Origin of the sequence: Flavobacterium agri (assembly GCF_013401995.1) — a bacterium.
GTDB classification, from domain to species: Bacteria; Bacteroidota; Bacteroidia; order Flavobacteriales; family Flavobacteriaceae; genus Flavobacterium; species Flavobacterium agri.
Window position 1 is genome coordinate 57,672 of sequence record NZ_JACBJI010000009.1, and the last position, 57,671, is coordinate 115,342.

48 protein-coding genes and 1 riboswitch (2 of these 49 cut by a window edge) are annotated in these 57,671 nt (G+C 47.4%); of the genes, 36 read left to right on the forward strand and 12 right to left on the reverse strand.

What is annotated here, in order from left to right; translation table 11 throughout:
• From HZF10_RS16760 to HZF10_RS16775, 4 genes are all read right to left on the reverse strand, one after another.
• Positions 1–164: the beginning of a thymidylate synthase gene (locus HZF10_RS16760; RefSeq protein WP_176007390.1), read on the reverse strand. It extends 661 nt beyond the left edge of the window; 164 of the gene's 825 nt are visible here — the first part of the coding sequence; the start codon lies at positions 162–164; the stop codon falls past the left edge of the window.
• Positions 165–378: 214 nt separating this feature from the next.
• Positions 379–993, reverse strand: coding sequence for a bifunctional nuclease family protein (locus HZF10_RS16765; RefSeq protein ID WP_176007391.1), 615 nt, complete (start codon positions 991–993; stop codon positions 379–381).
• Positions 994–1,759: 766 nt separating this feature from the next.
• Positions 1,760–2,728 (reverse strand): electron transfer flavoprotein subunit alpha/FixB family protein, encoded by a 969-nt coding sequence (locus HZF10_RS16770; RefSeq protein WP_176007392.1) that lies wholly within the window; start codon positions 2,726–2,728, stop codon positions 1,760–1,762.
• A 31-nt stretch (positions 2,729–2,759) separates the two neighbouring features.
• Positions 2,760–3,506, reverse strand: a complete 747-nt coding sequence (locus HZF10_RS16775; RefSeq protein ID WP_176007393.1) for an electron transfer flavoprotein subunit beta/FixA family protein — start codon at positions 3,504–3,506, stop codon at positions 2,760–2,762.
• 224 nt (positions 3,507–3,730) lie between these two features.
• Between HZF10_RS16775 and HZF10_RS16780 the strand changes: the two genes are divergently transcribed.
• From HZF10_RS16780 to HZF10_RS16825, 10 genes are all read left to right on the forward strand, one after another.
• Positions 3,731–4,300, forward strand: coding sequence for a helix-turn-helix domain-containing protein (locus HZF10_RS16780; RefSeq protein WP_176007394.1), 570 nt, complete (start codon positions 3,731–3,733; stop codon positions 4,298–4,300).
• A gap of 447 nt (positions 4,301–4,747) precedes the next feature.
• Entirely contained in the window at positions 4,748–5,758 is a 1,011-nt protein-coding gene (locus HZF10_RS16785) for a pyruvate dehydrogenase complex E1 component subunit beta (protein WP_317171650.1), read from the forward strand.
• A gap of 51 nt (positions 5,759–5,809) precedes the next feature.
• A complete protein-coding gene (locus tag HZF10_RS16790) occupies positions 5,810–8,314 on the forward strand; it encodes a DUF5686 and carboxypeptidase-like regulatory domain-containing protein (RefSeq protein ID WP_176007396.1) in 2,505 nt (834 codons plus the stop codon).
• A gap of 9 nt (positions 8,315–8,323) precedes the next feature.
• Positions 8,324–8,818 carry a GNAT family N-acetyltransferase gene (locus tag HZF10_RS16795; RefSeq protein ID WP_176007397.1) on the forward strand — a complete coding sequence of 165 codons (495 nt, stop codon included), beginning with the start codon at positions 8,324–8,326 and terminating at the stop codon, positions 8,816–8,818.
• Positions 8,815–9,408 (forward strand): DNA-3-methyladenine glycosylase family protein, encoded by a 594-nt coding sequence (locus HZF10_RS16800; RefSeq protein ID WP_176007398.1) that lies wholly within the window; start codon positions 8,815–8,817, stop codon positions 9,406–9,408. Before HZF10_RS16795 ends, HZF10_RS16800 begins: the two co-directional genes overlap by 4 nt.
• 112 nt (positions 9,409–9,520) lie before the next feature.
• A complete protein-coding gene (locus HZF10_RS16805; protein ID WP_176007399.1) occupies positions 9,521–11,932 on the forward strand; it encodes a sodium-translocating pyrophosphatase in 2,412 nt (803 codons plus the stop codon).
• Between the two features lie 98 nt (positions 11,933–12,030).
• Complete coding sequence (locus HZF10_RS16810; protein ID WP_176007400.1) at positions 12,031–14,256, forward strand: beta-N-acetylhexosaminidase; 2,226 nt, start codon at positions 12,031–12,033, stop codon at positions 14,254–14,256.
• A complete protein-coding gene (locus tag HZF10_RS16815) occupies positions 14,256–15,239 on the forward strand; it encodes an isoaspartyl peptidase/L-asparaginase family protein (protein WP_176007401.1) in 984 nt (327 codons plus the stop codon). The genes HZF10_RS16810 and HZF10_RS16815 overlap by 1 nt, the downstream gene beginning before the upstream one ends.
• The gene (locus tag HZF10_RS16820; RefSeq protein ID WP_176007402.1) at positions 15,236–15,883 is read left to right on the forward strand and encodes a copper homeostasis protein CutC; all 648 of its coding nucleotides are present in this window, start codon (positions 15,236–15,238) and stop codon (positions 15,881–15,883) included. The genes HZF10_RS16815 and HZF10_RS16820 overlap by 4 nt, the downstream gene beginning before the upstream one ends.
• Before the next feature lie 9 nt (positions 15,884–15,892).
• Positions 15,893–16,387 (forward strand): DinB family protein, encoded by a 495-nt coding sequence (locus tag HZF10_RS16825; protein ID WP_176007403.1) that lies wholly within the window; start codon positions 15,893–15,895, stop codon positions 16,385–16,387.
• Here HZF10_RS16825 and HZF10_RS16830 read toward each other — a convergent pair.
• Together HZF10_RS16830 and HZF10_RS16835 are read right to left on the reverse strand one after the other, a co-directional pair.
• Positions 16,384–16,998, reverse strand: coding sequence for a deoxynucleoside kinase (locus HZF10_RS16830; protein WP_176007404.1), 615 nt, complete (start codon positions 16,996–16,998; stop codon positions 16,384–16,386). The genes HZF10_RS16825 and HZF10_RS16830 overlap by 4 nt on opposite strands.
• Positions 16,998–17,780 carry a hypothetical protein gene (locus tag HZF10_RS16835; protein ID WP_176007405.1) on the reverse strand — a complete coding sequence of 261 codons (783 nt, stop codon included), beginning with the start codon at positions 17,778–17,780 and terminating at the stop codon, positions 16,998–17,000. Before HZF10_RS16835 ends, HZF10_RS16830 begins: the two co-directional genes overlap by 1 nt.
• 231 nt (positions 17,781–18,011) lie before the next feature.
• On the opposite strand from HZF10_RS16835, the gene HZF10_RS16840 reads away from it, so the two are divergent.
• Both HZF10_RS16840 and HZF10_RS16845 read left to right on the forward strand, forming a co-directional pair.
• On the forward strand, positions 18,012–18,929 hold the full coding sequence (locus tag HZF10_RS16840) for a GLPGLI family protein (protein ID WP_176007406.1): 918 nt from the start codon (positions 18,012–18,014) through the stop codon (positions 18,927–18,929).
• Between the two features lie 81 nt (positions 18,930–19,010).
• The gene (locus HZF10_RS16845) at positions 19,011–21,734 is read left to right on the forward strand and encodes a carboxypeptidase-like regulatory domain-containing protein (RefSeq protein WP_176007407.1); all 2,724 of its coding nucleotides are present in this window, start codon (positions 19,011–19,013) and stop codon (positions 21,732–21,734) included.
• Between the two features lie 605 nt (positions 21,735–22,339).
• Here HZF10_RS16845 and metK read toward each other — a convergent pair.
• The gene (gene metK / locus HZF10_RS16850; RefSeq protein ID WP_176007408.1) at positions 22,340–23,590 is read right to left on the reverse strand and encodes a methionine adenosyltransferase; all 1,251 of its coding nucleotides are present in this window, start codon (positions 23,588–23,590) and stop codon (positions 22,340–22,342) included.
• 805 nt (positions 23,591–24,395) lie between these two features.
• Between metK and HZF10_RS16855 the strand changes: the two genes are divergently transcribed.
• Both HZF10_RS16855 and HZF10_RS16860 read left to right on the forward strand, forming a co-directional pair.
• Positions 24,396–25,688: an O-acetylhomoserine aminocarboxypropyltransferase/cysteine synthase family protein gene (locus HZF10_RS16855; protein ID WP_176007409.1), complete on the forward strand. Its 1,293-nt coding sequence runs from the start codon at positions 24,396–24,398 to the stop codon at positions 25,686–25,688.
• 173 nt (positions 25,689–25,861) lie between these two features.
• Positions 25,862–26,854 (forward strand): alpha/beta fold hydrolase, encoded by a 993-nt coding sequence (locus HZF10_RS16860; RefSeq protein ID WP_176007410.1) that lies wholly within the window; start codon positions 25,862–25,864, stop codon positions 26,852–26,854.
• Here HZF10_RS16860 and HZF10_RS16865 read toward each other — a convergent pair.
• Positions 26,839–27,498 (reverse strand): hypothetical protein, encoded by a 660-nt coding sequence (locus HZF10_RS16865; protein WP_176007411.1) that lies wholly within the window; start codon positions 27,496–27,498, stop codon positions 26,839–26,841. The genes HZF10_RS16860 and HZF10_RS16865 overlap by 16 nt on opposite strands.
• Before the next feature lie 146 nt (positions 27,499–27,644).
• Positions 27,645–27,749, forward strand: a riboswitch (SAM riboswitch).
• Between the two features lie 153 nt (positions 27,750–27,902).
• Between HZF10_RS16865 and HZF10_RS16870 the strand changes: the two genes are divergently transcribed.
• The 6 genes from HZF10_RS16870 (at position 27,903) to HZF10_RS16895 (ending at position 35,425) form a co-directional block, all read left to right on the forward strand.
• Positions 27,903–28,904: a homocysteine S-methyltransferase family protein gene (locus HZF10_RS16870; protein ID WP_176007412.1), complete on the forward strand. Its 1,002-nt coding sequence runs from the start codon at positions 27,903–27,905 to the stop codon at positions 28,902–28,904.
• Between the two features lie 93 nt (positions 28,905–28,997).
• Positions 28,998–31,661 (forward strand): methionine synthase, encoded by a 2,664-nt coding sequence (gene metH, locus HZF10_RS16875; RefSeq protein ID WP_176007413.1) that lies wholly within the window; start codon positions 28,998–29,000, stop codon positions 31,659–31,661.
• Positions 31,662–31,865: 204 nt separating this feature from the next.
• Entirely contained in the window at positions 31,866–32,822 is a 957-nt protein-coding gene (gene metF / locus HZF10_RS16880; protein WP_176007414.1) for a methylenetetrahydrofolate reductase [NAD(P)H], read from the forward strand.
• Between the two features lie 134 nt (positions 32,823–32,956).
• Entirely contained in the window at positions 32,957–34,102 is a 1,146-nt protein-coding gene (locus HZF10_RS16885; RefSeq protein WP_176007415.1) for an acyloxyacyl hydrolase, read from the forward strand.
• Position 34,103: 1 nt separating this feature from the next.
• The gene (locus HZF10_RS16890) at positions 34,104–34,847 is read left to right on the forward strand and encodes a head GIN domain-containing protein (protein ID WP_176007416.1); all 744 of its coding nucleotides are present in this window, start codon (positions 34,104–34,106) and stop codon (positions 34,845–34,847) included.
• A complete protein-coding gene (locus HZF10_RS16895) occupies positions 34,847–35,425 on the forward strand; it encodes a hypothetical protein (protein WP_176007417.1) in 579 nt (192 codons plus the stop codon). The genes HZF10_RS16890 and HZF10_RS16895 overlap by 1 nt, the downstream gene beginning before the upstream one ends.
• An 87-nt stretch (positions 35,426–35,512) precedes the next feature.
• Here the strand turns inward: HZF10_RS16895 and gldA are convergent, their stop codons facing one another.
• Positions 35,513–36,409: a gliding motility-associated ABC transporter ATP-binding subunit GldA gene (gene gldA, locus HZF10_RS16900; protein ID WP_176007418.1), complete on the reverse strand. Its 897-nt coding sequence runs from the start codon at positions 36,407–36,409 to the stop codon at positions 35,513–35,515.
• Between the two features lie 356 nt (positions 36,410–36,765).
• Here gldA and HZF10_RS16905 point away from each other — a divergent pair, with 356 nt between their 5' ends.
• The 16 genes from HZF10_RS16905 to HZF10_RS16980 all read left to right on the forward strand — a co-directional run bounded on the left by HZF10_RS16905 (position 36,766) and on the right by HZF10_RS16980 (position 54,394).
• On the forward strand, positions 36,766–37,596 hold the full coding sequence (locus HZF10_RS16905; RefSeq protein ID WP_176007419.1) for a prephenate dehydratase: 831 nt from the start codon (positions 36,766–36,768) through the stop codon (positions 37,594–37,596).
• Between the two features lie 51 nt (positions 37,597–37,647).
• Positions 37,648–38,820 carry a pyridoxal phosphate-dependent aminotransferase gene (locus HZF10_RS16910; RefSeq protein ID WP_176007420.1) on the forward strand — a complete coding sequence of 391 codons (1,173 nt, stop codon included), beginning with the start codon at positions 37,648–37,650 and terminating at the stop codon, positions 38,818–38,820.
• Between the two features lie 158 nt (positions 38,821–38,978).
• Entirely contained in the window at positions 38,979–40,061 is a 1,083-nt protein-coding gene (locus HZF10_RS16915) for a bifunctional 3-deoxy-7-phosphoheptulonate synthase/chorismate mutase type II (protein WP_176007421.1), read from the forward strand.
• 165 nt (positions 40,062–40,226) lie between these two features.
• Complete coding sequence (gene rsgA / locus HZF10_RS16920) at positions 40,227–41,201, forward strand: ribosome small subunit-dependent GTPase A (protein WP_176007422.1); 975 nt, start codon at positions 40,227–40,229, stop codon at positions 41,199–41,201.
• The gene (gene dtd, locus HZF10_RS16925) at positions 41,198–41,650 is read left to right on the forward strand and encodes a D-aminoacyl-tRNA deacylase (RefSeq protein WP_176007423.1); all 453 of its coding nucleotides are present in this window, start codon (positions 41,198–41,200) and stop codon (positions 41,648–41,650) included. Before rsgA ends, dtd begins: the two co-directional genes overlap by 4 nt.
• A 104-nt stretch (positions 41,651–41,754) precedes the next feature.
• A complete protein-coding gene (locus tag HZF10_RS16930) occupies positions 41,755–43,635 on the forward strand; it encodes a DUF3858 domain-containing protein (RefSeq protein ID WP_176007424.1) in 1,881 nt (626 codons plus the stop codon).
• A gap of 3 nt (positions 43,636–43,638) precedes the next feature.
• Positions 43,639–45,585, forward strand: a complete 1,947-nt coding sequence (locus tag HZF10_RS16935; RefSeq protein ID WP_176007425.1) for a DUF3858 domain-containing protein — start codon at positions 43,639–43,641, stop codon at positions 45,583–45,585.
• Entirely contained in the window at positions 45,586–45,912 is a 327-nt protein-coding gene (locus HZF10_RS16940) for a nucleotide pyrophosphohydrolase (RefSeq protein WP_176007426.1), read from the forward strand.
• A 75-nt stretch (positions 45,913–45,987) separates the two neighbouring features.
• On the forward strand, positions 45,988–47,214 hold the full coding sequence (gene aroA / locus HZF10_RS16945; protein WP_176007427.1) for a 3-phosphoshikimate 1-carboxyvinyltransferase: 1,227 nt from the start codon (positions 45,988–45,990) through the stop codon (positions 47,212–47,214).
• A 59-nt stretch (positions 47,215–47,273) separates the two neighbouring features.
• Positions 47,274–47,930: a hypothetical protein gene (locus HZF10_RS16950; protein WP_176007428.1), complete on the forward strand. Its 657-nt coding sequence runs from the start codon at positions 47,274–47,276 to the stop codon at positions 47,928–47,930.
• Positions 47,931–48,062: 132 nt separating this feature from the next.
• Positions 48,063–49,112: a tRNA preQ1(34) S-adenosylmethionine ribosyltransferase-isomerase QueA gene (gene queA / locus HZF10_RS16955; protein WP_176007429.1), complete on the forward strand. Its 1,050-nt coding sequence runs from the start codon at positions 48,063–48,065 to the stop codon at positions 49,110–49,112.
• 208 nt (positions 49,113–49,320) lie between these two features.
• Complete coding sequence (locus tag HZF10_RS16960) at positions 49,321–50,118, forward strand: SDR family oxidoreductase (protein ID WP_176007430.1); 798 nt, start codon at positions 49,321–49,323, stop codon at positions 50,116–50,118.
• A gap of 18 nt (positions 50,119–50,136) precedes the next feature.
• Positions 50,137–51,051 (forward strand): helix-turn-helix domain-containing protein, encoded by a 915-nt coding sequence (locus tag HZF10_RS16965; RefSeq protein ID WP_176007431.1) that lies wholly within the window; start codon positions 50,137–50,139, stop codon positions 51,049–51,051.
• A gap of 55 nt (positions 51,052–51,106) precedes the next feature.
• Entirely contained in the window at positions 51,107–52,387 is a 1,281-nt protein-coding gene (kynU, locus tag HZF10_RS16970; protein ID WP_176007432.1) for a kynureninase, read from the forward strand.
• A gap of 223 nt (positions 52,388–52,610) precedes the next feature.
• Positions 52,611–53,948 (forward strand): FAD-dependent oxidoreductase, encoded by a 1,338-nt coding sequence (locus HZF10_RS16975; protein WP_176007433.1) that lies wholly within the window; start codon positions 52,611–52,613, stop codon positions 53,946–53,948.
• Positions 53,948–54,394 carry a GNAT family N-acetyltransferase gene (locus HZF10_RS16980; protein ID WP_176007434.1) on the forward strand — a complete coding sequence of 149 codons (447 nt, stop codon included), beginning with the start codon at positions 53,948–53,950 and terminating at the stop codon, positions 54,392–54,394. The genes HZF10_RS16975 and HZF10_RS16980 overlap by 1 nt, the downstream gene beginning before the upstream one ends.
• Here the strand turns inward: HZF10_RS16980 and HZF10_RS16985 are convergent, their stop codons facing one another.
• The 3 genes from HZF10_RS16985 to HZF10_RS16995 form a co-directional block, all read right to left on the reverse strand.
• Entirely contained in the window at positions 54,395–55,696 is a 1,302-nt protein-coding gene (locus HZF10_RS16985; protein ID WP_176007435.1) for an NAD(P)/FAD-dependent oxidoreductase, read from the reverse strand. It lies immediately after the preceding gene.
• A 79-nt stretch (positions 55,697–55,775) separates the two neighbouring features.
• Positions 55,776–56,210, reverse strand: a complete 435-nt coding sequence (locus tag HZF10_RS16990; protein ID WP_176007436.1) for a YybH family protein — start codon at positions 56,208–56,210, stop codon at positions 55,776–55,778.
• Between the two features lie 2 nt (positions 56,211–56,212).
• A protein-coding gene (locus tag HZF10_RS16995; protein ID WP_176007437.1) for a DUF7619 domain-containing protein crosses the window boundary here: on the reverse strand, positions 56,213–57,671 show its 3' portion. The gene runs 1,421 nt beyond the window's last position; the window shows 1,459 of its 2,880 coding nt (coding positions 1,422–2,880); its start codon lies off the right edge, out of view; the stop codon is at positions 56,213–56,215.

Genomic DNA, 57,671 nt, shown 5'->3' on the forward strand with positions numbered 1-57,671 from the left:
ATCGATTTGAGGTGCAGTTTCTTCGTCGTGACCAACGGAAAACCTTCCGATAAGTCGAAACGCATCTGGTAACCGAAAACGCTTTTTGTTCCCGTTCCGGTCCTGTCTCCTTTTTGTACGCCGTTCTCGAGAACGTGCTTCACCAAATCATGATATTGTTGCATGGCTGTCTTTTTAGATAGATTTCAACTGTAAAACCCATTTCTTTTCTAACGCGATAAATGTAAAATAAGCTTGTCGGATTGGGAAATTTTGGGCTTAAAAGAAATCAACACGTATTGTTTATAGTTTTTGCTTCGGAAATTGGATTTACGTGAAACCCGAAGCGAGAGAGAGTCCGTCCAAAAACAAAAAATCCCGCAAAAAGCAGGATTCCGTTTATGACTCTCGTCTAGATATTTCATCGCGGATTTTGGCCGCTTTTTCGTAATCTTCATCGCGAACCGCACCTTCGAGCAATTCGTTGAGTTCGGCAAGGCTGTGTTTGGTGTAGGTTTCTCCGGATTGGTTCGATTCTTCGCCCATTCCGAATGTTTCGGGAGACGAAAGTACGTCGTCCGGGTTTTCTTCATCGGATGAAGCTTTGAGATAAATACCGGCCTTGTCCAAAATATTTTTATATGTGAAAATAGGCGCGTTGAAGCGAAGAGCAAGCGCAATCGCGTCCGATGTGCGCGCATCGATGATTTCCTCGATCTTGTCGCGTTCGCAGATGATGCTCGAATAGAAAACCCCGTCCACGAGTTTGTGGATGATGACCTGCTTGACGACGATATCGAACCGGTCGGCGAAATTCTTGAACAGGTCGTGTGTGAGCGGGCGAGGCGGCCTGATTTCTTTCTCGAGCGCAATCGCGATGGATTGGGCCTCGAATGCACCGATTACGATCGGTAATTTGCGGTCGCCGTCAACTTCGTTCAAAATAAGGGCATAGGCGCCATTTTGCGTCTGGCTGTACGAAATCCCCTTTATTGTCAGTTTTACTAAACTCATGTTGCAAAAATACGATTGCGTTTGGATTTGGCAAGGAGTTTTGCAAGATAGGAAAGCTTCGCCTTCGATTGATTTTTCTTTTTCTGCGCAAACTTCGCTAGCTGGAAGTTTTCACCTGCGGTGGGGCTTTCTTTTGCTTCGCCGCAAAAGAAACAAAAAGGCGGGAGCGACGCACAAAATTGGCTAAAAACCGGCACGGCTGCGCAAATGAAATAAACTCGCTGCGCTCAGACAGTATTTCATTTTTTGCGGCATCCTGAGCCGTTTTTCTTGACGCCAATTTTATGACGTCGCGACTAATCGGAAGTGGTTATTTTATTTTGGCTTGCAAGCTGCGCCAAAAATCCTCCTAAGAAAGTCTCTTTTGTGTCTTTGACGGAACGATTCCACGTCGTCCGAAGAAAAATATCTCCAAAAAACACGAAAGGTTCTTCCGGAGACGCATTTCCCAAAGCGCAGCGGCGGGAAATGCCAATAAAAACTTCCGCTTTCCAGTGCTATGATCGCGCAGGCGGGCACCTGACGCCACGATGGTTTGGAAAGAAGTGAAAAGCTGTTTGAGCGCAGCGAGTTCTTTTCGCTTCCAAACCGCGTGGCTGTCAGGTCGCCTTCGCGGTCGCGCCAAAGGCATTTTTGTTTCTTTTGTTGCCAGACAAAAGAAAGCCCTGCTGGCAAGCGAAACCTTCCAGCTAGCGAAGTTTGCGCCGAAAAAAAAACGGCCTCGAAAAAATCGAAGCCGCTTCCTAAGCTAGTTTGGGTTAGTAAACTACGCGTTATTAGCTTTAAATTCCTTAATCTTCTCTGTAAGCTTCGGAACGATCTCGAAAGCATCACCGACAACCCCATAATCCGCGACCTTAAAGAAAGGTGCTTCAGCATCAGAATTGATGACGAGTTTCACTTTAGAAGCGTTGATTCCCGCAATGTGCTGGATCGCACCCGAAATCCCGACCGCCACGTAAAGGTTCGTCGCAACGGGTTTTCCGGTTTGCCCGACGTGCTCGCTGTGAGGACGCCATCCTAAATCTGAAACCGGTTTCGAGCAAGCCGTAGCCGCGCCCAAAGCCGAAGCCAAATCTTCGATCAATCCCCAGTTTTCAGGACCTTTGAGTCCGCGTCCGCCCGAAACCACGACTTCCGCGTCTGCGATCGTAAGTTTTCCGGCAGTCTTGTCGACAGATTCGGTTTTGATGTTGAAATCGGCATCGTTCAACGCAGGAGAAAAATCTTCTTCCGAAGCCGATCCCATGTTTTCAAAAACACCGTATGAATTTTTCGCAAGCCCAAGCACTTTCACGTCCGTAGCGATTTCGGTAATGTTGAACGCCTTGTTCGAAAAAGCGTTTCTCTTGACCTGGAAAGGCGAAGTGCTTACCGGCAATCCGACCACGTTCGACGCGTAACCTGCGCTCAAACCTACGGCTACAAGAGGGGCGAGGTACAAGCTGTCTGTCGTAGAAGACAACAAAACTAGTTTCGTCCCTTCTTTCTGGGCGGCTTGTTTAATCACATCGGCGTAAGCTTTGGCGTTGAATGCCGACAATTTATCGTTGGTCACTTTGAGGACCTTGTCTACGCCATATTTCGACAATTCCGAAACATTGTTCGCGTTCACGGTCACGGCCGTTACTGTCGTTCCAAGCGATTCGGCCACTTTTTTTCCGTAGGAAGCCAGCTCGAAAGCAACTTTTTTGAACTTCCCGTCGGATGATTCTGCGTATATTAAGATTGACATTTTTAGTCGATTGTTTGTTAAACGATGATTCTTAGATGACTTTAGCCTCGTTGTGCAAAGCGTTCACCAACTCGTCGAGATTGTCTACGGTAAACAATTTGACCGGACCTTTTGCGGCTGGTTTTTCGAACTTCACGGCTTTGGTGGTTTGGTCGGCCGAAACCGGTTCCAACACCTGAAGTGCTTTGGTACGCGCCGTCATGATGCCGCGCATGTTAGGGATTCTCAGGTCTTTTTCTTCTACAAGCCCTTTTTGTCCGCCAACGATAAGCGGTAGCGAAGTAGACAACGTTTCTTTTCCGCCGTCGATCTCGCGTGTCGCTTTTACGTTCGATCCGTCGACGGTCAAGCCGATGCAAGAGTTCACGAAGTTCGCGCCGGTCAAGGCCGCAAGCATTCCCGGAACCATTCCGCCGTTATAGTCGAGTGATTCTTTTCCGCAGATCACAAGGTCGTATCCGCCGTTTTTGACGACTTCGGCCAATTGTTTGGCTACGAAAAAACCGTCTGTCGGGGTTGCGTTTACGCGGATCGCTTCGTTAGCACCGATTGCAAGCGCTTTTCTCAAAGTGGCTTCTGTGTCGGCAGCGCCCACGTTCACGACCGTCACGTTCGCTCCTTGTTGTTCTTGGAACCACACGGCGCGAGTCAGTCCGAATTCGTCGTTCGGATTGATTACGAACTGTACGCCATTGGTGTCGAATTCCGCGTCACCATTGGTGAAATTGATTTTTGAAGTAGTATCAGGCACGTGGCTGATGCAAACTAATATTTTCATTTTTTATGATGAAGTTTTGGATTTTTCGTGGCCGAAGGTAATGAATTAATTTATAAAATGTACTATGCGTGCATAATAAATGAATGTATTATAACGATTTCGCTCGCGATATTTTTGAATTATCAAGAGTTGTCTTGTTAATCTCGAAGTTGGCGTTATTGCAACACGGATCGACGTTATCGATAAAAGCCAATTCGTAACTTTGCCCGCATAACATTCCCGCGATGGCACACGACATAAAAGTATCGGTCAAGAACATGGTTTGCCCGCGTTGCATCATGACGGTAGAGCGTATATTGGATTCGCTTTCGATTCCATATAATAAGGTTGAACTCGGGGAAATTTTCATGCCTCAAGTTTTGTCTGACGAAACATCTGATAAGCTCAAACACGAACTTCAAAAAACCGGTTTCGAGCTCATCGAAAGCCGCGTGCACAAAATCGTTTCGGACGTCAAGCTCGCCATTGCCGAATACCTCGAAAACACGACCGACAGGAAAATGAACCTGTCGGCCTTTATAAACAATCGCCTCGCTTACGACTACAGTTATTTGAGCGATCTTTTTTCAAATATCGAAAGCAAATCGATCGAACAGTATTTCATCGAGCTTCGCATCGAAAAAGTGAAGGAACTAATCGTGTACGACCAGTTGTCGTTTACCGAGATCGCTTTCCGGACGGGTTTCAGCAGCGTCCATCACCTTTCTGCCCAGTTCCGGAAAGTGACGGGATTGACGCCTTCGCATTTCAAGAACATCCGATCGGTCAAGCGAAAACCGCTGGACGGGATCTGAATCCAAAAATTATGTACATCTTTCCCTTTATCGCATACCGGGCCGCAGGTATGCCCGGGATAACTTTGCCTCAATAAATCGAAACAAAAACGTATGCAGGAATCATCATCAAAAAACAGCTGTGGAAACGCCAATTGCAGCTGTAATCAATGCGAGTGTATGAAAAACCCGGTTTTCCGGATGCTCTCGATCTTCAGGCGAAAGAATAACGTTAATAATTAAAAGTATGGAAGCAAATCAAAACAAAGGGTGCAGCAATCCGAACTGCACATGTGAAAATTGTACCTGCGGTGACAACTGCACGTGTACGGGAAACTGATTGTTCAACAATCCGATCATCAATCAAAATGGAGGCTTCGGCCTCTTTTTTTATGCAGTGTCCATACGCAGAAAACGTTGGGCCAAAACAAAAAAGGATTTCGCTTTGTATCTAGACAAAAGAAGATTATTTTTGCTGTTCTAAAATCAAAAACTCAAATGAGAACAATCCAATTTCGCGAAGCCGTAGCCGAAGCCATGTCCGAGGAAATGCGCCGCGACGAGTCCGTATATCTGATGGGTGAGGAAGTAGCCGAATACAACGGTGCCTATAAAGCTTCTAAAGGAATGTTGGACGAATTCGGTCCGAAGCGCGTCATCGACACGCCTATCGCCGAGCTTGGTTTTGCCGGAATCGCAGTAGGTTCGGCCATGAACGGCAACCGTCCGATCGTCGAGTTCATGACGTTCAACTTCTCGCTTGTCGGAATCGACCAGATCATCAACAACGCGGCGAAAATGCGCCAGATGTCGGCCGGGCAATTCCCGATGCCGATGGTGTTCCGCGGCCCGACGGCTTCTGCCGGACAATTGGGGGCGACGCACTCACAGGCGTTCGAGAACTGGTATGCGAACACTCCGGGATTGAAAGTGGTTGTTCCATCTACGCCATACGATGCGAAAGGACTTTTGAAATCGGCCATCCGCGACAACGATCCCGTGATTTTCATGGAATCGGAGCAGATGTACGGCGACAAAGGCGAAGTGCCGGAAGGCGAATACACGATTCCGCTGGGAGTTGCCGATATCAAACGCGAAGGAAAAGACGTAACCGTGGTTTCTTTCGGGAAAATCATCAAGGAAGCGCTTGCCGCCGGTGAGGAATTGGCAAAAGAAGGCATCGAGATCGAAGTGATCGACTTGCGTACGATCCGCCCTATGGATTACGACGCGATTCTTAATTCCGTAAAGAAAACAAACCGTTTGGTCGTGCTCGAGGAAGCTTGGCCGTTCGCTTCGGTAGCGTCCGAAATCACGTATATCGTACAGGAGCGCGCTTTCGATTACCTAGACGCGCCGATTCAGCGTATCACGACTGCCGACACGCCGGCGCCATATTCTCCGACCTTGCTCAAAGAATGGTTGCCGAACGCCCAGGATGTGATCAAAGCCGTGAAGAAAGTCACGTATAAGAAATAAACGAAATAACCGTTATCTTTGAACTTCACCTTTATGGTGAAGTTTTTTTTTATGAGCAACAAACATTCGGTTTTCAGCCTTTTCCTACTATTTTGCTTGACGACGGCGCTTGCCCAGACCAAAGTCAGCGGTATCGTTATAGACGACACTAAACTTCCCGTGCCGTATGCGAACGTACAATTCAAAGGAACGACACAATCTGCAGTTACGAACGAGGATGGGAAATTCTATATAGAATCGCCTAATACGTATAAGACTTTGGTCGTGTCTTTCATGGGATACAAAACCAAGGAAATCGAACTGACCAAAGCCGTGAACTACGATTTCACGATCACGCTCGTTCCCGAAAATCAGCTCAAGGAAGTCACGATCTACACCGGAAAAACGTCCAAGAAAAACAATCCGGCTCTCGACATCTTGCGCAAGATTTGGGAAAGGAAGCGCAAGAACGGCCTTTATATGTTCGACCAATATCAGATGGAGAAATATGAAAAGGTAGAATTCGACATGAATTCCATCGACAGCGCATTCATGAAGCGCAAGATCTGGAAAGGCATGGAGTTCATTTTCGAGCATGTCGATACGAGCGACGTTACCGGGAAAACCTATCTCCCGATTTTCATCAACGAACAACTTAGCGACGTTTACGGCGACAACGAACGCAACAAAAAGAAAGAAATCGTCAAGGCCAACAAAAATTCGGGCTTTACCGGAAACCAGCAAATACAGGCGTTCATCAAAGATTTGTACGCCGAATACAACATTTACGACAACTACCTCACGTTTTTCGACAAGAGCTTCACGAGTCCGCTTTCGCGAACCGGAATCGACGTGTACAACTATGTGTTGCGCGACACGGCCGTGATCGACAACAAAACGTGTTACAACATCGTGTTCTATCCGAGGCGCAAAAGCGAACTTACGTTCAAAGGCGATTTCTGGGTTGCCGATACGACGTTCGCGATCAAGTCGATCAACATGGCCGTGACCAAATCGGCGAACATCAACTGGGTCAAGGATATTTATATCGAACAGGAATTCGACGTCGTCAACGATTCGGTTTTCCTGCTCACGAAAGATTACATGATGTCCGATTTCTCGTTCAGCAAAAAAGACGAGTCGAAAGGCGTGTACGGAAAGCGCACGACGTATTTCCGCAACCACAAATTCAACCAAAAGAAAGCCGAAGATTTTTATAAAGCCGACGTCAATTTCCTCGACACGTCGATTTATCAGAAAGACGACGAATACTGGCGTACACATCGTTTCGAAGAGCTCAACAAAGACGAGGAAGGCGTGTATAAAATGCTCGATACGCTCAAGACCGTCAAGAAATTCAAGCGATTGTACAACACCGTCGAAGTGCTCGCGAGCGGCTATATCAATTACGGATGGTTCGATTACGGCCCGATTTATTCCACGGTGGGATACAATCAGGTCGAACGCGTGCGCATCAGGACGGGCGGTCGTACCTATTTCGGCCCGAACGATCCGTGGCGACTCGAAGGCTACACCGCTTACGGTTTCGGAGACGACAAATTCAAGTTCGGCTTGTCCGGAAAATGGATGATCGACAAAAAAAGCCGTGTCATCATCGCCGGAGGTTATCGTCGAGACGTCGAGCAGATCGGCGCCGATTTGACTGCTACGAACGATGTTTTGGGTCGAAGCAACGCATCCTCGTCGGTATTTTCGTCTGGCAGTAACGGCAAACTCACGAACATACAATTGGCGACCGCTTCTATAGAATTCGAGCCGATCAAGAACTTCCGTGTCAAATCGGGAATCAGTTACCGCACGTTGCGTTCGGCGAACAGCGCTGACGAATTTAGCCTCGACTACTACAAAGTACTGCCGACCGAATTCACGCCGGGCGTCGTCGAAAGCGAAGTCAAACAAGGCGAATTGCAATTCGAGATCGATTGGACGCCGAAACGCCAAACGATCGGTTACGGAGTCGAACGAGATGTGGTCGACAATCCGTACACGCGCTTTTTCTTCCGATTGAGTTCGGGTGTCAAAGGCATGTTCGGAAGCGATTTCGAATACCAGAAAGTGCAGTTGTTCTATCGTCAGCCGCTTATCATAGGTGCCATCGGGCGTTCGTATATCACCACCGAATTGGGCAAGACCTACGGCACCGTTCCGCTTGGGCTTATGAATATCGTTCCGGGTAACCAGACGTGGTGGCAAATCGAAAATACGTTCGGCAACCTCAATTTCTACGAGTTCGTCGCCGATGAATACGTGACCATGCATTGGGAACACAATTTCCAGGGTAAACTTTTCGCTCGTGTACCGGCTTTGAGAAAACTCAACTGGCGGGAGATTGTCGGCATCCGTGCGGTTTACGGCGAAATCTCGGACGAGAACCGCGCAATCAACGCGAGCGGACTCATTTATCGCGCTCCCGAAAACGTGTATTACGAATACGGATTCGGTATCGGCAATATCTTTAAGGTCTTCCGCCTCGACTTTTCGTGGAGAGGAAATTACCTCGATTTGCCTGATGCACGCCGATTCGCGATCAAAGGCTCGTTCGGGTTTTACTTCTAAGATTTTCGAATGCACGTCAGGCAAGCCACTCGCGATGAGGTCGCGACCATCCTTGAAATCATCGACCAGGCGAGAAGCATCATGCGCGAGAGCGGCAACATGACACAATGGAGTAACGGTTATCCGTCTTCAGAAGTCATTTTAGGCGATATCATTTCCGATGAAGGTTTCGTTTGTGAGGTCGATGGGAAAATCGTCGGGTATTTCTGCTTCCAGCAAGGCCAAAATCCAGATTCGAATTACGACGTGATCGAAAACGGCAAATGGCTCAATGATGAACCTTACGGTGTCATCCACCGTCTCGCATCGGCCAGAACCGTAAAAGGAATCGCGAATGCGGCCTTCGATTATGCTTTTTCTAAAATCGGCAACATCCGTGTCGACACGCATCACGAAAACGTCCCGATGCAAAACTTCCTTGTGAAAAGCGGATTCGAGTATTGCGGCGTGATTTACGTAAGCGACGGCACGCCCCGCGATGCATTCCAAAAAACACTAAAATGAAAATAGGGCTTGATTTTTTGACTTCGGGCGATCCCGTACTCAAATCGGTAATCGAAACGTACGGAAATCCCGTCGTACAAGTGCGCGACCAAGGTTTTGCGGCCATGGTGCACATCATTCTCGAGCAACAAGTTTCCATTTCATCCGCGAAAGCGACGTATCGCAAGATGGCGGAATATTTCGTCGACATAACGCCCGAAAAAATGCTTTCCGCTTCCGATGAGGAATTCCGTTCACTTGGCGTATCGCGTCAAAAAACCGCGTATATCAAAGACATGGCAAGCCGCGTGGTTTCGGGAATTTTGGATTTCGATTCGTTTAGGGGTAAATCGGTCGACGAGGTCACATCCGAACTGCTCGCGATAAAAGGCGTCGGGATGTGGACGGTCGAAGTTTATTTGATGTTCTGTCTTCAATCGCCCGACATCATCCCGTTCGGCGACATTGCCATCCGAAAAGCGTTTGAGGAATTGTACGGCATACACGAAGTCGAGAAAATGGACAAGCACGCCCAAAACTGGAAGCCGCACCGCACGCTCGCCTCGTTTATCCTTTGGCATCATTACCTCGCCAAGCGCAACAGGTTGTAAGCGAAAAACCTAAGCCTCGATTTGTTTCTTATAAATTCCGGGCGCAACGCTCGTGTTGTTAAAAATTTCCTATTTTTGCCTCCGTTAAAAAAGATATAAAACACTTTATTTTATGAAAGAATTTATAATTTATGTGCCGATTGCCATGGCTTTGTTGGGACTGCTTTTCATGTCGGCCAAAAGAGCATGGGTATTAAAGCAGGACGCCGGTGACGGGAAAATGAAGGAGATTTCAGATTTCATTTACGAAGGCGCACTTGCCTTCCTTAAAGCCGAATACCGATTATTGGCATTTTTCGTTATCGGAGCAAGTATCGCGCTTGCCGGTATTTCTTTCATCGTACCGACGACACATATCCTGATTGTCGTAGCGTTTATTTTCGGCGCTATTTTCTCGGCTTTGGCTGGAAATATGGGTATGAAAATCGCCACCAAAACAAACGTCCGTACAACGCAAGCCGCGCGTACGAGTCTTCCGCAAGCCTTGAAAGTTTCTTTCGGAGGCGGAACCGTCATGGGATTGGGCGTTGCAGGTCTTGCCGTTCTTGGTTTGACCGCATTCTTTATATTCTTCTTCCACTTCTTCATGGGCGGTACATGGTCGTCTACCGAAGACATGACCATCGTGCTTGAAACACTTGCTGGATTCTCTCTCGGAGCCGAATCTATCGCATTGTTCGCGCGTGTCGGAGGTGGTATCTATACAAAAGCTGCCGACGTAGGTGCTGACCTTGTCGGTAAAGTCGAAGCCGGAATTCCGGAAGACGATCCGCGTAACCCAGCCACGATCGCCGACAACGTTGGTGATAACGTAGGTGACGTTGCCGGTATGGGCGCCGATTTGTTCGGTTCATACGTTGCGACGGTTTTGGCTGCGATGGTTCTCGGAAACTACGTCATCAAAGATATGGGCGGAGACATCGTCAAGGAAGGTTTCGGCGGTATCGGACCGATTTTGCTTCCGATGACGATCGCAGGTTTCGGAATCCTTTTCTCGATCATCGGAACGATGCTAGTTAAAATCAACGACAACAACGCAAAAGAAAAGCAAGTGCAAGGCGCTTTGAACATCGGAAACTGGGTTTCTATCGTACTGACTGCGATCTCTTGTTTCTTCCTTGTAAAATATATGCTGCCTGAAACGATGACGATGAACTTCTTTGGTGAAGGTTTGCACGACATCTCTTCAATGCGTGTTTTCTACGCTACTTTGGTAGGTTTGTTCGTAGGTGGAGCGATTTCATCGGTAACAGAATATTACACAGGTTTGGGGACGAAGCCGGTTTTGGCGATCGTACAAAAATCTTCAACCGGAGCAGGAACCAACGTAATCGCAGGTTTGGCGACAGGTATGATTTCTACATTCCCGACCGTTTTGCTTTTCGGAGCTGCAATCTGGGGATCTTACGCTTTGGCAGGTTTCTACGGAGTTGCTTTGGCCGCGTCTGCGATGATGGCTACTACCGCCATGCAGTTGGCTATCGACGCGTTTGGACCGATTTCCGACAACGCCGGTGGTATCGCCGAAATGAGCGAATTGCCTAAAGAAGTCCGTACAAGAACAGACATCTTGGATTCTGTCGGAAACACGACGGCCGCTACAGGAAAAGGTTTCGCGATCGCTTCTGCAGCCTTGACTTCATTGGCGCTTTTCGCCGCTTACGTTACGTTTACCGATATCGACGGAATCAACATTTTCAAAGCTCCGGTTTTGGCGATGCTTTTCATCGGAGGTATGATTCCGGTCGTTTTCTCTGCTTTGGCGATGAATTCGGTAGGAAAAGCTGCGATGGACATGGTGTACGAAGTACGTCGTCAGTTCAAGGAAATCCCGGGTATCATGGAAGGGACAGGAAAACCTGAATACGGCAAATGTGTCGAAATCTCTACAAAAGCCGCTTTGCGCGAAATGATGTTGCCGGGCGTTCTTACAATCGGTTTCCCGATCGCTATCGTATTGCTTGGCAAATTGGTTTACGCCGACAACAATCAACTGATCGCCGAAATGCTTGGTGGTTATATGGCCGGAGTTACCGTTTCTGGAGTACTTTGGGCAGTTTTCCAAAATAACGCCGGCGGTGCTTGGGATAATGCGAAAAAATCGTTCGAAGCCGGTGTCATGATCAACGGAGAAATGACGTACAAAGGTTCTGACGCGCACAAAGCTGCCGTAACGGGAGATACTGTCGGTGATCCATTTAAGGATACATCAGGTCCGTCGATGAACATCCTGATCAAATTGACGTGTCTTGTAGGTCTTGTGATCGCTCCGATTTTGGGAGGGCACAGTGCTACCACGGAAACTGAAAAAGTAGAAGCGATCGAAGTTGTAACAACTCCAGCTGCGGCTACCGAAGTAAAACGCGAAATTTCCGTAGAGAAAACCAAAGCCGATGACGGAACGGTAAAAGCTACCGTAACCATCACAAAAGGCGAAAACGGCGAGTCGATTACAGACAAGCACGAATTCTCAGGAACAGAAGCCGAAGTTCAGGCCAAGATCGATTCGGTCAAAGCCAACTAAGCTTTCCTAAAATAATAAGAAGCCCTGCAATCGCGGGGCTTTTTTTATTGCCGAAACTCGCTGCGGATGTTTAAATTTGTAGAAACCGACAAGCTCCAATGTTCAAGAAAATCCTTTTTGCATTACTGATTTCCCAATCTCTTTTTTCTCAGGAATTGCCGTTGATCCCGCAACCCCAAAGTCTTAGGTTGCTTGGAGGCGAAGTAAAGACGATAGCGTTCGCGCCCGAAGATCTTTTTTCCGATCTCGACGGATTGAACGCGTTTTTCGATAAAAAGTCGCCTTCCGTTTACAGTCTCGGGAATCCAGGTTCGATCGAGATCCGAAAATCGGCCAACTTCAAAAAAGAAGCATACTCGCTCAAAATCCTGGCCGATAAACCAATCCAGATTGAAGCTTCGGACGCGAGCGGTGCCTTTTACGCGTTGCAGACGTTGTTCCAAATGACGTCCGCCCAAAACGCAACGACTTTGCCCTGTCTCGAAATCGTCGACGAACCCAAGTTCCAATGGCGCGGCATGCACCTCGATTGCAGCCGACATTTCTGGTCGGTCCATTTCGTCAAGAAATACATCGATTACCTCGCGATGTACAAAATGAATACGTTCCATTGGCATTTGACCGACGATCAGGGCTGGCGCATCGAAATCAAGAAATACCCGAAACTCACCGAAATCGGCTCCAAACGCAAAGGCACGATGGCCGGTCATTACAACGAACAACGTTGGGACGATATCCCGTACGGCGGTTTTTATACCCAAGAACAGATCAAGGACGTCGTCGCCTATGCAAAAGCACGCCACATCACGATAGTTCCCGAAATCGAGATGCCCGGACATGCGGTTGCCGCTTTATCTGCGTATCCCGAATTGGCATGTACTTTCGGGCCGTTTGAAGTAGAAAAGACATGGGGCGTTTTCGACGATGTGTTTTGTCCGAAAGAAAATACATTCAAGTTTTTGGAAGATGTCCTGACGGAAGTCATGGCGCTTTTCCCGTCCGAATACATCCATATCGGCGGTGACGAATGCCCGAAAACACGTTGGAAAACCTGTGCGCATTGCCAAGGCCTGATCAAAGAAAAAGGCCTCAAAGACGAACACGAACTCCAAAGTTACTTCATCCAGCGTATCGAGAAATTCGTGAATTCCAAAGGCCGCAGAATCATCGGTTGGGACGAAATCCTCGAAGGCGGACTCGCTCCGAACGCGGCGGTCATGAGCTGGCGCGGCATCGATGGCGGCATCGCGGCGGCCAAGCAGAAGCATTACGTCGTGATGACACCCGAATCCAATTTGTATTTCGACCGTTATCAAGGCGATCCGAAAAACGAACCTTTAGGATTTGGCGGTTTCGTACCGATCGAAAAAGTCTACAATTTCAATCCGATTCCCGAAGCGTTATCCGTCGAAGAATCCAAATACATTCTCGGAGCGCAAGCCAATCTGTGGACCGAATACATCGCCACCGAGAAACATGCCGAGTACATGGTATTTCCGCGTCTGGCCGCTTTGGCCGAAGTCGATTGGGGAACAGCCCAACCGGGAAATTTCGGTCAATTCCAGAAGCGACTTGTCAACCATATGAAACTGCTCGACAAAAAAGGCGTCAATTACAGCCGTTCGATGTTCGGGCTATCGGCAAAAGTTTCGCCTTTCGGACGCAACCAAATCATGCTCGAATTCACTTCCGCAGACAAAAATCCCGAAATCCGATATACGACCGACGGAAGCGAACCTACATCGGAATCACCACTGTTTCCAGGCAAAATAGTCATCCCGGATTCCGAAATATTTAAAGCGGCAAGATTTGAATACGGAAAGAAAATAAGCGAGACGACGACACAGGAATTCAAATTCGGCAAATCGACGGCAAGATCGGTTTCTCTCAAAAACCAACCGAGCCCGAAATATTCAGGAGACGGCGCATTTACGTTAACGAACGGGATTTTCGGTGACAAAAACCGCTTCGGGCGCGATTGGCTCGGATTTTCGGGAACAGATTTGGAAGCCGTGATCGATTTGTCCGAAAAACAAAAAGTCGAATCGGTGACCGCAAGTTTCCTGCAAAGCGCCGGAAGCTGGATTTACTTTCCCGCCGAAGTCGAAATTTTCGTATCGAAAGACAATCTTGATTTCAAATCGGTCGGAAAAATCTCCGCATCCGATATCGAAAAAGCAGGCGGAACAATCACGATCAAATTCAAAAAACAAAAAACGCAATACGTGAAAGTAATCGCCAAAAACACAACCAAAATTGCCGACGGAAAACCCGGAGCCGGAAACGCGGCCTGGCTTTTCGCCGACGAAATACTCGTGAACTGATGTCAGCAAGAAGGGAATTTTTAAAGAATGCGGCACTCGCTTCGGCTGCTTTGGCCGTCAAGCCGATACTCGAAATGGATTTGCCTACGGGTAAAACCGTCAAAAAACCCATCGTACTTTCCACCTGGGATTTTGGACTCAAAGCCAACGAAGGCGCGTGGAAAATTTTGAATTCGGGAGGACGTGCGCTCGATGCGGTCGAAGCCGGCGTAAAAATTACCGAAGCCGATCCGAACGAACGCAGCGTGGGATACGGCGGACGACCCGATCGAGACGGTCGCGTGACGCTCGATGCGTGTATCATGGACGAATTCGCGAACATCGGTTCGGTGGCCTGTCTCGAGCACATCATGCATCCTATTTCGGTGGCGCGTGCCGTGATGGAAAAAACGCCACACGTGATGCTCGTAGGCGAAGGCGCTTTGACGTTTGCGCTTTCACAGGGTTTCAAAAAGGAAAACCTGCTTACCGAACCTTCCGAAAAAGAGTGGAAGGAATGGCTCAAGACTTCAAATTATAAACCGATCGTAAACATCGAGAACCACGATACGATCGGAATGATTGCACTCGATGCGAATGGGAATCTTTCGGGCGCGTGTACCACAAGCGGTATGGCGTATAAAATGCACGGACGTGTCGGCGATTCCCCGATCATCGGCGCTGGCTTGTATGTCGATAATGAAATCGGTGCAGCCACGGCTACGGGTCACGGTGAAGAAGTCATCAGGATTGCGGGCTGCCACTTGGTCGTCGAACTGATGCGTCAAGGCAAATCGCCCGAAAAAGCATGCAAGGAAGCGGCTTTGCGCATCGTCGACATCACCAAAAATCGCGGAAAGAATCTTAAAGACATACAGGTCGGATTCATTGCGTTGAACAAAAAAGGCGAACACGGCTCGTATTGCATCCAGGGCGGATTCAGTTATGCGATGCACGACGAAAGCGGAAACCGAATGATCACGCCCGAATTCTATCTCAAATGAAACTCGAAATAGCGTGTTTTAATTACGAATCGGCAATCGTCGCGGCCCGATCGGGTGCGGACAGGATCGAACTTTGCGCAGGTTTTGAAGTCGGAGGCACGACGCCCGATTTTGAAATCCTCAAAAAACTCAAAGCCGAAATCGAGCTTCCGATTTACGTGATGATCCGTCCGCGAGGCGGAAATTTCGTGTATTCGGATTCCGAATTCAATCAGATGAAATCCGAAATCGAGAAGTTCGGGAGTCTCGCGGATGGTTTCGTATTCGGCATTTTGGATTCCGGTTCGAAAGTCGATGTGGAGCGCAATTCCGAACTCGTACAACTTACAGGCAAACCGTGCACGTTCCATCGCGCGTTCGACGAGGTCGATGATTTCGATTCGGCTTTGGAAGACGTCATTTTGTGTGGATTTTCGAATATTTTGACTTCCGCCGGAAAAGGAAATGCGATCGACAACTTCGGAAAGCTTTCGGATTTGGTTCGCAAGTCGGATGGAAAAATCACGGTCATGCCCGGAGGCGGCGTGCGTTCGTCCAACATTGAAAAACTCAAGACGTCTGGTGCCAATTGGTTTCATTCTGCCGCAATTACAGACGGAAACCAATCGGTAGACGCAAACGAAACAAAGAAACTCAAACTTTAGACGAGGCCTATGCAACGCACCGAATTCATCGCTTCCAGGATGCGCGAAGTTTTGCTCGACGGCACCTGGATCGCAAACACCAATTTCCATGACCAGATTACGAAGGTAAATTGGAAACAGGCAACACATAAAATTGCAAACCTCAATACGATCGCGCTTTTGACGTTCCATATCGATTATTACCTCGACGGGATTTTGCGCGCATTCCAAACCGGAAAGCTCGACATCAGCGACAAGTTCAGTTTTGATATGCGCGAGATTTCTTCGGAAGAAGATTGGCAAGAACTCGTCGCAAAGTTTCTCAAAGATGCCAACGATTTTGTCGATTACGTCGAAAATATGCAAGAATCCGAATTGGAGAAACCGTTCATCGATGCGAAATACGACTCGAATATCCGCAATTTAGAAGGCGTGATTGAACACAGCTATTACCATTTGGGACAAGTGGTTTTGATTGCCAAAATGGTGAGGGAATTGGATTCGAAAAATGGGAAAGTAACTTAGAAAAGTCCGTTCAGCTCCGCGTCAATCCTATTGTAAACCTGTCCCAAATGCTCGGGGTTGTTCACGAAGTCGATATTGTCGACATCGATGATCAGCAATTTCCCGCGATTGTACGTCGTGATCCACGCCTCGTAGCGCTCGTTGAGTCGGCTCAGGTAATCGATCGAGATCGAGTTCTCGTAATCGCGTCCTCGCTTGTGGATCTGCGCAACGAGATTCGGGATCGAACTTCTTAGGTAAATCAACATATCTGGCGGCTCGACCAAAGATTCCATGAGTTCGAAAAGAGACGAATAATTGTTAAAATCGCGGTTCGTCATCAAGCCCATAGCGTGCAGATTGGGCGCGAAAATATGCGCATCCTCGTAAATCGTACGGTCCTGGATGATCTTTTTCCCGCTTTCGCGAATCTGCAAAATCTGTCGGAAACGGCTGTTGAGGAAGTAAATCTGCAAATTGAACGACCAACGCTCCATCTGATGGTAAAAATCGTCGAGGTACGGATTGTCGACCACGTCCTCAAAGTGAGGTTCCCATTTGAAATGTTTGGCCAAAAGGCGTGTCAACGTTGTTTTTCCGGCTCCGATATTTCCTGCGACGGCTATGTGCATTAGCGTAATTTTAATTTATAGATGCTGATTCCTTCGGGCGTAAAAATAGCTAAATTTTGCGCGTCGTACCAGAATCCCGAAACGGATTTTTCGCCTAAATCGACGATTGGCTGCGTATTTCCGTCGAATGAAAAGTAGTACAGATTGCCATCCTTGAGATATAAGGCCGATTTGTCCGAAACGAAGCGCGATTTGGCTTCGACTGGCATTTTCCCGAACGAGAACAGCTTTCCGAAAAGATTGCACGAGTAACGGTTGCCCTGATCGTCGATCCAATGGAAATAGTTGAAATCGGTCTCGTAATGCACGATATTCCCTTTGATAGGCTGCGAGAGATAGCTTACCGAGTTCTTGAGGTAATCGAAAAGCCCGATCTGTTGGTTGATGCTGTTGTAGAGCCACAACCGGTTTTGGGAAGCGTTTCCGATGGCGGTGACGGCGATCGGTTCGGCGTAATCCGAAAAATTATAGCGGCGGATCTCGTTGAGTTGGTTGTCGAGGAAAACTACGGCGTTGAAATCTTTGTAAAAAAGCACGAGGTTCATCGGATTGAGGATGTCGACGCGTTCGATCCTGCCGAACGAAATATTTTTGTATTGTAAGGTTTTGCCTTCTTTTTCCTTGTAAAGCGTGTTGTCTTTGACGTAGTAGTTCGCGCCCAGATTGTCGAACCCGACGTACCAATCTGCACTTATCGGATATTCCGCCACAAAAACAGGTTGAAGCTGAGCCGACAAAACGCTTTGAGCCAACAAAAACAAGCACAACAGGATTTTTTTCATCGAAAACTAAGATACGATTAAACTTTTGACGTCAATAAGATTCCAACGTCAAACAATGGCGGTTTGCAGAGAAATTTTGCCCAACCACCGATTGATTTCGGCCAATCGCCTAATAATGTTTCAAAAAGCAACGGATAGCATTACTTTCGATGAGCAGATTTAACAGATTCTTGGTAACAAAAGCACCGTGAATCCGTCATCTTTGTTTTGTCAGTCAAAAAAATAACACGTATGAAAAAAATCATTTTCAGTTGCATGACCGCGATGTTGGCCTTATCAGCCACGGCCCAGGATTTTCAAGGGATGGCGGTTTACGAATCCAAAACCAGCACGGCCGATTTCCAGGCCAGGATGGGAGAGAACCGCGACATCACGCCCGAAATGCGCAAAACTATCGAAGAGCGCATGAAGTCGATGTTCGAGAAGACGTTCATCCTCAATTTCAACAAATCGGCCTCGATTTACAAAGAGGAAGAAAAACTCGAAACGCCCGGACAAGGCGGAGGCGGCCGTATGCGCATGATGACCAGCTTCATGGGCGGAGGCGGGACGTATTACAAAGACGTCAAAACCAAAATGTACACCGTAGACAAAGATTTCCTCGGGAAGGAATTTCTCGTGATCGATTCGCTTCCGAAACTCAACTGGAAAATGGAAAGCGAGACCAAGAAAATAGGCGATTACACCTGTTATAAGGCTACGGCGATCGTTCCGGCGAGCAAGTCCGATTTCAGGAATTTCCGTCCGAAAAGAAAAGACGAAGAGAAAAAGGACGAAGAGAAAGCCAAAGCTGACAAGGCCAAAGCCGATTCCGAAAAGAAAACCAACTTCATGGATGAGGTCGACATGCCCAAGGAAATCACCGTAACCGCTTGGTATACGCCCGAAATTCCGGTGAACCAAGGACCCGAAAGTTATTGGGGTTTACCGGGATTGATTCTTGAAATCAACGATGGGAAAACCGTAGTGTTGTGTTCGAAAGTCGTCCTGAATCCGAAAGACAAAGTCGTGATCAAAGCGCCGACCAAAGGCGATAAAGTCACCCAGAAGGAATACGACGAGATCGTGATCAAGAAAATGGAAGAAATGCGCGAAATGCAAGGCCAGGGCGGACCTGGACAGAACCGCATGCAAATCCGCATGAACTAATTATTAGCCACGAATGACACGAATTGCACAAATTATGACTTGTGTGATCGTGCGATTCGTGGCTTTTTCAATCCAACACACATGAGGAATTTTATTCTTTGCCTATTCGGGCTTGTGTCCGTTTCGGCTTTTTCCCAAAACATACGCATGGACGGCAACATCGTCGACAACGACGGCAAGCCACTCGAAATGGCCAACGTGATGGCCGTGAACGTCGCCACGAAAGGCATGGACGCTTATGCGATCACGAACGACAAAGGACGTTTCGTGCTCAATCTCAAACCTTCTACCGCGTACACGATCAAGGTGAGTTATCTCGGAATGGCCAACAAAGAAATCAGCGTAACGACCACAACCGAGAACATGACGCAGAAAATCACGATGGAAGCCGGCGGAATCGAGCTCGATGCCGTTGAAATCGTACGCGAAATGCCGGTTTCCATAAGCGGCGACACGATTTCATACAACGCCGATTCGTTCAAGACCGGAACCGAACGCAAACTCGAGGACGTACTCAAAAAATTGCCCGGAGTCGAAGTCAATGCCGACGGAGAAGTCGAGGTCGAAGGCAAAAAAGTACAGAAACTTATGGTCGAAGGCAAGGATTTCTTCGACGGCGACACCAAACTCGGTGTGAAGAACATCCCGGCAGATGCGATAGACAAAGTCCAGGTGTTGCGCAATTTCAACGAAGTCAGCCAGCTCAAAGGGCTTGAAAACAACGAGGAAAGCGTGGCCATGAACATCAAGCTCAAAGAAGGCAAGAAGAATTTCTGGTTTGGCGATCTGACTGCGGGAACGGGCGTCGGACATGAGGAAAGCCGTTTTTTGGTCAATCCGAAATTGTTCTATTACAGCCCGAAATACAGCGTGAACTTGATCACGAATTTCAATAACATCGGGGAGCTTCCGCTTACGATACAGGATTATTTCAAGATGACGGGCGGATTCCGTTCGATGATGCGCAAAGGCGGCACGAATTTCAACGTCTCGTCCAACGATTTGGGGATTTCGATGTTGCGGAACAATCGCGCCAAGGAAATCGACACTGACTTCGGAGCGGCCAACTTCGCTTACAATCCGTCGAAAAGCTGGACGATAAGCGGATTCGGAATCCTTTCGCGATCGAAAACCGACATGCAGACCACTTCCCAAACCGATTATCTGGAAGAAGACACTCAGGAAAACCGCGAGGAAAACGCACGCCAGAAAAGCAGTTTCGGATTGTTCAAATTAAGTTCGTCGTACAAGCCGAACGCGAATTTCCAGTTCGACTACGATGCTTTGCTAAAGACGTCGAAACAGGACGAGAGCAACAATTTGCTTCGTGAATCGGTCGTGAACGGTGCTTCGACCACCGAGAATATCTTTACGAAAAAAGAGCAGGATCCGATTTCGTTCAACCAGAATTTAAGTTTGTATTACACGCTCAACGACAAGAACGTTTTTGCCGTGGAAATGCAGCACCTGTATCAAAACGAAGATCCGTTCTACAATGCCAATCTCGCGACCCAGCCGTTCAATTTGACCGATTATGTTTCGGGTCAATTGCGCAACGACATCAATCAGCAACGTTTCGTGAAGACCAACAAATTTGACACGAAGGTCGATTATTACTACATGTTGACGCCGAAGAGCAACATCAACATCACGCTTGGCGACACGTATTCGCACCAGAATTTCGATTCACGCATTTACCAAATGCTCGATAACGAAACGGTCAATACGCTCGATTCGCACGAGAACAAGAACGATGTGAATTATACGTTCAACGACGCTTTCGTGGGGTTGCATTACAAATTGTTGTTCGGGCAATTCACGATCAATCCGGGATTCAGCGTACACACTTATATGATGGACAATGAGCAGAACGATAGCGGTTTCAAACGCGACTTCTTTAAATTTTTGCCCGATTTTTATGCGTTGTGGCAAATCAGGAAGTCGGAGACGCTTACGTATAATTTCTCTCTTACGAACGATTTTACCGACATCAACCAGCTTGCCGAAGGTTACGTTTTCTCGAATTACAACAGTTTGTTCAGAGGGAACCGCGCGTTGGAAAACGCGACTTCGCAGGTGCATTCGTTGCGTTATTTCAGATACAACATGTTCAATTTCGAGAACATTTTCGGAAACATCACTTACACCAGACGTACCGATGCGGTCAAGAATCAAGCGTTTTTTGACGGTGTGAACCAAAGCAACACGCCTTTCAATTCGCGTTTTGCCGACGAGACGCTATCGGGAATGGGAAGTTACGGGCGTTCGTTCCTCAAATATTACAAAGCCCAATTTACGGCTTCGATGAACTGGTCGAAATTCAACAACATCGTGCTTGTCCCGGATTCGGGTAACGGCACTTTGGACGAGCAAAGACGCACTACGGAAAGTTTTACGCAAACGTATCGTTTGAGTGCTTCGACCAATTTCCGTAAAATACCGAACATCGAGATCGGCTACAATTATACGATCAACGATTACAACGACCAGACTTTTTACACCGATCAACCGTTCGTACGACTCGATTATTATTTTCTCAAGGCGTTCTCGTTCGTGGCCGAATACGAATTTTACCATTATTACAACAAAGACAACGCGAACAAGGTCAACAACGAGTACGATTTCCTTACGGCAAGCCTTATTTACCAAAAGAAAGACAGCAAATGGGAATATAAGCTCGCCGCGACGAATTTGTTGAATACGACTTCACTAAACGACAACAGTTTCGACCAGTTCCGCGTGACGAATTCGCAGTATTTCGTGCAGCCACGGTATGTGGTTTTTAGTATGAAGTATAATCTTTGATTTAATTTCTATTTGGAATTTAAGAAGCGAAACGGTGTTTCGCTTTTTTGTTGTGTATTGTTTCGCTTGCCAGCGGGTCTTCTTTTGCCTTGATGCAAAAGAAGCAAAAAATCAAGGCAGCGCACAAATTGGCTAAAAACCGGCACGGCTGCGCAAATGAAATAAACTACTCACGCGCTAATATTGTTTTTTAAGGTATTCGTGAATCTTCGATTTCGCTGCGCTCAGACAGTATTTCATTTTTTGCGGCATCCTGAGCCGTTTTTCTTGACGCCAATTTAATGACGCCGCGACTAATAGGAAGTGTTTATTGATTTTTGGCTTGCAAGCTGCGCCAAAAATCCTCCTAAGAGAGTCTGTTGTATGTCTTTGACGGAAGTCTTTCCAGATTTCTCCTTCGTCGAAATCAAACGTCCTTCGAAGCAAGGCAATGTCAGGTCGCCTTCGCGGTCGCGCTTAAGGCTCCCGATGCTTCGGGATTGTTTCTTTTGTTGCCAGACAAAAGAAAGCCCAGCTGGCAAGCGAAACCTTCCAGCGCAGCTTGCGCCGAAGCATAAAAAAAACCGCGATCAAAGTCGCGGTTTATATCTCAAACAATTTAGATTTTACAATCCAAATTCAGCCTTTACCTTATCAACAAAATCCAACTTCTCCCAAGTAAACAACTCGACAGAAACGGTTTTTTCATCACCGTAAGGGTTTTTGAACGTCTTGGAAACCGTTTCCGGTTTACGTCCCATGTGGCCGTATGCCGCAGTTTCGCTGTAAATCGGGTTTCTGAGTTTCAAACGTTGCTCAATGAAATAAGGGCGCATATCGAAAATATTCTCGACTTTTTTCGCGATTTCCCCATCGGACAGATTCACTTTCGACGTTCCGTAGGTTTCGACGAAAATCCCCATCGGTTTCGCAACCCCGATAGCGTATGAAACCTGAACCAAAATTTCATCTGCAACACCCGCAGCCACAAGGTTTTTGGCGATGTGACGCGTAGCGTAAGCAGCCGAACGGTCTACTTTTGATGGGTCTTTTCCAGAGAAAGCACCGCCTCCGTGAGCACCTTTTCCACCATACGTATCAACGATGATTTTGCGTCCTGTCAAACCGGTATCGCCGTGCGGTCCGCCGATCACGAATTTACCGGTAGGGTTGATGTGATAATGGATGCTGTCATTGAACAAATGCGCATATTTCGGATACTTCGCGATGATTCTCGGAATCAGTATGTCGATGATATCTTTCTTGATTTTCGCAAGCATTTCGGCCTCTTCGGCGAAATCGTCGTGCTGCGTAGAAATTACGATAGCATCAATACGCGCCGGCTTGTTGTTGTCGTCGTATTCAAGTGTAACCTGTGATTTGGCGTCGGGACGAAGGTATTTGATAGCGTCGTTCTCACGTCTCAAAGCAGCGAGTTCCTGAAGTAATTTGTGCGACAAATCGAGCGCCAACGGCATGTAATCGTCGGTTTCGTTGGTCGCGTATCCGAACATCATTCCCTGATCGCCTGCGCCTTGGTCTTCTTTGCTCGCGCGGTCAACGCCTTGGTTGATGTCGCTGGATTGTTCGTGGATTGCCGACAAAATCCCGCACGAATTCGCCTCGAACATATATTCGCTTTTCGTATATCCGATTTTCTTGATCACGTCGCGCGCAATCTGTTGTACATCGAGATATGTTTTTGACTTCACTTCACCGGCAAGAACGACCTGACCAGTTGTCACAAGCGTTTCACAAGCCACTTTAGACTCTGGGTCGAATGCCAAAAAGTTATCGATGAGCGCGTCCGAAATCTGGTCGGCAACCTTGTCTGGATGTCCTTCACTCACAGACTCCGACGTAAAGAAATAAGCCATAATCTTTTAATTTAGATAGTTAGGAGGAAGATTGCGGCCGTGCGCTAAAGGAGAAAAATCTGCTTTAGCATTTTTTAATGAGGTTGCAATCAGTCAAATTTTTCCTCTTTTTCGGCTGCAAATATAGGAAATCGATGCAGTAAGAAATGCAAAAAAATGCAAATTGTTCAAACGGGTGTCATATGCTTGAATGCGTTAGAAATCAGACAGTGAAAAAAGATATATTACGTAGTAGTAATGGTGCATATCGATAACGTTTTCTGTTAAAATCGTAAATTTAATTTGGCAGATAAAAAAATACTTTAGAAGTTTGTGAGAACGAAAAAACAAAGAAATGCAATTCACGATTTGTCATATGTGTATCTGTAAAACCGGAAATTCCGCGGGATATACTATTGGCTGAAAGTGAATGTTCAGTATAGAAATGCCTCCCGCAAAACGGGAGGTTTTTTTTTGAAATTCCAAAACCAAAATTCCAATCGTCTTCAGACATCCGAAGAATAAAAAAATAAACAATCAAAAAATAAAAAATTAAAGATGCGGGTAATGTCTAAAAATATGTGTTGTTGTCCTCCGAAATCCGGACAGGCGCACCATTGCCGCATGCGAACGACATAATCTGTTATAATTTGTGTATTTCGAAGCCCTTTTGGTAAGCCATCCAAAGGGGCTTTTTTCATTTATGGGAATTCCATCCCGAAACTCCGGAGCCGCAAAATTCCATCAATATGAAAATCTGTCAATCTGAAAATCCAAAGCATTGCACCTCACAAATCACATTTCACAAATTCTAAATTCTGAAACCATGAGCACACAAAAATTTTCCACCAACGCACTTCACGCAGGCCACGACGTAACCAAAAATGCCGGGACACGCGCCGTGCCGATTTATCAAACGACCTCTTACGTCTTCAACGACGCCGATCACGCCGCGAACCTTTTCGGATTGGCCGAACCGGGTTTCATCTACACAAGGCTCAACAACCCGACAAATGACGTGCTCGAACAACGACTTGCCGCGCTCGAAGGCGGAATAGGAGCGGTCGTGACTTCTTCAGGCACGGCGGCATTGACGACTGCTTTACTCGTTTTGTTGCGTTCGGGCGATCACGTCGTCGCGTCGAATTCTCTTTACGGCGGAACGTACAATCTGTTAAGCGTAACCTTGCCGCGACTCGGCATTACGACTACGTTCGTCGATCCTTCCGATCCTGAAAACTTTACCAAAGCCGCAAAGGAAAATACACGTGTTTTTTTTGCCGAAAGCCTTGGAAACCCAAAACTCGACGTGCTTGATCTCGATGCGATTTCACAACAAGCCAAAGCGTTCAAAGTACCATTTATCGTAGACAATACGGTCGCCACGCCTTATTTGCTGAATCCGATCGATCACGGAGCGGACATTGTCATCCATTCGCTTACCAAATACATTTCGGGTAACGGCACGTCGCTCGGAGGCGTGATCATCGACGCCGGAAAATTCGATTGGTCGAACGGGAAATTCCCCGAATTCACCGAACCTTCTCCGGGTTACCACGGATTGGTGTACCACGAAGTGCTCGGTCCGGCTGCGTTCATCGCCAAAGTCCGTATTGAAGGCTTGCGCGATTTCGGGGCTGCATTGAGTCCGTTCAACGCTTTTCAAACGATCCAAGGTTTGGAAACGCTCGACATCCGAATCAAGAAACACAGCGACAATGCGTTGAAGCTCGCGCTTTGGCTCGAAAAACGAGAAGAAGTCGCATGGGTGAATTATCCCGGATTGCCAACGTCGAAATTTAGGGAACTCGCCAACAAATACTTGCCCGAAGGCCAATCGGGAATCGTGACGTTCGGTCTTAAAGGTGGGTTCGAAGCCGCAAAAAAAGTAGCGAGCGAAACCAAGTTGTTCTCGCTTTTGGCAAACATCGGAGATACGAAATCGCTGATCATCCATCCGGCAAGTACGACGCACCAACAGTTGTCGGACGATGAGCAATTGGCGACTGGCGTGACAAAAGACCTGATCCGACTTTCGGTTGGGCTTGAGGACATCGAAGATCTGAAGGCCGATTTGAAAGCTGTTTTCGAAACGATCAAAGCGTCTCAAAAAATATAAGCGGCCACTAATGTCACGAATTTCACAAATGCTTTCGTAATGCTATCCATGAAATTCGTGGCTAAAAATAGCGTCGGCAGACGTAAAAACTTGTTTTTGTTTGGTTTGTTTTTAAACCGTCCAAAGCTTTGGTGGCGGACGGTTTTTAATGATTGTCAAAATCAGATCACCTCATGGAAAATCTCCACAAACTCCATATAGCCAACCACGCACTCGAATCAGGAAAAACCCTAAACCTGAACCTGTTCTACGAAACTTTCGGGCCCGAAATGGGAACCGCGCCGATCGTTCTCGTAAATCACGCACTTACCGGAAACTCGACGGTTTCAGGAAAAAACGGCTGGTGGCAAAATCTTATCGGAAAAGAAAAAACGATCGATACAAATCATTTCACCGTAATCGCGTTCAACGTTCCCGGAAACGGATACGACCAAAATCCCGAAAACCTGATCGAAAATTACAAAGACTTCACCGCTCGCGACATCGCCCAAATCTTCTGGAAAGGTTTGCAACGACTCGAAGTCGACCATCTTTTCGCGATCATCGGCGGAAGCCTTGGCGGCGGAATCGCCTGGGAAATGGCAGCGCTCCGACCAAATGCTCTCGAACATCTTATTCCGATCGCATCCGATTGGAAAGCCACCGATTGGGTCATCGCCAATGTGCTTGTCCAGGATCAAATTCTCAATAATTCCGACGAACCGATCCACGATGCGAGACTTCACGCGATGTTGTTATATCGCACGCCACAATCGCTGACGCTACGGTTCAACCGCGAAAAATCCGAAAATCGTTACGAAATCGAAAACTGGCTTTTTTCACATGGCCATAAACTCCAGAACCGTTTCAGATTGGCGTCGTATAAATTGATGAACCATCTTTTGAAAACCGTAGACATCACTCGAAACTGCGGAAACTTTATAGATGTCGCATCCCGGATTTCGGCTCAAATTACGATTGTTTCCGTCGATTCGGATCAGTTTTATTTGGCAGAAGAAAACAGGATCGACGTTTCGGAACTGCGTCCATTCAAACAAAACATATCGTATCACGAAATCCGTTCGGTCCATGGGCACGATGCTTTTTTGATCGAATACGACCAGCTTTCGCGAATCCTGAATCCGATTTTTTCAACAGCGCCCGCGTCGGTCTATTGCAAATCGTAAGAAATCAAACGCCTTTCGTAGGTTCCGGTTCCAGAAATTGCCTTGTTGACCGATTTTATCATGCCGATTCCCGGCGCGTAATGGTCGCCAAAAGTTTTAGTGAAAAATTCAGGACCTTCGACGTTTGGAGTAAAAGTTCCTTGAAAGAAATAGGCGAAGTAATCGTTGTTTTCGACGGTGATTGTAGCGGGCGGTACTAGTTGATTGACGATGTCGCCGATGTCCGAAACAAGAATTGCAGGATAGGTATAGCTGTAATTGCTGTCCGTTCCAGGATGTAAAACGAGGCCTGTAGTTTCGGTGACGGTTTCGAGCGTATCGCTTGGCCAAATCTCGACCAAATGCCCTTGGTTGTTCACTCGAACTAAAGTTTCCCGGATAGTATTTCCGCCTTGTCGGACCGTTTTGACAGCGAAAGTCAATCCCTGCACGACCTGCGTTCCTGTGATGGCTACGGTGTCGAGTGCGCCTTCTGCGAAAGCTTGTGGCGTGTCATTCCAGCTGTAATAATTGCGATAAACCCATTTACTTCCGACATTGATGTTGAAGAACGGATCCTCAGTTTGGGAATTCGAATCGTCACTGCTACACGAAACCGAAACAAAGGCAAGCCAAAACGCAAGCCCGAAAACATACTTTTTCATAACGTATTGATTAGGTCCAACCAGAACGCAACCGATTGCGGAATATTACAATCGTGTAGGAAATTACGCGGTAAAACATTTTATCGTTTTTCGTGTTGCAATCGTCGCAGAAATGCCGTTACTTTGCAGCGTTCATTTACATCATGCCGTTATCACGAAAGGCCGAGGGACTAGACCCGACGAAGCCTTAGCAACCCTTAATCTTAAGAAGGTGCTACATTCTACCGGACGTTTTCCCGGACAGATAACTCGAGAAATTCCCACCCTTTCAATAACGGTTTTTATGTTTTAGTCGCACGACGTGTGTTTTCGTATTTCGTGCTGATTCAGCCACAAGTGACACAAATTTCACTTCTATTTTGATTAGTGATATTCGTGCCATTCGTGGCCAAAAACAAAAGACTATGTCCAAAATACAAGAAGCCATCCAAAAGCGGATCCTCGTGCTCGACGGCGCGATGGGAACCATGTTGCAGCGCTACAATTTCAGCGAAGAAGACTACCGGGGCGAACGTTTCAAGGATTTCCCACATCCGTTAAAAGGCAATAACGATTTGCTGACTTTGACGCAGCCCGAAGCGATCAAAGACGTGCACCGCCAATATTTCGCGGCGGGTGCAGACATCGTAGAAACCAACACGTTCTCAGGCACGACAATCGGAATGGCGGACTACCACATGGAAGATCTCGTCTATGAACTCAATTTCGAATCGGCAAAACTCGCACGCGAAGCCGCCGACGAATTCACGGCCCAAAATCCTGATAGACCACGTTTCGTGGCAGGTTCGATCGGTCCGACGAACAGAACGGCGAGTTTGTCTCCAGACGTAAACGATCCGGGTTTCCGCGCCATTACGTTCAACGAACTCAGAATCGCCTATAAAGAACAGGTCGAAGCTTTGATTGATGGCGGTTGCGACATTCTTCTCGTAGAAACGATTTTCGATACTTTGAATGCGAAGGCCGCTTTGTTCGCGATCGAAGAAGTAAAAGACGAGCGCAATCTCGACATTCCTGTGATGGTTTCGGGAACGATCACCGATGCTTCAGGCAGAACGCTTTCGGGCCAAACCGTCGAAGCGTTCTTGATTTCGATTTCGCACATTCCGTTGCTTTCGGTCGGGTTCAATTGCGCGCTCGGAGCCGATCAATTGCGCCCGTATCTGAAACGTCTTGCACACAACACGAACCTCAATATTTCGGCCCACCCGAACGCCGGTTTACCAAACGCTTTCGGCCAATACGACCAAACACCTGAAGAAATGCAGGCGTTGATCAAGGATTATCTCGACGAAAATCTCGTCAACATCATCGGCGGTTGCTGCGGCACGACGCCAGAACACATAAAATTGATTGCAGAAGTCGCTGCGAATTACAAGCCGCGAAAAATTTTAGAAACGATATGAAAGTGAGCCACAAATGTCACGAATTATACAAATAAGATTAGTGAAATTCGTGTCATTTGTGGCAAAGAAAAAGCCATCTGTGGCTAAGAAAATATGCCAGAACAACAAAAATACCTGCGACTCTCCGGTCTCGAACCACTGATCGTTACGCCCGAAACCAACTTCATCAACGTAGGCGAGCGCACCAACGTGACCGGTTCGCGCAAATTTTTGCGTCTGATCAAAGACGAACAATACGACGAAGCCCTCGACATCGCACGCGGACAAGTGGAAGGAGGCGCCCAGATCATCGACATCAACATGGACGAAGGCATGCTCGACGGCGTCGCGGCCATGACCAAATTCCTCAATTTGATTGCCGCCGAACCGGATATTGCGCGCGTTCCCGTCATGATCGATTCCTCGAAATGGGAAATCATCGAAGCCGGTCTGCAAGTCGTGCAGGGCAAAGGCGTCGTGAACTCGATTTCGCTTAAGGAAGGCGAGGACGTTTTCATCGACCACGCCAAAAAAATCAAGCGTTATGGTGCGGCCGTGATCGTGATGGCTTTTGACGAAGTCGGGCAGGCAGACAATTACCAAAGACGCATCGAAATCTGTAAAAGATCGTACGATATTTTGGTCGATAAAGTCGGATTTCCGGCAGAAGACATCATTTTCGACCCGAATATTTTCCCGGTCGCGACGGGCATGGAAGAACACCGTCTGAACGCACTCGATTTCTTCCGTGCGACCAAATGGATTCGCGAAAACCTGCCGTATGCCAATATTTCGGGCGGAGTCAGCAACGTTTCGTTCTCGTTCCGCGGAAACGATAAAGTTCGTGAAGCGATGCATTCCGCTTTCCTGTATCATGCGATCCAAAACGGCATGACAATGGGCATCGTAAACCCTGAAATGCTCGAGGTGTACGACGAAATCCCCAAAGATTTGCTCGAAGCGGTCGAAGACGTTTTGCTCGACCGACGTGACGACGCGACCGAACGGCTTCTCGACTTGGCCGAAACCTTCAAAGGCGAATCCAAAACCGTCGAAAAAGCGGCACAGGAATGGAGAAGTGCGCCTTTGCAGGAACGTCTTACTCACGCTCTCGTCAAAGGAATCGACGAATTTATCGAGGTCGATGTCGAAGAAGCGCGCCAGCAATCGGAACGTCCGATACACGTGATCGAAAATAATCTGATGGCGGGAATGAACGTCGTCGGCGATTTGTTCGGGTCGGGGAAAATGTTCCTTCCGCAAGTCGTAAAATCGGCCCGCGTGATGAAAAAAGCCGTGGCGTATCTGCTTCCGTTCATCGAAGCCGAGAAAGACGGAACATCGCAATCCGCCGGAAAAATTTTGATGGCGACCGTGAAAGGCGACGTGCACGACATCGGAAAAAACATCGTGTCGGTCGTTCTTGGCTGTAATAATTATGAAATCATCGATCTCGGAGTGATGGTTCCGCCGGAAAAAATCATCGAAGCGGCACAAAAAGAAAACGTCGACATCATTGGTTTGTCAGGATTGATCACGCCATCGCTCGACGAAATGGTCTATCTCGCCAAAGAAATGGATCGTCTCGGCATCAAAATCCCGATGATGATTGGCGGTGCGACGACTTCGAGAGCCCATACCGCGGTAAAAATCGCACCCGAATACAAAGAAACCGTCGTCCACGTGAACGATGCGTCGAGAGCCGTGACCGTTGCGGGAAGTTTGCTCGGAAAGGACAAGATCGAATATTCGTCTGCATTAAAATCGGAATACGACAAATTGCGCGACGGTTACCTGAACCGTGGTCGCGAAAAGGATTTCCTGACGATCGCACAAGCGCGCGAAAATAAATTGAAGCTCGAGTTTTCTCCGGTCAAGCCGAACTTTATCGGAACTCGAAAAATCGAGATCCCGATTGGCGAACTCGTTCCTTATATCGACTGGACGCCGTTTTTCCGCACTTGGGAATTGCACGGCAAATATCCCGCGATCTTGACCGATGAGATTGTCGGAAAAGAGGCCGCCGATTTGTTTGCGGATGCGAAGAACATGCTCGACACCATCATTTCCGAAAACAAATTGACGGCCTCGGGAATCTATGGGATTTATCCCGCCAATACGGTCGATGACGACGATATTCAAGTTTCGGACGAAAACGGAAATGAACTCGTCAAATTCCTCACGTTGCGTCAACAATCGCAGAAAACGAAAGGCGCACCGAACCTGGCCTTGTCCGATTTCATCGCTCCAAAATCATCCGGAAAGCAAGACTATTTCGGAGCGTTTTGCGTGACGACAGGTTTTGGCGTAGACGAATGGGCCGCCGAATTCGAAAAAGACCACGACGATTACAATTCGATCATGGTCAAAGCGCTCGCCGACCGTTTTGCGGAAGCGTTCGCCGAATATTTACACGAGAAAATCCGAAAGGAAATTTGGGGTTATGCGTCAGACGAAACATTGTCGAACGAAGAATTGATTGCCGAGGAATATAAAGGAATACGTCCGGCTCCGGGTTATCCGGCTTGTCCTGACCACCTTGAAAAACCGACGATATGGAAATTGCTCAACGTCGAAAAAGAGATAGGCGTGACGCTCACCGAAAGCATGGCGATGTGGCCGGCTTCGTCCGTGTCCGGCTACTATTTCGCGCATCCGGAGAGCAAGTATTTCGGGCTTGGAAAAATTAAGGAAGATCAGGTTGAGGATTATGCGAAACGCCGTGGAATCTCGGTTCTCGAGGCGACAAAATGGCTAAACCCGAACATCGCGGATTGATTTAGCCACGAATCTCACGAATCTCACAAATGCTTCGTGACAAGTTGCAAGTGGTTTAATCTAAAATATTGAGGATGGATAAGCCACGAATGACACGAATTTCACAAATGATTTCGTGTCATAAATTAAAAAGTTAAGATTTTACACCTATACGATTAGTGATATTCGTGTCATTCGTGTCAAAAATTCACGGCAAAGCTACATATGAAAGTAACCGAACACATCCAAAACGCCAACGGCAAAACCCTTTTCTCTTTTGAGATTTTGCCGCCATTGAAAGGTCAGAACATACAATCTATTTTCGACGGGATCGATCCTTTGATGGAATTCAATCCGCCGTTCATAGACGTGACTTACCATCGCGAGGAATACGAATTCAAGGAACTCGACAACGGTTTGCTGCAAAAGAAAGTCGTTAAAAAGCGCCCCGGTACGGTTGGGATTTGCGCCGCGATCCAAAACAAATATCAGGTCGATGCCGTGCCGCACGTGCTTTGCGGAGGTTTTACCAAAGAAGATACGGAGAACTTATTGATCGACCTCGACTTCCTCGGCATCGAAAATGTGGTGGCTTTGCGGGGAGACGCGATCAAGTCGGAAATATATTTCAAAGCCGAAAACGAAGGCCATCATTATGCGTCTGAGCTCGTTTCCCAAATTTCGAACCTGAACAGCGGGATTTATCTCGATAGCGATCTCAAGAACGTGAACACGACGAATTTTTGTATCGGAGTGGCGGCTTATCCCGAAAAACACATGGAAGCGCCGAGTCTCGATTCGGACATTTATTTCCTCAAGCAAAAAATCAAGAATGGAGCCGATTATATCGTCACACAGATGTTCTTCGACAACAAGAAGTTTTTCGATTTCGTCGACAAATGCCGCGCAAACGGTATCACGGTTCCGATCATTCCGGGTTTGAAACCGATCGCGACCAAAAAACAGCTCAACCAGATTCCGCATCGCTTTTCGGTCGATCTGCCCGACGATTTGATCATGGCGGTCGTGAAGGCGAAAGACAACGACGCGATCAAACAGATCGGCATCGAATGGTGTATCGAGCAAAGCCGCGAACTGATCAAGGCCGGGATTCCTGTACTGCATTATTATTCGATGGGAAAGGCCGAGAATATCAAGGCGATTGCGCGCGCGGTATTTTAAACGCTGAAGTGCTCAAGTACTTAAGTCTGGGCGTTCTAAAGTATGTCAAGTTTCAAATCCGATTCATGGGAACTTTAGCACTTCAGCACGTCAGCACTCAAGCACTTTATATATATTTGCGCTTTCCCAACCCAATGAATCGCATCTATTTCGGCTTGTTCTTGCTTTTTTCCTGCTTGGTTTCGGCCCAGGATTTGACGGTCGCGGCCGATTCGATCCAGAAATCCAAGCTCGATCTGCCCAAAGAAACCACGAACGTCGAGGTTTCGTATTTCCGTGGCAACATCTACAAACACACCAACGACATCACGCATCTGATCACTGGGCATCCCGAAGGCATGCTCATCTCGATAAACCGCCAGACGTTCGGGGAAAAAGAATGGCAGCAAGCCTACAATTATCCAGATTACGGCATGTCGTTCCAATATCAGGATTTCAAGAACATCCATCTGGGCGAGGCGTATGCGTTAGCGTTGCATTACAATTTTTATTTTCTGAAGCGTCATTTGCAATTTAGGATTTCGCAAGGAATCGGGTTTGCGACGCATCCATATGACAAGCAGACGAATTTCAAGAACAACGCTTTCGGCTCGCGCCTGATGAGCAGCAACCTGTTCCTTCTCAATTTCAAAAAGGAAAATATCGTCGGTCGTTTCGGCATCCAGGCCGGATTGATGTTCACGCATTTCTCGAACGGCCGCATCAAATCGCCTAACAGCGGCATCAATACGTATGCAGCCAACGTCGGAATCAATTACAACCTCGACGAAAAGCAGCCCGAATACCGCACGGGTGACACGCTTCCGAGAAAATCATACAGGGAACCGTTGCGTTACAGTTTGTATTTTCGAACGGGCATAAGCGAAAGCCCGATTACGAACAGCGGCCAATATCCGTTCTATCACATAGGATTGGCCGTCGATAAACGCATAGGACGCAAAAGCGCGCTCCAACTCGGTACCGACGTGTTCTTTTCGATGTATCTCAAGGAATTTATCCGATATTCGTCTGTGGCTTATCCCGACAGGCCGTATCTCGACCCGAATACCGATTATAAGAGGATCGGTGTTTTCGTAGGGCACGAGTTGTTCATCAACAGGCTTTCGGTAGAAACCCAACTCGGTTATTACGTCTACAAGCCGTTCAAGTACGAGATCGACATGTACCAGCGCGTCGGGATGAAGTATTACGTGCACAAAAAGTTTTTTGGCGGAGTCGCACTCAAAGCCCACGGTGGTCGTGCCGAAGCCATCGAAATAGGAATCGGAGCAAGGATTTGATATGAAAAAATTCATCGCATTATTTGTCCTTTTGTCGCTCGCATCGTGCGGCGCGTCTGACAGTTGCTTTAAAAGTACTGGCGCGGTCACGAGCAAAGCCGTAGACGTTTCCCAAACCCCATTCACGAAAATTTCGGTTTTCACGGGAATCGCTTTGGTCGTCAAGGAAGGCCCCGATTACGAAATCACGATCCGATCGGGAGAAAACATCATAGACGATGTAGAAGTCAAGATCGACAACGGCATGCTCACGTTAAAAGACGATTCGGGCTGCAACCTGATGCGCTCCTACGGCCAAACTAAAGTATTCGTCACCGCTCCGAACATAGAAGAGATTTATTCCAATACAGAAAAAGACATCACTTCGGACGGCGTGCTGCACTATCCGATCCTGCGCTTGTTTTCTATGGATTTCTTCGGAGGCGTCGGCACGGGCGATTTCCACGTTGAGGTCGACAACGGACAGCTCGTGATCGAAAGCAACCACGTTGCCGGATTTTACGTAACGGGTCATACGAACCAAATGTTGCTTAACTTTTACGACGGAATCGGAAGATTCGAAGGCGAAAATCTGCTTGCCGACGAAATCAAGGTGTTCCATCGCGGCAGCAACGATATGATCGTGCATCCGGTACAGACGTTGTCGGGCAATATGTACAGCACGGGCAACATCATCTGTAAATCCCAACCTGCGACTGTAGATGTGATAGAACATTGGTCGGGACGCGTAATTTTCGACAACTGATGAAAAAACTGTTTTTGTTGTTCGCTTTCGTCGCTTTTTCGGCCCATGCCCAAATTCCAGAGGCGTTCAAAAAGCAATTGGAGCAAAACGGACTTCAATTCGAGATGCCCGCCGGATATAAAGCCGTTCCCGTAATCGATAACGGTGACCTTCAATACTCGTTCGCGATCGTCAACGAAGCCAAAACGATGGAAGTGCGCTATTCTATTTTTTCGATGAAACCGTTGTTAGACGAATACAAAAAATCGCTCAACGATCCGAACGTTACCATGATCGACCCGAACAAACTCTACATTGGCATCAACATGTCCAACGGATTGAACATGACGGGCGGAAATGAAACTGAAATTGCGTCCTTCGATCCAAAAGCAGTCAAAAAAGAATTCAACGCCGATTGGGGCGGCTCGAGTTTTTTCGAGTTCAATTGTGCGTTCGGAAAAGGTTGGAAGTATGGATCGGCGGTGTATTTACACAAAATCGACACGGCCGATGTGATCGTGACTTTTATGAGCAATGATAAAGAAAAACATTCCGATTTGATGGAAACCGCTTTTCATTCGCTGCGTTTCGTCCACTAACTTTAAAGTAGCCACGAATTACACGGATGTCACTGATTCGGATAGTATTTATTAGTGGCATTCGTGTAATTCGTGGCTAAAACTAAATTATTTCTTAGTCATCTCACGGAAAACCGTTTCCAGGTTTTTGTTTTTCTGGTTGAGCTGAAGTGTCTTCAAACCATTCTGTTGTGCAAAGTCAAAAATCGACGGACGCATGTCTTTGTCTGTTGCGAATGTCAATTCCCAATTCGTGTCCGAAACCTTTTTGGAGTAGTGAAGGCTCGGAATCGTGTCGATCACTTCTTGTGAAACCGCTTTGTCGAATTCCACTTCGATGATCTGCTCGTCTACTTCCTTGATTTTCTCGAGTCGGTTATCGGCCTTGATTTTACCGTGGTCGATGATGATCACGCGGTCGCAGATCGCCTCTACTTCCTGCATGATGTGCGTAGAAAGGAAAACCGTCTTGTCTTTGCCCGCGTTTTTGATCACGCTCCGGATTTCGACAAGCTGGTTCGGATCGAGTCCGGTCGTAGGTTCGTCCAGAATCAAGACGTCCGGATTGTGCAAAAGCGCATTGGCAAGCCCGACGCGTTGGCGATAACCCTTGGAAAGTTGTCCGATTTTTTTATGGCTTTCGGGTGTAAGCCCGGTGAGTTCGATGACTTCCTCGACGCGGTTTTTCCCGACTCCGTACACATCGGCGTTGAAACCCAAATATTCGCGCACGTACAAATCGAGGTAAAGCGGATTGTGCTCGGGCAAATATCCCACCGATTTCTGTACCGATTTCTCATCGGAAGAAACATCGAAACCGTTTACGGCAGCCGAACCCGAATCGGCATTGATATACGTCGTCAGGATTTTCATGAGTGTCGATTTCCCGGCTCCGTTCGGGCCCAAAAAGCCTACGATTTCGCCTTTCTTGACCGAAAAGGACACGTTGTCGAGCGCTTTTTGCGTCCCGTAACTTTTGGAAATGTTGCTGACTTCGATACTCATGTGCGTGAATTTAGCTGCGTCTCGATTGGCCGATTGGCCTCGCGTGGAGCAAAAGTAACAAAATAACGCGGCTTGCGTTTGCAGATTGTGCATCCATTTGCACTTAAATTGCGAAGACCTTAAAAATTTCTAAAAGTTGTATCTTTTGTAGGCGAGCATGCATTTTATTTTCTAATTTAGCCGCCAAGACAATGCACATAATGAGAAGCAACTGGTTTTATTTTAGCAATTTTTTCTATTTCCGCAAGGAAATCGGGATTGCTGTATAGTTGCTCTAGTTGATTATTAATTCAGAAAACGATACGATCCCGACCACAAGTCGGGATTTTTTTTTGCCAAAATTTTTAGAATCGGAAATGGAAACAGATTTAACGATAGCGATCCAGGGAATAAAAGGTTCGTTCCACCATCAGGTTGCCGGCGAATACTTCGGCGAAAGCGCACTCGACGAATGCATGTCGTTCGAGGCTTTGGTGCGTTCGCTCAAGGAAAACCGCGCCCACAAAGGCGTGATGGCGCTAGAGAACTCGATTGCGGGTTCGATCATCCCGAATTACGCGCTCATCGACAAGAACGATTTGCACATCATAGGCGAGCATTACCTGAACATCCACATGAATTTGATGGCGCTTCCGGGACAGAAAATAGAAGATATCAAGGAAGTGCATTCGCATCCGATCGCGTTGTTGCAATGCGCGGTTTTTTTCGCTCAATATCCGCACATCAAACTCGTCGAAAGTGGCGATACTGCCGAGACAGCCCAAAGAATCAAAGAACAGAAACTTATGGGAATCGGTGCGGTTGCCGGTCCGAGAGCCGCGCCCATGTACGGATTGGAAGTTTTGGCTTCGGGCATCCACACGGTAAAAAGCAACATGACGCGATTTGTGATCGTCAAGACGCAGAACAAGGTCATTCCGAAAGAGGAGATCAACAAAGCATCGATAAAATTCGAACTCGACGATACGCCGGGCGCATTGGCTTCGGTGTTGAACATGATGACGACATCCAAATTGAACTTAACGAAAATCCAATCGATGCCGATCATAGAAACACCGTTCCAATACTCGTTTTTCGTCGATGTTGTGTTCGAAAAATACAAGCATTACGAGAAAGCCAAGAAGATTTTGGAGCTTATGACGACACATTTCAAAGTTTTAGGAGAATACAAGGCCGGAATACGATGAGCTGGTCGGAGAAACGAGAATGAAAAATAAAAATAAAGAATAAAAAATCTGATGATACGATTAGCCAACAGATTGAATACAGTAGAAGAGTACTACTTTTCACAGAAATTGCGCGAGGTTCGCGAACTGGTTTCGAAAGGAAATCCCGTAATCAACATGGGAATCGGAAGCCCCGATTTGCTGCCTTCGGATGAAGTGGTTTCGGCCATCCAAAACGCGATGCACGACAACGGCGCGCATCAATATCAAAGTTATCAAGGTTTGCCCGAATTCCGGAAGGCGATTGCCGATTTCTATCAAAACCAGTTTCGCGTCGAAGCCGATTCCGATTCCGAAATCCTGCCGCTCATGGGCTCGAAAGAAGGCATCATGCACATTTCGCTCGCGTTTTTGAACGAAGGCGATGAGGTGTTGATCCCGAATCCGGGTTATCCGACGTATACTTCGGTGACGAATCTCGTCGGAGCGATCCCGAAGTTTTACGATTTGACCGAAGCAAACGATTGGCAACCCGATTTCGAAGTTTTGGAAAAACAAGACTTGTCGAAAGTGAAAATCATGTGGGTCAATTATCCGCACATGCCGACGGGTGCGAACGGATCGTTGGAATTGTTCGAAAAGCTGGTCGCGTTCGCCAAAAAGTACTCGATTTTATTGGTGAACGACAATCCTTACAGCTTCGTCCTGAACGATAATCCGCTGTCTATTTTTGAAGCCGAAGGTGCAAAAGACGTAGCTTTGGAATTGAACTCGCTTTCGAAGACGTTCAATTTATCGGGATGGCGCGTCGGGTTCGCGATCGGTAACAAAACCTTGATCGACGCGGTGCTGAAAGTGAAAAGCAATATGGATTCGGGCATGTTTTACGGCATACAGAAAGGTGCGGTCGAAGCGTTGAAATCCGATAAATCGTGGTTCGCGAAGCAGAATGAAATTTACGATAGGAGACGCGAACTGATTTTCGAACTCGCCGATTCGCTCGATTGCTCGTACGACCGGAATTCCGTGGGTATGTTCGTTTGGGCGAAATTACCCGATTCCGTTCGGGACGCAGAAGCTTTCGTGGATGAATTGTTGTATCAAAAACACGTGTTCATTACGCCTGGCAAGATTTTCGGAAGCAACGGCGAGCGATATGTCCGATTTTCGCTTTGTCTTTCGGAAGAAAGAATCCGTGAAGTATTAAACCGATTCAGGAACACTTCTGCATTCGTTGTTCGTTGATCGATTGTTCAACATTCAAAACTACATATCGAATGAAATAAAAAGAATAACGAATAACGAATAACGAATAACGAATAACGAATAACGAATAACGAATAACGAATAACGAATAACGAATAACGAAGTTTAAGATAGACTCTAAAAAATCAAAATATAAAATGGAAAACGATAAATCCCTACGCAACTGGCTCGATGCCCTAAACCTGAACCATCCGCTCGTCATCGCGGGTCCGTGTTCGGCCGAAACGGAAGAACAAGTGCTGCAAATCGCACGCGAACTCAAAAACTCCGACGTCTCGTTTTACCGCGCCGGAATCTGGAAACCGCGTACGCGTCCCGGAGGATTCGAAGGCGTGGGCGCGATCGGACTCAAATGGCTACAGAAAGCCAAAGCCGAAACCGGATTGCCGATGGCTGTCGAGGTCGCGAACGCAACCCATGTGAAACTCGCGCTTGAACACGATATCGATGTTTTGTGGATCGGCGCGCGAACAACCGTAAACCCGTTCGCCGTACAGGAAATCGCCGACGCTTTGGAAGGCACGGACAAAATCGTACTTGTCAAAAACCCGGTGAACCCGGATCTGGCGCTTTGGATCGGCGGAATCGAACGATTGTACAACGCCGGAATCCGCAACCTCGGCGCGATCCACAGAGGGTTTTCGACGTACGAGAAAACGAAATACAGAAATATTCCCGAGTGGCAGTTGCCGATCGAATTGCAATCGCGTTTCCCCGATTTGCCGCTTATAAACGATCCGTCTCACATTACGGGACGTCGCGATATGGTCAAAGACGTCGCCCAGCAAGCACTCGACCTGAACTTCGACGGCTTGATCATCGAAACCCACATCGATCCCGATAACGCCTGGAGCGACGCGGCCCAACAAGTCACGCCATCGGTTTTGAAACAGATGTTCATCGATTTGAAAATGCGCGAAATGACGATCGAGGAAGACGATTTCAATTCGAAAATGGCAAAACTGCGCATGAAAATCGACGAAGCCGACACCAAATTGCTCGAGGTTTTAGGCAATCGCATGAAGGTCGCCGACGAGATCGGTGCGCTCAAAAAAGAGAAAAACGTCGCGATTTTGCAGAACAAACGCTGGAACGAAATACTCGACAAAATGATTGCCGAAGGTTCGACCAAAGGCCTGACCGAAGATTTCGTGCTCAAGATTTTCAAGGCGATCCACCAGGAAAGCATTACGCATCAGGAGAAGGTGATTAATGGTTGATTTTTAGATAATAGATGACAGATGTGTAGATAATAGACGAATAGATAATAGACAGTCTGGATGTAACGACAAATCTGTTTTGCGAACGAGAAGGTCTATTATCTATTTGTCTATCATCTTTAGTCTTGCTATTATCTTTCGTCTTAACTAGCTATCTTTGCGGACATGACAGGAACCGTCTACAAATCCACCGGAAGCTGGTACACGATCAAGACCGAATCGGGTGAATTTCTCGATTGCCGCATCAAAGGGAAATTGCGCATTTCGGGCATCCGAAGCACGAATCCTGTGGCTGTAGGCGATGTCGTCGATTACGAACTCGACAAAACGACCGATGAAGTACGGGGCGTGATCACCAATATCCACGATCGCGATAACTATATCGTGCGCAAATCGGTGAACCTGTCCAAGCAAATCCACATCATCGCGGCCAATGTCGATCAGGTCTTTTTGATCGTGACGATAAACAATCCGCCGACGACCACGAGTTTCATCGACCGGTTTTTGGTCACGGCCGAAGCCTACGACATCAAAGCGGTTCTCGTGTTCAACAAAATCGACACGTTCGACGAGGCGATGCTCGACGAGCAACTTTACATGCAACACGTCTATTCGCAAATCGGGTACGAATGTCTGCGCGTTTCGGCCAAAGAAGGCAAAGGAATCGACAAGCTCAAGGACATGATGATCGGAAAAACGAGTATGTTTTCAGGACATTCGGGCGTCGGCAAATCGACTTTGGTCAATGCGATCGAACCGACTTTGGATTTGAAAACAAAGGAAATTTCCATGCAACACCAGCAAGGCCAGCACACGACGACGTTTGCCGAAATGTTCGACCTGTCGTTCGACGCGCGCATCATCGACACGCCTGGAATCCGCGGGTTCGGTATCATCGACATGCAAAAAGAAGAAATCGGCGATTATTTTCCCGAATTCTTCGCACTCAAGCAAGACTGCAAATTCAACAATTGCCTGCATAAAGAAGAGCCGCATTGCGCCGTGAAGGACGCGCTAGAAAGAGACGAGATCGCGTGGTCGCGCTACCGCAGTTACATCCAGATTCTTGAAGGCGAGGACGAACACTATCGCACCAACGACTTCGAGGACGAACGCGCGATAAACGAGCAGGAACAATGAGAGTTGTCGTCCAGCGCGTTTCTGAAGCTTCGGTTACAATAGAACGAAAAATCGTCGCCGACATCAAGACCGGACTTTTGGTGTTGGTCGGTATAGAAGATGCCGATTCTAGTGAAGACATCGACTGGCTTTCATCCAAAATCACAAACTTGCGCATCTTCGCAGATCCGGACGGCGTTATGAATTTATCCGTCAAGGACGTGGCGGGTGATATTATCGTCGTGAGCCAGTTCACGCTTCACGCGTTGACCAAAAAAGGCAACCGTCCGTCATACATCAAAGCATCCAAACCCGATGTCGCCATCCCGATTTACGAAAAGTTCGTTTGTGCGATTGAGGCTGAGACGGGGCGAAAAATCCAAACCGGGGAATTCGGCGCCGACATGAAAGTCAGGCTGCTCAACGACGGCCCGGTGACGATTGTCATAGATTCGAAAAACAGAGAATAAAACGATTGCGAGAGTCGATTTTTCGATTATTTTTGGAACCTCAAACTGTTAAGATTTTCTAAAAAAAATCTTCGGGTTGATTTGGAAACCGGAATGTCCTGTCTATGAAAATCAAAAAAAAATTCCTTTTCTTTTTGTTTGCCGGCGCGCTCTGTTTCGGGCAGAAAACGGAATTTCCGGTGAGCGCCATCTCTGCCGATTTGCTCGAGAACTCGACGGCGGTGCTTCGCAAGGAAAAAATCGAGATCGAAATCGAGTCGCGAAAATCGGTGGTGGTCAAGACCTATCGCGTCGTTACGGTTTTGAACGAACAAGGACTTTCGAAAATCAACGCTTCAGAATACGACAACGTGCGTTCTGTGGCTGCGACGATCCTGGACGCGAACGGAGTCGAAATCAAAAAAATCAAGCGGAAAGATTTCAAAGAAGTGGCAGTTTCTGAAGGTTCGGTCATCACGGACAACAAAAACGTCTTCCTGGACTACACGCCAACCCAATATCCGTTCACGATAATTTACGAAAGCGAAGTGCAAAGCGAGAATACGGCCTTTATTCCGCCCTGGATTCCGTTGAATGAAAAAAATATGGGTGTTGAGGAAACGGCTATCGTCATCAAATCAAGCCCCGATCTGGGTTTCAAATCCAAATCGTACAATTTTGAAGGATGGGACGTAAAGCAAGAATATTTGCAAGATGGGGTCGCTTTTTCACTGTCGAACGTGACCGCCATAAAGGACGAAGCCTTTTCGGCGGCGCCTTTCAAGTACTTGCCGCATGCGATGTTCGGTGTTGATAAATTCAATCTTGAAGGTGTAGAAGGCGACGCGACGAGTTGGGAAAACTTCAGCACATGGGCGTTCCGTAACCTTTTGTCGGGAACGACCGAACTCAGCGACGAGACTAGAACCAAAGTAAAAGCATTGGTCGCCGATGAAAAAGATCCGATAAAGCGCGCCAGAAAAATCTACAAATACATGCAGGACAAAACGCGTTACGTCAGCATCCAGCTTGGCATTGGCGGATGGCGTCCTATGAAAGCCAAGGACGTTGACCGATTGGGTTACGGCGACTGCAAAGGATTGACCAATTACATGCGTAGCCTGCTCGAAGCCGCCGACGTGCCTTCGCATTACGCCATCGTCTACGGTGATGAAGACAAAATGGACATGCAGCAGGATTTCGTTTCCATGCAAGGCAACCATATCATTTTGGCGATTCCGAACGGCAACGATTACATTTGGCTTGAATGTACAAACCAAAAAATGCCGTTTGGTTTTTTGGGCGATTTTACAGACGATCGTCTGGCTTTACTCGTAAAACCGTCGGGAGGAGCTTTGGTGCGCACGGACATTTACTCAGACAACGCCCAGAATTCGAAAGGTTCGTATGTTCTTCAGGCGGACGGAAGCATCAAAGGCGACATAGAAATCCGTTCGGGTGGCGTACAGTATTCGGGCAGGCATCATTTGATCAGCGATTCTTTCGACGAAAAGAATAAATTCTATAAAGCGTATTTCGATATCCACAACCTCAAAATGGATCGTATGGATGTAGCCGAAGACCAGGATAGAGCCGAAGTTTCAGAAAATCTCAAGCTCAATGCCGAACGTTATGCCGAAGTGCGCGACAACCGTTTGTTTTTTCAGATCAACGCTTTCAATAAATTTTCGGACGTGCCCCAACGTTACAAAATCAGGAAAAACCCATTCGAGATTTCCCGTCCTTTTGCCGACCTCGACGAAATCACGGTTTCGATTCCCGACGGGTATAATGTCGAAGCTAAACCGGCCAACGTGACCATTAAAGAGAAATACGGTTCTTACCGTCTCGAAATCGAGAGCATAAGCCCGAACCAGATTCGATACAGACGCATGTTTACGATGCAAGTCGGGTATTATCCGAACAATGAATATGAGGGATTCCGAAAATTCCTCGAACAAGTTGCCAAGGCCGATAGCTCAAAAATGGTACTCATCAAAACCTAGGGAATGAGATTTTCAGATTCGTTTACAAAGAGATTTTATGCAATCGTGTTTTTCTTAGGCGCTTCAATTGCGATTGCACAAAAAAGGCCAGAACTCGGACACGTCACCGTTGCGGAGCTCGAACAAAAAAAGCATCCGAAAGATTCTTCGGCGGCAGCGGCTTACCTGTACAAACATACAAAGGTCACGTTTTCTTTTGATGCGGGTGGAATCAAGGTGATTACAGACACCGAAGCGAAAATAAAGGTCTACGGCAAAGACGGGTACGATTATGCGACCTACGAAGATTTTTACTACGTGCGCGGCGGCAGTATTTCGGTAAAAGAAGCCGCGACGTACAACCTTGTGAATGGTAAGGTCGAAAAGACAAAGCTCAAAGGCGAAAGCGAATTCGAAAGCAAAGTCACCAAGCAAATCCGCTCCAAAAAGTTTGTGTTGCCCAACGTGAGAGAAGGATCTATTCTGGAATATAGGATCGTCAAAACGACGTATTCGATCGGGCGATTGCGCGATTTTTATTTTCAGAACGACATTCCGGTAGATTACGTGCAATACGAACTCAGGCTTCCTTCAGATTTCAAATACAGTAAACTGATAAGAGGCTCGCTGAATCCTGAAATCAGGGAAGAAACAATCACCGAAGCCTACGGAAGCCAAGTCCAGAAAACGACGTATACTTTGAAAGATGTTGCGGCGATGAAAGAGGAAGAATACGTGACCAACATTGACAATTTCCGATCACATATAGAGTGTGAGCTTTCGGGCTATACCGATTCCTATAACATCCTGCACCGCTTTTCGACAGATTGGGCAAGCGTTGGCGGGCATGTTTTCGAAGACGAAGATTTCGGCCCCGAACTCAAGCGTACGAATTATTTCGAAGAAGACATCAAACCGTTGGTTGACGGCAAAACAGACATCGAAAAAATGAATATTCTCTTCAATTACGTCCAATCGCGCATGGTCTGGAACAAGTATATGGGGTATTCCTGCGACGACGGCGTACGCGCCGCTTATAAGAATAAAATCGGAAACATTGCGGAAATAAATTTGATGCTTACCTCGATGTTAAGGCATTCAGGCCTCAAGGCTGACCCGATTTTGTTGAGCACACGCGAAAACGGCATCTACAGTTTTCCGAGCCTTACCGCTTTCGATTATGTGATTTGCGGCGTCAAAATAGGGGAGGAACTTCACTTGCTCGATGCTTCAGACAAACATGCGCAACCCAATATCCTTCCCGTGAGGGCCATCAACGACAAAGGCCGCTTGTTCAACGAAAAAGAAGGTTCGTATACTGTTTCGCTTGAACCCGAAAAATTCTCGCGCAAGATGGTTACGGTATTGGCGACGCTTACGCCCGATGGCCAGATAGACGGGCAGGCACGCGACAATTATTTCGAGCATCACGCGTTGAGATACCGTGACTCCTACGCAGATTTGGGTAAGGAACTTTGTGCCGACAAAACCGAAAAGCGTTTTTCGGGTCTCGAAATTTCTGATTACGACGTGCTCAACAGGGACAATCTTGCCAAGCCGGTAACAGAATCGTATACGTTTCACCATTCGGGACTTGCAGATTTGATTGGCGACAAGATTTATTTCTCTCCGATGTTGTTCTTATCTTTGGCGAAAAGTCCGTTTACGCAAGACAAACGCGAATATCCCGTGGATTTTGTGTTTCCGTATCAGGACAAATACGTCATCAGCATCAAGATCCCCGATGGTTACGAGGTGGAGTCGGTGCCGAAAGAAGCAAAATTGGGTATGCAGGACAATCTCGGCACTTTCTTTTACAGCATCGCGCCCCAGCAGAAAACCTTGCAGCTCACAGTTCAATACAACATCAACAAAGCCGTCATTTCTGAAGAATACTACGAAATTCTCAAAGAATTCTTCAGCCAGATGATAGCCAAGCAAAACGAGAAAGTAATACTTAAAAAAGTTTAGATGGACATTAGGAACGCCCAAGCAGAAGTAGACAACTGGATCAAAAACCACGGCGTGCGTTACTTCAACGAACTCACGAATATGGCGCAACTTACAGAAGAAGTAGGCGAAGTGGCGCGTATCATCGCACGTCGCTATGGTGAACAATCCGAAAAGGAAAGCGACAAGAACAAAGACCTCGGTGAAGAATTGGCCGACGTGGTTTTCGTCGTGCTTTGCCTGGCCAACCAAACCGGTGTAGATCTTCAGGCGTCTTTCGACAAGAAAATGGACCTCAAGACCAAACGCGACCACGACCGTCACCACAACAACGAAAAGTTGAAATAAATCACAAACAAAACCATACAGCAAGCCGTCTTTGAGATGGCTTTTTTATTTTTGTACCTCCAAAAAAATACCGAGATGAGAATCCTGTTAGGGAAATCCAAAGCGAACCCAAAGTCCGAACTGCAAATCACGGGCAGTAAGTCTGAAACCAACCGTTTGTTGCTGCTTCAGGCGTTGTATCCCGAAATTTCACTGGCGAATACTTCCGAGTCGGATGATTCCGAAGCCATGCGGTCGGCGCTTTCCTCGAATTCCGATGTGGTCGACATTCATCACGCGGGTACGGCGATGCGTTTCCTCACGGCTTATTTTGCGATACAGCAAGGCCACACGGTAATTCTAACGGGTTCTTCACGTATGCAGGAACGTCCGATCAAGATTCTTGTCGATGCGTTGCGCGATTTGGGAGCCGACATAGAATACGTCAGAAACGAAGGTTTTCCGCCTTTGAAGATCATCGGGAAAAAACTATCGCAAAACAAAGTCACGTTGAAAGCTGATGTAAGCAGCCAGTACATTTCGGCTTTATTGCTGATCGCGTCCAAACTTGAGAACGGATTGGAATTGACACTCGACGGTAAGATTACGTCGGTTCCGTATATCAATATGACGCTTGCTTTGCTCAAGGAAATCGGGATCGAGGTTTCATTCGACGGGGATTTGATTGTGGTGGCTCCGAGCGCAGTCGAGGAGCCCAAAACCCTAACCGTCGAATCCGACTGGTCGTCTGCCTCTTACTTTTATTCGATCGTCGCGCTTTCCGAAATCGGAACACAAATCACACTTTCGTCATACAAAGAAAACAGTCTGCAAGGCGACAGTGCGCTTTCTGAAATCTATAAATCATTTGGCGTCGAAACCAAATTCGATAAAAACTCGGTCGTGCTTTCCAAAACCAGTAGTGTCGTTGACGAAATACTTTCTTTCGATTTAAATCACACGCCCGACATCGCCCAAACCATTGCCGTTACCGCGTTCGCGCTCGGAATCGGTTGCGAACTCACAGGACTGCATACGCTCAAGATCAAGGAAACCGACCGCCTCGAAGCCTTGAAAATCGAATTGATGAAATTGGGTGCCGATATTTCGGTGACCGATGACAGCCTTTCGCTAAAACCGTCGTCTGCCATAAAACCCAATGTCGCCATCGATACGTACAACGATCACCGCATGGCTATGGCGTTTGCTCCGATTGCGCTCAAAACTTCCATTGTAATAAATGAGGCCGAAGTCGTTTCAAAATCGTTTCCGACTTTTTGGGACGATTTGCGTTCGATAGGATTTTTGGTATCCCAAGAATAGCAAATTGGTTTGGCCGCTTGAACTTTTTAGATATTTTTACGCCCATCAAACCCAAACCAATGAAAAAAATATTGTTTTTCGCACTGATGTCGTTCACCATCGGATCTAGTGCACAAGACACCATCGTAAGGCGCGACAACGAGGTCATACTCGGCAAGGTCATGGAAATTCGTTCATTCGACATCGTGTACAAGAAATTCGACAGGCAAGACGGTCCGAGCATCACTTTGCGAAAGGACTACATCAGCCAGATCAATTATCAGGACGGGAAGTCTGAAGATTATTCCCAATTCGGCGTCGTGGACGAACCGCAGAAAAAACGCACGCTTGCCGAAACGAAAGACTACATCGTCAAGACCATAAACGAGTACGGATATGAAAGAGATTCGAACACGCGCAAGCTCAAGGCGACTTTCGAAGGCGAATTGTTACGTTTGGTGGTCATGAACAAGAAATACACCGAAGCCGTGAACGACGGATGGCTATACGATTTCTCGACCGCGGCCAAATTCCACCGTGTTTCCAAGCGTCCGAACAACGTGGGCTTGCTCAATATTTGGGTAGGCGAGGTCGTCAACGAGAAAAAGATGAAAACCGACGAGGTGAAGCTCATCATCGAAATCCACGATCATGCGGCAGCCGAACAATTGCGCTTGGCGTTCATGCATCTGCGCGATCTTCAAAAAGCGGCCAAGCCACAGGTAGAGCAGTTTTGAGGCGGGAATTTTTGCCTGATTCCAAATAACTTGCAAAAACACTTGACAACGCCTATTTCGGCAGCGTATATTTGCAACCGCAAGTTTAAGCGCATGACTTCTAACCTTAAACCTTAAACTTCAAATTTCTCAATGAAATTATCACATTTCAATTTCAATCTTCCCAAAGATCTTTTAGCGGAATTTCCGGCAGAAAACAGGGACGAATCACGCCTTATGGTCGTGAACCGCAAAACAAAAACCATCGAGCATAAAATGTTCAAAGACCTTATCGATTACTTCGATGACGGAGACGTGCTCATTTTGAACAATACCAAAGTTTTCCCTGCGCGTTTGTACGGAAACAAGGAAAAAACAGGAGCGAGAATCGAAGTGTTCTTGCTTCGCGAATTGAATTCGGAGCAGCGTTTGTGGGACGTTTTGGTCGATCCTGCGCGTAAGATCCGTATCGGGAACAAACTGTATTTCGGAGACGACGATTCGCTCGTGGCCGAAGTGATCGACAACACGACTTCGCGCGGAAGAACATTGCGTTTCCTTTACGACGGATCGTATGACGAGTTCCGCAACAAATTGACCGAGCTTGGCGAGACGCCGATCCCGAAATACATCAACCGCGAAGTAGTTCCCGAAGATGCCGAGCGCTACCAAACGATCTACGCCAAAGAAGAAGGCGCGGTTGCGGCTCCGACTGCAGGTTTGCACTTCTCGAAGCACTTGCTCAAGCGTCTTGAGATCAAAGGGGTGAACTTTGCCGAAATCACGCTTCACGTAGGATTGGGAACGTTCAATCCGGTCGAGGTAGAAGATTTGTCGAAGCACAAAATGGATTCGGAAGAACTTCGCATCACCCAGGAAGCTTGCGACGTGGTGAACAAAGCGATTTCCAACCGCAGGAAAGTATGCGCCGTAGGAACGACGACGATGCGTGCGATCGAAAGTTCGGTTTCGTCGAACAAGACGTTGAACCCGTACGACGGCTGGACGAACAAATTCATCTTCCCGCCTTACGATTTCTCGATCGCCGATTGTATGATCACGAATTTCCACACACCAAAATCGACGCTTTTGATGATGATCTCGGCCTTCACAGGTCATGATTTGATGAAGAAAGCGTACGAAGAGGCGATCAAAGAGAACTATAAGTTTTACTCTTACGGAGACGCGATGCTGATCCTTTAAGAGATAAAAGAGAATAGACTTTTAGATAATAGACAATCCCGTTCTTGATGAGCGGGATTTTTTTTGGATTAGACTTCTCCTTCGTCGAAGTCCCCAATTTACATAAAACATCACCATACTCCGATTTGGCTAATCAACGACCCGATTCGGTTACTTTTTGGTGCAACCGCACATCGAACTTTGTACTTCAATTTAAACACAAATAAACATGAAGACAATTTTCATCACCGGAGCTTCTACCGGATTAGGAAAAGAAACCGCCAAACTATTTGCTTCCAAAGGTTGGAGAGTGATCGCGACGATGCGTCAACCTCAAAAGGAAACCGAACTCAACCAGATCGCGAACATCGAATTGCTTGCGCTCGACGTGACCGATGCGAAACAGATCGGAGAAACCGTACAGAAAGCGATCGCTTCGGCCGACATCGACGTCGTGTTCAACAACGCAGGTTACGGTCTCATGGGGCCGCTCGAAGGTATAACCGACGAGAATATCGTACGCCAGCTCGATACGAATTTGCTTGGCGTGATCCGCGTGACCAAGGCTTTCGTACCTTACTTCAGACAGCGCAAACAAGGGCTTTTCATCACGACGACTTCTATCGGAGGTTTGATTACGTTTCCGTTCAGCTCGGTTTACCACGCGACCAAATGGGCGCTTGAAGGTTGGAGCGAAAGTATGTCGTTCGAACTTAAACAGTATGGAATCGGCATCAAGACCGTGTCTCCTGGCGGCATCAAAACCGACTTTTTGAACCGTTCGGCAGAAATGGGTTCGCATCCGGCGTATCAGCAGCTCATGGACAGGATGTTCGGCAAAATCAACGAGAACGATTTCAGCGAAGTGGCCGATATCGCTTCTGTAGTCTACGAAGCCGCCACAGACGGCAAAGACCGATTGCGCTATACGGCTGGTGAAGACGCCAAGGCTTTTTATGCCCAACGTCTTGCGGTCGGGGACGAAGCGTTCATGAAACAGATGGAACAGATCATGCTGGGCGAATAAAACCGTATTTTTACGATTATGAAAAAAGACGACGACAAGCCGGTACTTTTCAACTCCATTTCAGACTTACATCGGGTGCTGGGCTTGCCGAAGCCTTTGCATCCGCTGATAAGCCTAAACGACAACTCGAAAATGGGCGTTTCGCGCGACCAGTTGCCCAAATCGTTCCTGCTCAATTACTACAAGATTTCGTACAAAAAGAGCACGGGCGGGAAAATAAAGTACGGCCAGAATTATTATGATTTCGACGAAGGCGGATTGGTCTTTACCGCGCCCAACCAGCTTTTGGCGATTGCAGACGATAGCGAATATTATGGGTTTACACTGTTATTCCATCCCGATCTGATCCGCAACCATGCGTTAGGACGTACGATCAAACAATACGGGTTTTTCTCGTATGCGGCCCATGAGGCTTTGCATTTGTCCGATAAGGAACGCAGCATCATCCTGTCGTTGTTCGAGAACATCGACGGCGAGCTTCAGTCGCAAATGGACGATTTCACCCAAGATGTGATCCTTTCGCAAATCGAGCTCATCCTGAATTACAGCAACAGGTTCTACAAACGCCAGTTCCTTACGCGAAAAGCCGTCAACCACGACCTACTTTCGAAAATGGAAGAGTTGCTCGATGCGTATTTCGACGATGACACGGCTTTGGTAAAAGGCCTTCCGACGGTGCAATATTTAGCCGATTCCTTATCGCTTTCGCCACATTACCTGAGTGATCTTTTGCGTTCGTTGACCGGACAAAATGCGCAACAGCACATCCATGCCAAACTCATAGAAAAAGCGAAGGAAGTTTTGGCGGGAAGTGCGTTGACGGTTGCCGAAGTCGCGTATAAATTGGGGTTCGAGCATCCGCAGTCGTTCAGTAAGTTGTTCAAGAACAAGACGCAACAAACGCCGCTCGCGTATCGGGAATCATTCAACTGAGTTGTTGGGGCAAAGTCGAACTTATTCGTAAATTAGCGCCTTCAACTACAGAAACATGTTCCAAAACACGCGCGAATACGCACAACAACTCGATTCACAGGACAAGATTGCCCAGTATCGCAACGAATTCATTTTCCCGAAAGTAAACGGAAAACAAGTCATTTACTTCACGGGGAATTCCCTCGGATTACAACCTAAACGCACCAAAGCCTACGTAGACGAGATCATGTCCGATTGGGCCAATCTCGCCGTCGAAGGCCATTTTTATGCCGAAAAACCGTGGTGGGATTACCAGGAGCGTTTTGCCAATCCGTTGAGCAAGGTCGTGGGCGCATTGCCAAGCGAAGTCACCGTGATGAACACATTGACGGTGAATTTGCACTTGCTCATGGTGTCGTTCTATCGCCCGCACGGCAAGCGTTACAAAATCCTTTGCGAGGAAAAAGCGTTCCCGAGCGACCAATATATGTTGCAATCGCAGGTTAAATTCCGCGGATACAATCCTAAAGACGCGATCGTTGAAATCAAGAGAAGAGAAGGCGAGCATAACATCCGCCACGAAGATATTTTGGCCAAAATCGATGAGGTAGGCGATGAGCTTGCATTGGTTTTGATCGGAGGCGTGAATTATTACACCGGACAGGTCTTCGACATGAAAACCATCACGGCCTACGCTCAGTCAAAAGGCGCTTTCGTGGGTTGGGATCTGGCACACGCCGCCGGAAACATCAAACTCGACCTTCACGATTGGAACGTCGACTTCGCCGCCTGGTGTTCTTACAAATACATGAATTCGGGTCCGGGCAACGTATCGGGTATTTTTGTGCATCAGATGCACCACGCCGATCCCGAAATGCCGCGTTTCGCCGGTTGGTGGGGACACAACAAGGAACGTCGCTTCAAGATGGAACCTCAATTCGACGCGGTCCACGGAGCCGAAGGTTGGCAAATCTCGAATCTTCCCGTGATTTCACTCGCGCCTTATCTGGCTTCGGTTGAGATGTTCGATGAGGTCGGAATGGACGCGTTGATCGAAAAACGTGATAAAATAACATCGTACCTCGAGTTCATTCTTGGCGAGATCCAAAAGGAAATAAATGGGGATTTCGAAGTCATAACACCGTCGAATCCTGTAGAAAGAGCGTGCCAATTGTCTGTTTATCTGCATGGAGAAGGACGCAATCTGTTCGATTACCTGATGAAAAACGGCGTGATCACCGATTGGCGCGAACCCAACGTGATTCGATTGGCGCCCGTGCCTTTGTATTGTTCTTTTGAAGATATGTACGAGTTTGGGCAAGTGCTTAAAGCGGGAATTCAGGCGTTGCATCCGTAAGATCGTGCAAAGCGGATTTGCGTTAGGGATGTGAGCGGATATCCTTTTGGGTTCCTCGACTGCGCTCGGAACCCAAAAGATAGCAGCGGCAGCCCGACGGCGGTAAAAGTACGCTATACTCAACGTAAGCTTTCCTACCGCCGGAACGCCCTAAAAAAAGCTTAAAAGCCAACTTTGACGCGAATTAATATGCGTACTTTTACGCCGTTCTAGCAATAACCAAATGCAAACACCTCTAAAAATCGCCGTCGTAGGCTCTGGTTTGGTGGGCTCGCTATTGGCGATTTACCTCAGGAAAGCCGGGCATACCGTTCATGTTTTCGATCGCAGTCCAGACATCAGGACAATCCAATTTTCGGGGCGTTCAATCAATCTGGCCATGTCGACGCGCGGTTGGAAAGCCGTGGACGCCGTCGGAATCGGGCAGGCAATAAGAGACATCGCGATCCCGATGGACAAGCGTGCGATCCACGTTTCGGATACGCTCAAATTCCAACCTTACGGAAAAGAAGGCGAAAGCATCTATTCGATTTCGAGAGGAACGTTGAACCGCAAAATGATTGACCTTGCCGAAGCCGCAGGTGCCGAATTCTTTTTCGAACAACGCATTTGGGACGTCACGCTGGCTACCGCGACTTTGCACATTGGCGAAACCGAAAGGGGCGAATGGAAAGATTTGCAATACGATATGATTTTCGGAGCGGACGGTGCATTCTCGAGAATCCGTCATCGCATGCAGCGCCAAAGCATGTTCAATTATTCCCAAGAGTTTTTGAACACGGGTTACAAGGAACTCAACATCCCGGCGAATCCTGACGGGACGCACAAACTCGACAAAAACTCTTTCCATATCTGGCCTCGCGGTGAATACATGCTGATTGCATTGCCCAACCTCGACGGAAGTTTCACATGTACGCTTTTCATGCCTTTCGAAGGAGAGAATTCGTTCGCTTCTTTGCCCGATATCAAGTCGGTAGAGGATTTCTTTGCGAAGAATTTCCCCGATTCGATTGATGTGATCCCGAAACTGGCCGAGGATTTCTTCAAGAATCCGACGAGTACGCTGGTTACGATGAAATGCTATCCGTGGACGTACGAGGACAAGATCGCTTTGATTGGCGATGCGTGCCATGCGATCGTTCCGTTTTACGGACAAGGCATGAACGCAGGTTTTGAGGACATTACGGTCTTAGCCGAATTCATGGAAAAATTCGGTGATGACTGGTTGTCTGTTTTCCAACATTACCAAGATTCGAGAAAACCCAACGCCGACGCGATAGCCGAACTTTCATGGCGCAACTTCATGGAAATGAGTTCGAGTGTAGCTGATGAGAAATTCCTGCTGCGCAAGAAAATCGAGAAGCGTTTTTCTGAAAGACATCCCGACAAATGGTTGCCGCTTTACAGCCGTGTGACGTTCAGCGACCGCCCGTATTCAGAGGCGCTTGCTTTGGGCGACAGGCAAAAGGAAATCATGGACGAGATCATGACGACTCCGGGAATCGATTCGAAATGGGATTCGGACGAAATCGAAAATAAAACCCTATCGCTGCTGGACTGATGCAAACCCTCGAGGTCTTCAAAGCGCAATTCTGCATTTCTACCGATAAATCGCGGTTGGACTTGAACGCCATGCACGACTTTTTGTCGAAAGAAGCGTATTGGAGCTTGGGCGTTCCGGTCGAAACGATACACAAATCGACCGAAAATGCATTGAACTTCGGGTTGTACGACGGACAAAAACAAATCGGTTATGCCAAGATAATTTCAGATTTCGCGACAATCGCTTATTTGGGCGATGTGTACGTGTTGCCCGAATACCGCGGGTCGGGGCTTTCGAAATGGCTCATGGAAACCGTACACGCGCATCCGGAACTTCAGGGCTTGAGACGTTGGATTTTGCTCACGGGCGATGCTCACGGCCTGTACGAAAAGTTCGGTTGGAAGCCGATCGCCGCTCCCGACCGTTGGATGGAACTCCACAACAAAGACGTCTACAAAAAATAATCAACTCGCGTTGTTGGCTTCTATCCTGTCGCCAACCGAATTTTCAACTTCCTTATCGGCTGCTTTGAGCAAGACGCGCAATGTAGAATCTTTGCTGAAATAGCTATACATCCAGTTCACGAAAATCGAGATTTTGTTCTTGACGCTCAAAATCAACATTAAATGGACAAACATCCAAGTGAACCATGCGAGTCGTCCCTGAAAACTGAATTGAGGCAAATCGACTACGGCTTTGCGTTTCCCGACGGTTGCCATCGAACCTTTGTCGTGGTATTCGTAAGGTTTGAGCGTCGTTGCGTTCGACATCCGAATAAAATTCTTCGCCAATACGGTTGCCTGTTCGATCGCGACGGCCGCCAATTGCGGATGGCCTTTCGGGTATTTGTTCGTCTCCATATAACTGATGTCGCCAACAGCATACACGTCCTTGAGTTTTTCGAGTTCACTGTAACGGTTCACGATCAAACGGTTGCCGCGTGTGTAATTTTCGGTTGGAATACCCGGAATTTGTACGCCTGCGATACCCGCGGCCCAGATCACGTTCTTGGCTTTGATCATTTCGCCCGACTTCAGGGTCACCGTTTCCCCGTCGTAATTGTCGACGATCGTGTCGGTTTTGACCACGACGCCCAAATCTTCGAGGTATTTGCGCGACATTCTCTTCGAATCGGCACTCATCGCGTTCAAAAGATTGGGCAATCCTTCGAGGAGATAGACGGTGAGTTTCGAGAAATCTTGGTCGGGATAGTCTTTCGGAAGGATGTTTTTCTTCATTTCGGCCAAAGCGCCCGCAAGTTCGACTCCAGTCGGGCCGCCGCCCACGATTACGAAATTCAATAGCGATTGCAGTTGGTCGGGCGGTGTGATCAACGCCTGTTCGAAGGTTTCGAGGATGCGGTTGCGCAACTGCATCGCTTCGGGCACCGATTTCATCGGGAACGCATATTTCTCGAGTTGTTTGTTGCCGAAGTAATTCGTGTTGCAACCTTGGGCAAGCACTAAATAATCGTACGGATAATCGCCAATTTCGGTATGTACGGTTTTGGTTTCCGGATTTACGGAAGTTACCGAAGTGATCCGGATGTGTACGTTTTTACAATATTGGAAGACTTTGCGCAGCGGAAACGAAATGCTCGCCGGTTCAAGCCGCGCGCTTGCGACCTGATACATCAAAGGCTGGAATTGATGGTAATTGTGTTTGTCGAAAAGCCAAATGTCGTAATCGGATTTTCTTAGGTCTTGTGCGAGGCGCAGTCCGCCGAAACCTGCCCCAATGATGGCAATGCGTTTTTTGTTGCTCATGGCTGTTTTATTTGGCACTTAAAGTTACCTATAAATGCCGACAAGGTCGCGCGCATTAACGTTTCTTAAGCATACGTTTTTAGTCCCAAACGTATTTCCACGAACCGTCTTTCTGTCGTTTCCAAACCGTATGGAATACGCCTTTGAACGATTGGACTTTTCCGTCCTTGCCTTCCATTTTCCAGTCGTATTTGCCGTAGGTGCAGCCAAGCGTACCGTCGGCAGAGACCGAAACGAAATCGGGCGACCACGTAACTTTCGCCTTGTCGAGCCGTTTGTAGTAACTGCGGATATTCTCGCGTCCTTTTATCAACGTGTCGTTCTCGCGTTTAATCACGGCGTTTTCATCCGCGAAAGCGTAAAAAGCTTCCGAAATGCTTTTGGCCTGGGCATAATCGTTGAAATTTTTCTCGGCTTTGCGGATTTCATCCTCATATTTGGAAGTTTGGCTTTCGCTCTTCGGGAAATACGAGATAGCAACACACGTGATGAAGCAAATGAGTAGTTTTTTCATGTTTATTCCTTTAGGAGTTTCTCTGTTTTCGAGCCTTTATCGGTACGGATTTTTGCGAAATACACGCCGTCCGCGTTCGACGAAAGGTCTATTGCCGCATTTTTAATATCGACCGTTTTGGTTTGCAGCAAACGGCCTTGGATGTCGTAAAGTTGGATGGATCGGATCTCGGAATCGGCAGAAACAAAAACGAGGTTTCTTGTCGGATTCGGATACGTGTGAATCGACATGTCGCCAACTTCGCCAAAGCCTAGATTGGAAACCGTTGTAATCGCGGGTTCTGTTGTAATCGGCAAATTGTAATCGAAGAAAATGTCTGCGATGTTCGAAACCGCGTCCCCAATGGCCAAATTGCTTTTCGTCTTGATCTTGAAGGCGACATAGCCGTGGCTTCCGGGTTCGTCGTCCTGTTCTGCAGGAAGATTGATGCCTTCGAAAATGAATTCGACCTTGTTGTCGGTTATACGTGTGATATGTGGGTGCGAGCTGTCTGTAAGTTCAAGCGTCGCGATGTCAAGCTTAGAAGTATCGATCATATCTTTTACAACGACATTCTCGGCCAGATAAGTGCCCGAATTCTGGAATCGAATCAAGTAATGCAGGTAATCGCCCAGCATTTGTTGAGAGATGTTTTCGCCTTCAAGACAGGTCTTGTCGTTTGGGTCGAAAGAACCTACGACAGTCTGTGAAAGCGTGAAGCCTGATGAGACCAAAGGCTGTCCCGGTTCGGTAACCGAAGAAACTACGGTGTGGAACGACAAAATATCGCCATTGTTTACCGAAGGATTTTCTAATGGTGAATTAAGGTTGAGCGTCAACAAGATCTCACGGCTTTCAAACGGCAGTAAATCTGCATACGACCAAGAAAGGTTACCCGAAGTTTGCGCGGTCGGCAAAATTGCTGAAGAAACGAAATCGACAACCGCTTCATCGAACTGGAAGCTTATTTCACCGTTAAGGGTTTGGTTCCCGATGTTTTTGTATACGATTTTGTAATGGGCATCAAAGCCAGGGCGCGCCGCATCTACAGGCACGATCGAAATTTCGGCAAGGTATTGTGTTCCCAATGCTGTTACGCAAAAATCGACCGTTTCTGCATTCTGGCCCGCATCGTTGAAAATCACGGTTTGGGGCGTGGCCGAGAAAACCGTAGGGTCGAGTTCGGTAGAAACCGTGAACGTTCCGGTTTGGGCATAAAAGCTAAAGTGTCCGTCGGCGTCTGTAAACGTGCTTCCGGATACGCCGTCTGCATCGGTCAATGTCACTTTCATGTCGGCATACGTGGCATCCGAAGCATCGCAGCCGTTATTGTCGGCATCGAAAGCTATGTTTCCGTTTATGATATTGAACTGGCCTCCGGGCGTAAAATTGCAATAAGAGTTGACAGAAATGTTTTGTGATGTTATCGTCGTCCAAGCCATACCCGACATAAGGTCGTCCAGATCTTCTTCGTCTATGCAT

Bases quoted from the DNA above. Each gene is read 5' to 3' on its own strand.
- HZF10_RS16765 (WP_176007391.1), bottom strand. From the start codon at position 993: ATGAGTTTAGTAAAACTGACAATAAAGGGGATTTCGTACAGCCAGACG.
- HZF10_RS16770 (WP_176007392.1), bottom strand. From the start codon at position 2,728: ATGTCAATCTTAATATACGCAGAATCATCCGACGGGAAGTTCAAAAAA.
- HZF10_RS16775 (WP_176007393.1), bottom strand. From the start codon at position 3,506: ATGAAAATATTAGTTTGCATCAGCCACGTGCCTGATACTACTTCAAAA.
- HZF10_RS16780 (WP_176007394.1), top strand. From the start codon at position 3,731: ATGGCACACGACATAAAAGTATCGGTCAAGAACATGGTTTGCCCGCGT.
- HZF10_RS16790 (WP_176007396.1), top strand. From the start codon at position 5,810: ATGAGCAACAAACATTCGGTTTTCAGCCTTTTCCTACTATTTTGCTTG.
- HZF10_RS16795 (WP_176007397.1), top strand. From the start codon at position 8,324: ATGCACGTCAGGCAAGCCACTCGCGATGAGGTCGCGACCATCCTTGAA.
- HZF10_RS16800 (WP_176007398.1), top strand. From the start codon at position 8,815: ATGAAAATAGGGCTTGATTTTTTGACTTCGGGCGATCCCGTACTCAAA.
- HZF10_RS16805 (WP_176007399.1), top strand. From the start codon at position 9,521: ATGAAAGAATTTATAATTTATGTGCCGATTGCCATGGCTTTGTTGGGA.
- HZF10_RS16810 (WP_176007400.1), top strand. From the start codon at position 12,031: ATGTTCAAGAAAATCCTTTTTGCATTACTGATTTCCCAATCTCTTTTT.
- HZF10_RS16815 (WP_176007401.1), top strand. From the start codon at position 14,256: ATGTCAGCAAGAAGGGAATTTTTAAAGAATGCGGCACTCGCTTCGGCT.
- HZF10_RS16820 (WP_176007402.1), top strand. From the start codon at position 15,236: ATGAAACTCGAAATAGCGTGTTTTAATTACGAATCGGCAATCGTCGCG.
- HZF10_RS16825 (WP_176007403.1), top strand. From the start codon at position 15,893: ATGCAACGCACCGAATTCATCGCTTCCAGGATGCGCGAAGTTTTGCTC.
- HZF10_RS16830 (WP_176007404.1), bottom strand. From the start codon at position 16,998: ATGCACATAGCCGTCGCAGGAAATATCGGAGCCGGAAAAACAACGTTG.
- HZF10_RS16835 (WP_176007405.1), bottom strand. From the start codon at position 17,780: ATGAAAAAAATCCTGTTGTGCTTGTTTTTGTTGGCTCAAAGCGTTTTG.
- HZF10_RS16840 (WP_176007406.1), top strand. From the start codon at position 18,012: ATGAAAAAAATCATTTTCAGTTGCATGACCGCGATGTTGGCCTTATCA.
- HZF10_RS16845 (WP_176007407.1), top strand. From the start codon at position 19,011: ATGAGGAATTTTATTCTTTGCCTATTCGGGCTTGTGTCCGTTTCGGCT.
- metK (WP_176007408.1), bottom strand. From the start codon at position 23,590: ATGGCTTATTTCTTTACGTCGGAGTCTGTGAGTGAAGGACATCCAGAC.
- HZF10_RS16855 (WP_176007409.1), top strand. From the start codon at position 24,396: ATGAGCACACAAAAATTTTCCACCAACGCACTTCACGCAGGCCACGAC.
- HZF10_RS16860 (WP_176007410.1), top strand. From the start codon at position 25,862: ATGGAAAATCTCCACAAACTCCATATAGCCAACCACGCACTCGAATCA.
- HZF10_RS16865 (WP_176007411.1), bottom strand. From the start codon at position 27,498: ATGAAAAAGTATGTTTTCGGGCTTGCGTTTTGGCTTGCCTTTGTTTCG.
- HZF10_RS16870 (WP_176007412.1), top strand. From the start codon at position 27,903: ATGTCCAAAATACAAGAAGCCATCCAAAAGCGGATCCTCGTGCTCGAC.
- metH (WP_176007413.1), top strand. From the start codon at position 28,998: ATGCCAGAACAACAAAAATACCTGCGACTCTCCGGTCTCGAACCACTG.
- metF (WP_176007414.1), top strand. From the start codon at position 31,866: ATGAAAGTAACCGAACACATCCAAAACGCCAACGGCAAAACCCTTTTC.
- HZF10_RS16885 (WP_176007415.1), top strand. From the start codon at position 32,957: ATGAATCGCATCTATTTCGGCTTGTTCTTGCTTTTTTCCTGCTTGGTT.
- HZF10_RS16890 (WP_176007416.1), top strand. From the start codon at position 34,104: ATGAAAAAATTCATCGCATTATTTGTCCTTTTGTCGCTCGCATCGTGC.
- HZF10_RS16895 (WP_176007417.1), top strand. From the start codon at position 34,847: ATGAAAAAACTGTTTTTGTTGTTCGCTTTCGTCGCTTTTTCGGCCCAT.
- gldA (WP_176007418.1), bottom strand. From the start codon at position 36,409: ATGAGTATCGAAGTCAGCAACATTTCCAAAAGTTACGGGACGCAAAAA.
- HZF10_RS16905 (WP_176007419.1), top strand. From the start codon at position 36,766: ATGGAAACAGATTTAACGATAGCGATCCAGGGAATAAAAGGTTCGTTC.
- HZF10_RS16910 (WP_176007420.1), top strand. From the start codon at position 37,648: ATGATACGATTAGCCAACAGATTGAATACAGTAGAAGAGTACTACTTT.
- HZF10_RS16915 (WP_176007421.1), top strand. From the start codon at position 38,979: ATGGAAAACGATAAATCCCTACGCAACTGGCTCGATGCCCTAAACCTG.
- rsgA (WP_176007422.1), top strand. From the start codon at position 40,227: ATGACAGGAACCGTCTACAAATCCACCGGAAGCTGGTACACGATCAAG.
- dtd (WP_176007423.1), top strand. From the start codon at position 41,198: ATGAGAGTTGTCGTCCAGCGCGTTTCTGAAGCTTCGGTTACAATAGAA.
- HZF10_RS16930 (WP_176007424.1), top strand. From the start codon at position 41,755: ATGAAAATCAAAAAAAAATTCCTTTTCTTTTTGTTTGCCGGCGCGCTC.
- HZF10_RS16935 (WP_176007425.1), top strand. From the start codon at position 43,639: ATGAGATTTTCAGATTCGTTTACAAAGAGATTTTATGCAATCGTGTTT.
- HZF10_RS16940 (WP_176007426.1), top strand. From the start codon at position 45,586: ATGGACATTAGGAACGCCCAAGCAGAAGTAGACAACTGGATCAAAAAC.
- aroA (WP_176007427.1), top strand. From the start codon at position 45,988: ATGAGAATCCTGTTAGGGAAATCCAAAGCGAACCCAAAGTCCGAACTG.
- HZF10_RS16950 (WP_176007428.1), top strand. From the start codon at position 47,274: ATGAAAAAAATATTGTTTTTCGCACTGATGTCGTTCACCATCGGATCT.
- queA (WP_176007429.1), top strand. From the start codon at position 48,063: ATGAAATTATCACATTTCAATTTCAATCTTCCCAAAGATCTTTTAGCG.
- HZF10_RS16960 (WP_176007430.1), top strand. From the start codon at position 49,321: ATGAAGACAATTTTCATCACCGGAGCTTCTACCGGATTAGGAAAAGAA.
- HZF10_RS16965 (WP_176007431.1), top strand. From the start codon at position 50,137: ATGAAAAAAGACGACGACAAGCCGGTACTTTTCAACTCCATTTCAGAC.
- kynU (WP_176007432.1), top strand. From the start codon at position 51,107: ATGTTCCAAAACACGCGCGAATACGCACAACAACTCGATTCACAGGAC.
- HZF10_RS16975 (WP_176007433.1), top strand. From the start codon at position 52,611: ATGCAAACACCTCTAAAAATCGCCGTCGTAGGCTCTGGTTTGGTGGGC.
- HZF10_RS16980 (WP_176007434.1), top strand. From the start codon at position 53,948: ATGCAAACCCTCGAGGTCTTCAAAGCGCAATTCTGCATTTCTACCGAT.
- HZF10_RS16985 (WP_176007435.1), bottom strand. From the start codon at position 55,696: ATGAGCAACAAAAAACGCATTGCCATCATTGGGGCAGGTTTCGGCGGA.
- HZF10_RS16990 (WP_176007436.1), bottom strand. From the start codon at position 56,210: ATGAAAAAACTACTCATTTGCTTCATCACGTGTGTTGCTATCTCGTAT.